This is a genomic window from Pantoea sp. USMM079 (genome assembly GCF_037153115.1).
Lineage (GTDB): Bacteria > Pseudomonadota > Gammaproteobacteria > Enterobacterales > Enterobacteriaceae > Pantoea > Pantoea communis.
This window is the reverse complement of the sequence record NZ_JBBCKX010000014.1, coordinates 1-56,598: the sequence shown is the minus strand read 5'-3', so window position 1 is coordinate 56,598 and position 56,598 is coordinate 1. Positions and strand designations below refer to the sequence as shown.

The following is a 56,598-nucleotide window of genomic DNA, read 5'->3' as shown; positions in this document are numbered from 1 at the left end:
TCCATCGCCCCTTACACGCTGGAAGAGACCTACGAAGTGATCGATGCGATTCAGCGCGAGGACTTTGATGACCTGCGCGGTGAACTCGGCGATCTGCTGTTTCAGGTGGTGTTTTACGCGCAAATGGCCGATGAGCAACAGCGTTTCAACTTCGATGACATCTGCAATGCGATTAGCGACAAGCTGGAGCGCCGTCATCCGCACATCTTTGGTGATGTGCAGGCCGACACCACGCAGGAAGTACTGAAAAACTGGGAAGCGATCAAACACAGCGAGCGCGCAGAGAAGTCACAGCATTCGGTGCTGGATGACATTCCTAAAGCCTTGCCTGCACTGATGCGTGCTTACAAAATCCAGAAGCGCTGTAGCACGGTGGGATTCGACTGGAACAACCTGGGGCCAGTGCTGGATAAAGTGCATGAAGAGATCGATGAAGTGATGCACGAAGCGCAGCAGGCGGTGGTCGACAATGACAAGCTGGAAGAGGAGATTGGCGATTTGCTGTTTGCCACCGTCAACCTTTCGCGCCATCTGGGCAGCAAAGCCGAAATCGCCTTACAAAAAGCCAATGATAAATTTGAGCGTCGCTTCCGTCAGGTTGAATCCATCATCAGCGGGCAAGGACTGGCGATGCAGGATGCGACCCTGGATCAAATGGAAGCCGCCTGGCAGCAGGTGAAATGCAGTGAGAACAAAGACTAAGCGGTTATTCTTCAAATTGTCGATTATTCCTGCATTGCGCATAAATTGTCCGCTTGAGCTTACTCGATTCAGCCAAGCGGCAACTTTGTGACGCACGTCAACATTTCACCCTCGTCTATTCGCTATGTTATCGGCTGCAATGCGGGGGGGTGATGTGATTCATCAATTGTGGCTGAGGACGACTTCGGGTATACTATTTTCCCGTCTTGGTTATTCCACCGTCTTTAAACCTAAACTCTCAGGTTCAGCATGACAACGAATTATATTTTTGTGACCGGCGGGGTCGTATCCTCTCTGGGCAAAGGCATTGCCGCAGCCTCCCTCGCAGCCATCCTTGAAGCACGTGGTCTGAATGTGACCATCATGAAACTCGATCCGTACATTAACGTCGATCCGGGTACCATGAGCCCAACGCAGCACGGTGAAGTGTTTGTTACCGATGATGGGGCCGAAACCGATCTGGACTTGGGTCACTACGAGCGCTTCATCCGTACCAAAATGTCGCGCCGCAACAACTTTACGACCGGTCGTATCTACTCAGAAGTGCTGCGCAAAGAGCGTCGCGGTGACTATCTGGGTGCCACGATTCAGGTTATCCCACACATCACCAACGCCATTAAAGAACGTATTATCGAAGGCGGCGAAGGTCATGATGTCGTACTGGTGGAAATCGGCGGTACCGTAGGTGATATTGAATCCCTGCCGTTCCTCGAAGCGATTCGCCAGATGGCGGTTGATGTGGGCCGCGAACACACCATGTATATGCACCTGACTTTGGTGCCGTATATGGCGGCTGCAGGCGAAGTGAAAACCAAGCCAACCCAGCATTCAGTGAAAGAGCTGCTGTCGATCGGTATCCAGCCTGATGTGCTGATCTGCCGTTCTGACCGCGCTGTGCCGGCCAATGAACGTGCGAAGATCGCCCTGTTCTGTAACGTGCCAGAGAAAGCGGTTATTTCCCTGAAAGATGTGGATTCCATCTACAAGATTCCTGGCCTGTTGAAATCACAGGGTCTGGATGACTATATCTGTAAGCGTTTCAATCTGAGCGCACCGGAAGCGAACCTGGCCGAATGGGAACAGGTTATCTATGAAGAAGCCAATCCGGGCGGCGAAGTGACCATCGGTATGGTCGGCAAATATGTCGAACTGCCAGATGCGTACAAGTCAGTGATTGAAGCACTGAAGCACGGTGGCCTGAAAAATCGTGTAACCGTGAACATCAAGCTGATCGATTCGCAGGATGTGGAATCTCGCGGTGTCGAAATTCTGAAAGATCTGGATGCTATCCTGATCCCGGGTGGCTTCGGCTACCGTGGTGTGGAAGGCAAAATGCTCACGGCGCAATACGCGCGTGAGAACAACATCCCTTACCTCGGTATCTGCCTGGGTATGCAGGTTGCGCTGATGGAATTCGCACGCAACGTGGCCGGGATGGCAGACGCCAACTCAACGGAATTTGTGCCAGACTGTAAGTACCCAGTGGTCGCGCTGATCACTGAATGGCGTGATGAAGAAGGCAACGTTGAGCAACGTACTGAGCAGAGCGATCTGGGCGGCACCATGCGTCTGGGTAGCCAGCAGTGCCAGCTGACGCCGGAAAGTAAAGTGCGCCAGCTATACGGTTCTGACGTGATTACTGAACGTCACCGTCATCGTTATGAAGTGAACAATCTGCTGTTGAAGCCGATTGAAGCGGCGGGTCTGCATATTGCGGGCCGTTCCGGCGACGACCAGCTGGTGGAGATCATCGAACTCCCTAACCATCCGTGGTTTGTAGCTTGTCAGTTCCACCCGGAATTCACGTCGACCCCGCGTGATGGTCATCCGCTGTTCGCTGGCTTTGTTAAAGCCGCGCAGGAGCACCAGAAGCGGTTAGCGAAGTAAGAGTTTAACGAACAGCGCGCGAACTTTTCGCGCGTTGTTTGTCTTAGGATTGACTAACTTGTACTGAGGAAAATCGAATGTCCAAAATCGTAAAAGTCATCGGTCGCGAAATCATCGACTCCCGTGGCAACCCGACTGTAGAAGCAGAAGTGCATCTGGAAGGCGGTTTCGTTGGTCTGGCTGCAGCACCATCAGGTGCTTCAACCGGTTCTCGCGAAGCACTGGAGCTGCGTGACGGTGACAAATCTCGTTTCCTGGGCAAAGGCGTGACCAAAGCGGTTGCCGCTGTTAACGGTCCTATCGCTGCCGCGGTAACCGGTAAAGATGCCAAAGACCAGGCGAACATCGATAAGATCATGATCGAGCTGGACGGTACTGAGAACAAATCCAACTTCGGCGCTAACGCCATTCTGGCGGTTTCGCTGGCTGCGGCTAAAGCGGCTGCGGCTTCTAAAGGCCTGCCACTGTACGCGCACATCGCTGAACTGAACGGCACCCCAGGCAAATTCTCTATGCCACTGCCGATGATGAACATCATCAACGGTGGTGAGCACGCGGATAACAACGTTGATATCCAGGAATTCATGATCCAGCCTGTTGGCGCGAAAAACGTGAAAGAAGCCATCCGTATGGGTTCTGAAGTTTTCCACAACCTGGCAAAAGTGCTGAAAGCCAAAGGCATGAGCACTGCGGTCGGTGACGAAGGTGGCTATGCGCCAAACCTGGGTTCTAACGCCGAAGCGCTGGCTGTTATCGCTGAAGCGGTAAAAGCAGCAGGCTACGAGCTGGGCAAAGACATCACCCTGGCGATGGACTGTGCAGCGTCTGAATTCTATAAAGACGGCAAATATGTGCTGGCTGGCGAAGGCAACAAAGCTTTCACCTCTGAAGAGTTCACGCACTTCCTGGAAGACCTGACCAAACAGTACCCAATCGTCTCTATCGAAGACGGTCTGGACGAGTCTGACTGGGCGGGCTTCGCTTACCAGACCAAAGTGCTGGGCGACAAAATTCAGCTGGTAGGTGACGACCTGTTCGTGACCAACACCAAGATCCTGAAAGAAGGTATCGATAAAGGTATCGCTAACTCCATCCTGATCAAATTCAACCAGATCGGTTCTCTGACCGAAACTCTGGCTGCAATCAAGATGGCAAAAGATGCAGGTTACACCGCGGTGATTTCACACCGTTCAGGTGAAACTGAAGATGCGACCATCGCTGACCTGGCGGTCGGTACTGCAGCAGGCCAGATCAAAACCGGTTCTATGAGCCGTTCTGACCGTGTTGCTAAGTACAACCAGCTGATTCGTATCGAAGAAGCGCTGGGCGACAAAGCCCCGTTCAACGGTCTGAAAGAAGTTAAAGGCCAGTAAGGGTCTGTTGATGTGGCCTGATGGGCCGCATCATCGCTGATAAAGCCCCGCCTCGTGCGGGGCTTTTGCTTTTTTGGCACGAAGCAGCTGTGAACCGGTGGTGAAAATCTGCCATAATCTGCGCCTCGAATTTAAGACGTGAGTAAAAAATGTTCTACCCGATTAACGAAATGTTCCAGACCCTGCAGGGCGAAGGATTTTACACCGGTGTTCCGGCGCTGTTCATCCGCTTACAAGGATGTCCGGTGGGCTGTAGCTGGTGTGATACCAAGCATACGTGGGAAAAACTGGCCGATCGGGAGACCTCGCTGGGTGATATTCTGGTGAAAACCGTGGAGAGTGATGCCTGGGGCAGTGCCGATGCGGCGATGCTGATTGAAACTATTCAACGTCAGGGCTGGACTGCACGCCATGTGGTGATCACCGGCGGCGAACCGGCTATTTTTGATTTGCGTCCGTTAACCGAAGCATTAGGAGCCGCCGGCTTTGAGTGTCAGATTGAGACCAGCGGCACACATGAAGTGCACTGTTCGGACGCCACCTGGGTGACGGTTTCACCGAAGGTGAATATGCGTGGCGGTTACGATGTGCTGCCGCAAGCGTTGCAGCGTGCCGATGAGATTAAACATCCGGTGGCGCGTGAGCGTGATGTCGAAGCGTTAGATGTGCTGCTGGCGGGTCTGCATGATGATAAGAAGCGCATTGTGGCGCTGCAACCGATCAGTCGTGGCGATGCCGCCACCAAACTGTGCATTGAGACCTGCATTGCGCGTAACTGGCGCCTTTCGATGCAGACACATAAGTATCTGAATATCGCCTGATTCATCAGGTGTGCATCCCTGCGGCACCTGACTCAAACCTGTTTGAAGGGTCGCCATTGATGGCGACCCTGTTCATTACCGCACCGGCTAAACGATATGGATAGCGACTTTTTCCATTACCCCGCCGACGCATGCTTAGGTTTTATTGCTTTGCTTTATACGCGTCGAAGGCCTGTTTGATCTCAGCCTTAGCTTTCGCCGCATCTTCAAAACCATTCAGCTCAACTTTCTTACGGCCATCTGGCAACTGCTTATACACGCGGAAGAAGGCTTCCAGACGTTCCTGCTCCATTTTCGGCAGGTCTTTCATCTCTTTGATGTCGTCATAGGTTGGGTCGATTTTGCTGGTTGGTACCGCAACAATCTTGTCGTCCACTTCGCCACCATCAATCATTTTCAGCACGCCAATCGGGCGCAGTTTGATCAGTGTGCCCGGTTGCAGTGGCGCGCGGGTGTAGAAGATCACATCCAGCGGATCGCCATCACCGCCCAGTGATTGGGTCAGTGAGCCGTAGTTTGCCGGATAGGTAACCGGCATCGACTGGAAACGGTCAGCCACGATAAAACCGGTTTTCGCGTCGGTTTCATATTTAATCATCCCGCCCGCCGGAATTTCAGTCACGGCATAGAACTCATCCGGTACTTTTTCAGGCTGCGGAAAATCGAGGACGTTTTGCGCCTGAACGGCGGCAGAGGCGGAAACCAGCAAAGCAATAACAGAAAGGCGTTTAACGAAGTTCATTGTTGATTCTCTTGATCTTTAATGAAGGAGACAACAACGTAGAGGGGGGGGATGACAAGGAGATGAAGTGAACGTAAAGAAGCGTATAGCTGAAAGTCAGGCTGCACAGCGGCAGCCCGTCAACAGTGATTAACCTTTATAAGTACAACCTGCGGTACAGGTCTCCTTGATCATCACTGCACTCAGTTCTGGCAGGATCGGTTTCATCTGATCCCAAATCCATTTTGCCAGCACTTCGCTGGTTGGATTTTCCAGGCCAGGAATATCATTCAGATAGTGATGATCGAGACGATCATAAATCGGCATAAACGCCGCCTTCAGTTCGGCAAAATCCATGACCCAACCGGTATGCGCATCCACTTCACCGGTAATTTCTAATCGCACCAGGAACGAATGGCCATGCAGACGACCACACTTATGCCCTTCAGGCACATGCGGCAGGCGGTGGGCAGATTCGAACTGGAACTCTTTAAACAGCGTGGTAGACATAATGGCTCTCAGACTTAAAAACCGCCGAATTCTACCTGAATCACAGATTTTTCGCACCCGCTTACGATGAAAAGGGCATTTTGCGCACGCCTATGCCGCAACATGTTGATTAACGTACTGAATAAACGCGACTTTATTTACCACTTTTGCCGATTAACATTACCCGAAAAACCACTTAGTCATTTTGGTTATTAATTATGTCGAAGGCGTATTTAATCGTTAATATACAGCCCGGTAACCTACCCACTCTTCCGCCATTTATCGGTCCGGACTTCAGACACTGGAATTTTTAACGCGATGACGACTCAGGCACCAGGTTCAATGCTCCCGCTTAATCCGGAGCAACTCGCGCGCTTACAGGCAGCGACCACGGATTTCAACACCACGCAGATGGCCTGGCTTTCCGGCTACTTCTGGGGCATGGTCAATCAGACGCCGGGCGCCGTTGCCGCACCTGCACCGGTGCAGGCAGAAGTGCCAACCATCACGCTGATTTCCGCGTCACAAACCGGTAATGCTCGTCGCCTGGCAGAACAGTTGCGCGATGATCTGCTGGCCGCCAAACTGAGCGTCAATCTGGTGAACGCCGGTGACTACAAGTTTAAGCAGATCGGCCAGGAGAAATTGCTGGTCGTGGTCACTTCGACGCAAGGTGAAGGTGAGCCACCGGAAGAAGCCGTAGCGCTGCACAAATTCCTGCTGTCGAAGAAGGCGCCGAAATTTGCGTCTGGCTCCGCGTTTGCGGTGTTCGGCCTCGGCGATACCTCTTACGAATTCTTCAGCAAAGCTGGTAAAGACTTTGATGAGCGTCTGGCGGAACTGGGCGCAGAACGTCTGCTGGATCGTGTTGATGCCGACGTGGAGTACAAAGAGCAGGCTACGGCCTGGCGTCAACAGCTGACCGAGATTCTAAAAGCACGCGTGCCAAGTGAATCTTCAGTGGTCGCGGCTGTGACGGCTTCTGGCGTGGTGAACGACATCCACAGCAGCCCATACACCAAAGAAGCGCCACTGACCGCCAGCTTTGCCGCTAATCAAAAAATCACCGGTCGCGATTCGGATAAAGATGTTCGCCATATCGAAATCGATCTGGGCGATTCTGGTCTGCGCTATCAGCCCGGCGATGCGCTGGGCGTGTGGTTTGAAAACGACGTGGAACTGGTACAAGAACTGCTGCAACTGGTGTGGCTGAAGGGCGATGAGCCGGTTGATGTTAACGGTGAAAACCTGCCGCTCGCAGAAGCCTTGCAAAAGCATTATGAGTTGACGGTGAACACGCCGCAAATCGTTGAACAGTATGCTGCGCTGTCACGCAATGATGCGCTGCTGGCGCTGTCGGGTGATAAGCCGAAATTACAGAGCTATGCGCAGAGCTTCCCGATTGTCGATATGGTGCGTCAGGCACCGACTGAACTCAATGCAGAACAGCTCACTGGCCTGTTGCGTCCTTTAACACCGCGCCTCTATTCGATTGCTTCATCGCAAGCGGAAACGGATACCGAAGTACATATTACTGTCGGTGCGGTGCGTTATGAGATTGATGGTCGTCAGCGCGGCGGCGGTGCGTCAACCTGGCTGGCGGATCGCATCGAAGAAGACGGCGACATCCGCGTGTTTATCGAACACAACGACAACTTCCGCTTGCCGGCGAATCCGGAAACGCCAGTGATCATGGTCGGCCCAGGCACCGGTATCGCGCCGTTCCGCTCCTTTATGCAGCAGCGTGATAACGATGGTGCAGGCGGCAAAAACTGGCTGTTCTTTGGTAACCCACACTTCACCGATGATTTCCTCTATCAGGTGGAATGGCAGAAATACGTCAAAGATGGCTTGCTGACCAACATTGATTTAGCGTGGTCACGTGACCAGGCTGAGAAAATATACGTACAAGATAAAATCCGCGCCAAAGGGGCGGAAGTGTGGCGCTGGATTGAAGAAGGCGCGCACCTTTACGTCTGCGGCGACGCTAATCGCATGGCGAAAGACGTTGAGCAGGCATTACTGGATGTGGTGGTCGAACACGGCGGCATGGATCGTGAAACGGCTGACGAATTTTTAAGTGAGCTGCGCATTGAGCGCCGTTATCAGCGAGACGTTTACTAATGAGCGAAAAACATCCTGGACCGCTGGTCGTTGAAGGCAAGCTGACCGACGCCGAGCGTCTGAAAAAACAGAGTAACTACCTGCGCGGCACCATTCTCGAGGATCTCGATGATGGCCTGACCGGCGGCTTCAGTGGCGATAATTTCCTGCTGATCCGTTTCCACGGCATGTACCAGCAGGACGACCGCGATATTCGTGCGGAGCGTGCGGCGCAGAAACTTGAGCCGCGCCACGCGATGATGCTGCGTTGCCGTCTGCCGGGCGGGATTATCACGCCAACGCAATGGCTGGCGATTGATAAGTTTGCGACCGATAAAACCATTTATGGCAGCATCCGTCTGACTAACCGTCAGACCTTCCAGTTCCACGGCATTCTGAAAAAGAACGTGAAGCCGACGCACCAAATGCTGCATGAAGTGGGTCTCGACGCGCTGGCCACCGCCAACGACGTGAACCGAAACGTGCTGTGCACTTCGAATCCAGTCGAGTCGGAACTGCATCAGGAAGCCTACGAGTGGGCGAAAAAGCTCTCCGAGCACCTGCTGCCGCAAACCCGCGCATACGCTGAGATTTGGTGGGATAAAGAGAAGGTTGCCACAACGGATAAAGAACCGATTCTGGGCGAAACCTATCTACCGCGTAAGTTCAAAACTACCGTGGTGGTGCCACCGCATAACGATGTCGACCTGCATGCGAATGACCTGAACTTTATCGCCATTGCGGAGAACGGCAAGCTGATTGGCTTTAACCTGTTGGTTGGCGGTGGGTTGTCGATCGACCACGGTAATAAAGCGACTTACGCGCGTACTGCGAGTGAGTTTGGCTTCCTGCCGGTAGAGAAGATCCTTGATGTGGCGGCTGCGGTAGTGACTACGCAGCGCGACTGGGGTAACCGTACCGATCGTAAAAACGCCAAAACCAAATACACGCTGGAGCGTGTTGGCGTCGAAACCTTTAAAGCGGAAGTGGAAAAGCGTGCTGGCCTGACGTTTGAACCGATTCGTCCTTATGCGTTCACGACCCGTGGCGATCGCGTGGGTTGGGTGAAAGGTATCGATAAAAAATGGCACCTGACGCTGTTTATCGAAAATGGTCGTCTGCTGGATTATCCGGGACGTCCGTTGAAGCGCGGCATCGCCGAAATCGCCAAAATCCATCAGGGTGATTTCCGTTTAACCGCCAACCAGAACCTGATCGTAGCCGGTGTGCCAGAGAAGCAAAAAGCGCAGATCGAAGCCATCGCCCGTGAACACGGTCTGATGGAAGCGGTCACGCCGCAGCGTGAAAACTCCATGGCCTGCGTGGCCTTCCCAACCTGCCCATTAGCGATGGCCGAAGCAGAGCGCTTCCTGCCTTCGTTTGTCACCAAGGTTGAAGAGATCATGCATAAGCACGGCGTCGGTGAAGAGCACATCGTGCTACGCGTTACCGGTTGCCCGAACGGCTGTGGCCGTGCTTTGCTGGCAGAGTTGGGTCTGGTGGGTAAAGCACCAGGTCGCTACAACTTACACATTGGCGGCAACCGCATGGGGACACGCATTCCGCGTATGTACCGCGAGAACATCAACGAAGGCGAAATTCTGGCCAGCATCGACGAATTAGTGGCGCGCTGGGCAACCGAGCGTCAGGCTGATGAAGGCTTCGGTGACTTCGTGATTCGCGCTGGCATCATCAAAGCCGTGGTGGATCCCGCCCGTGATTTTTGGGACTCGGAGGCAGTATGACGGTACTTGATCTCGCAGCACTGAATAGTGGCAGCAAAGTCGATCGCATCATGGCACTGGCCGAAAGCAACGTGCAGCTGGAGAAACTCTCCGCTGAGCAACGCGTGAGCTGGGCGCTGGAGAATATGCCGGGCGCTTTCGTGCTGTCCTCCAGCTTTGGTATTCAGGCGGCGGTTCTGCTGCATATGGTGACGCAGCAGAAGCCGGATACGCCGGTGATCCTGACCGATACCGGCTATCTGTTCCCGGAAACTTACCGCTTTATTGATGAGTTGACTGAGAAGCTCAATCTCAATCTGCAAATCTTCCGTGCTGAGACCTCTCCAGCATGGCAGGAAGCGCGCTACGGCAAGCTGTGGGAGCAGGGCGTCGAGGGGATTGAGCAGTACAACCAAATCAACAAGGTCGAACCGATGAATCGCGCGCTGCAAACCCTGGGTGCGCAGACCTGGTTTGCGGGTCTACGCCGTGACCAGTCAGGCAGCCGCGCCAGTTTGCCTGTGCTGGCGGTACAGCGCGGTGTGTTTAAGATTCTGCCGATCATTGACTGGGATAACCGTCAGGTGCACCAGTACCTGAAACAACATGGCCTCAAGTATCATCCGCTGTGGGATGAAGGCTATTTGTCAGTGGGCGATACGCACACCACCAAAAAGTGGGAACCGGGCATGGCAGAAGAAGAGACACGCTTCTTTGGCCTGAAGCGCGAGTGTGGATTGCACGAAGGTTGATGCATCAATAAAAGGGTTGCGGCGTGATTTATCGCGCCTCCCTGCAGCGCCTCTAACGCTGACAGGTGCACGATAAATCGTGCCGCGATCCAATTGTCCTTTAAATCCCTTTTAGCCCTTCAAACGCCTCCGCTGCACGCGTCACGTTCACTTTGGTCACGTCATAATGCGCCACCGCGACAAAGGGATCTTCCGCGAGGATAGTATCCAAACGGGCGCGATCCATCTCCTTCACCAGCACCATACCGCCATTGCGCGGATCTTTACGGCCTGCGGCAATGAAGTCACCACTGTCAAAGTAACGATCCAGCCACTCAATGTGTGGCGCCAGCAGCGCATCGGCTTCTTCTGCCGGACGGAAATAGTTGAGATACACCACGTACATCGCAAATCCTTAAGTTGTTGGGTTAGCCAGCTCAGTGACCAGCGGCAGTAAGATCTTCACGCTATCACGCGTGCGTTGCGTAATCCGGCCCGGTAGCCAGCGATCCAGATAATTGAGGTTATCCCGGTCGGTTTGATGGCGTACGTTGCCCTCCGGGAAGTGGCTGCTGTGCGCCCGTTGCTGCTGTCCATCTTTATTGCCCAGCGCCCAGTTGGCGGCGGTGACATCCAGCAGCGGCATGCCGGCTTTATCAAACGGATTCACGCCCGGATAGTCGCGTGCCGTCAGCGTGTGGCTGGCGGCGGAAATACCGTAGCGATGCGCGAGCTGCACGGCGCGCGCGCTGGTCTGCTTGCGTACCGCTGAGGGCGTATTGGCACCACTGTTAAAATAGAGGTGATCGCCGACGATCAGACTGTTGAGATCAATCACCAGCAGCGTGTTCTTTTTCTCCTGCGCACTCATCCGCGACAGGTAGTCATCCATCCCGTGCAGCCCGGCTTCACCAGCGCTAAGCGCGACAAAGCGCACGCCATAATGCAGTGGGGTTTTACTCAGCTGTTGCGCCAGTTCCAGCATCACACCCAGACCGGACGCATTGTCGTCCACACCTTGTAAACGCAGGCCGCCGAGATTGTTATCCGCTTCATGACGGCTGAGTGGCGTCCAGGTGTCGAGATGCGTGACGATCAGGATCTCTTGCGGCACCGCACCGCTGCGCGCGGCGATCACCGACGTGGCGGAGACTTTACGTGCGCGGGTTTCACCCTTGCGCTCTAACCAGTTGTAGCTGGTATTGAACTGGCGGGTATTACTCTTGTAACCCAGCTCGGTGAATTGCTGTTGCAGATAATCGGCCGTCATCAGCTCAGCAGGGCTGCCGCTCATACGGCCGGGAAAATAGGTGGCGATATGGCGCAGCTGCTGTTCGGCAAAATGCCCCGGCGCATAGGTTGCGGCTTGGGCAAAGAAAGGCAAACCGCCCGCGATCAGTGCAGCCAGCACGGTGCGGCGGAGGGTGGCAAACATAGTTAAGGTCCTTTTGTGACATCCCGTCAGGCTAAAAAAATTCTGGATTAGTATGAAACTGTGACCGCGATTGCACAATTTGAATTGCTCCGAAACACCAGCAATATCATCTGTTAAGCACAAATTGTTATCAGCAATCCTGGGGCGTTATTCCATTCGGTAACTACTAATGCCAATTCGTAATTTCATCTGCCAGAAGGTGGGAAAGTATAGTCGCGTTAACTTATTGTAAAACTAACAAGGTTAACGTGGATTATCTGCCTCTCTTTGCCGATCTCAAAAACCGTCCAGTGCTGGTTGTTGGCGGTGGTGAAATCGCGGCGCGTAAAATCGAACTGCTGCGTCGTGCCGGTGCGCACGTGCGGGTAGCGGCGCGCGACCTTGGCCATGAGTTGCAGGCGCTGCTGGAAATCGACGCCATTGAGTGGATTGCACATCACTTCGATCCGGTTCAGCTGGATGGCGTCTTTTTAGTCATCGCTGCCACTGACGATAACGCGCTCAATGCGCAAGTCTTTGACGCCGCCAATGCCCGCCACAAGCTGGTCAACGTTGTCGACGATCAGCCCAAGTGCAGTTTTATCTTCCCCTCTATTGTCGACCGCTCCCCCTTGGTGGTGGCGATCTCCTCTAGTGGTACGGCGCCAGTGCTGGCCCGCTTATTACGTGAAAAAATTGAGTCGCTGTTACCTGCCAACCTCGGTCAGATGGCTGAAGTGGCAGGACAGTGGCGTGACAAAGTTAAACAGCGCTATCACAGCATGTCGGAACGTCGTCGTTTTTGGGAGCGGGCATTTAACGGTTTGTTCGCCAGCCAGATGTCAGCCGGTAACGTCAACGAAGCGCGCCGCACGCTGGATCGCGAGTTAGAGAACAGCAGCGACAATCAGGGTGAAATCACCCTGGTGGGTGCGGGTCCAGGTGACAGCGGTTTACTGACGTTACGTGGCCTGCAGGTGATGCAGCTGGCGGATGTGGTGCTGTATGACCATCTGGTGAGCGATGAAGTGCTGGAGCTGGTGCGCCGCGATGCCGATCGCATCTGCGTCGGCAAGCGTGCCGGTGCACACTCCGTATCACAAGAAGAAACCAATGCGATGCTGGTCGAGCTGGCGCAGCAGGGCAAGCGCGTGGTGCGTTTGAAAGGCGGCGATCCGTTCATCTTTGGTCGCGGCGGCGAAGAGCTGCAGGCGGCGAAAGCGGCGGGCATTCCGTTCCAGGTGGTGCCGGGCATTACTGCGGCAGCGGGAGCCACTGCTTATGCCGGGATTCCGTTAACCCATCGCGATCACGCGCAGAGCGTGCTGTTTGTCACCGGTCACTTACGCAGTGATAGCGCAGGTATTGACTGGCCGACGCTGGCGCGTGCGCGTCAGACCTTAGCGATTTATATGGGCACGCTGAAAGCGGCAGAAATTGCGGCGGGCCTTATCAAACATGGACGCGCAGCATCAACGCCGGTAGCCGTGATTGGCTGCGGCACGCGTCAGAATCAACAAGTGCTGACCGGTACCTTAGATCAGCTCGAGGCGCTGGCGGTTGCCGCGCCCACACCGGCCCTGATTGTGGTGGGTGAAGTGGTGAATTTGCACGGGCAATTAGCCTGGTTCCAACATTCGGCACAGCAGGGGGCTCGTGAGTCCGCCGTTGTCAATTTGGCTTGAGGAAAAATTATGGACCAAAATCGTCTTACTCATCTGCGCCAGCTGGAGGCAGAGAGTATCCATATCATCCGCGAGGTGGCGGCCGAGTTCAGCAATCCGGTGATGATGTACTCCATCGGTAAAGACTCCTCGGTAATGCTGCATCTGGCGCGTAAGGCCTTCTATCCTGGCACGCTGCCATTTCCGCTGCTGCACGTTGATACCGGCTGGAAATTCCGTGAAATGTATGAGTTTCGCGATCGCACCGTGAAAAACATGGGCGCGGAACTGCTGGTTCACCGCAACCCGGAAGGCGTGGCGATGGGCATCAACCCGTTCGTCCACGGTAGCGCCAAACATACCGACATCATGAAAACCGAGGGCCTGAAGCAGGCGCTGAATAAGTACGGTTTTGATGCCGCTTTCGGTGGCGCGCGTCGTGACGAAGAGAAGTCGCGCGCCAAAGAGCGTATTTACTCGTTCCGCGATCGCTTTCATCGCTGGGATCCGAAAAATCAGCGTCCAGAGCTGTGGCACAACTACAACGGCCAGATCAACAAAGGCGAAAGCATTCGCGTGTTCCCGCTCTCCAACTGGACCGAGCTGGATATCTGGCAGTACATCTTCCTGGAAAACATCGAGATCGTTCCGCTGTACCTTGCGGCACCGCGTCCGGTGCTGGAGCGTGATGGCATGCTGATGATGATTGATGACGATCGCATTGATCTGCAGCCTGGCGAAGTGATCAAACAGCGCATGGTGCGTTTCCGTACCCTCGGCTGTTGGCCGCTGACCGGTGCGGTGGAATCCGAAGCGCAAACGCTGCCGGAAATTATTGAAGAGATGCTGGTTTCCACCACCAGTGAACGCCAGGGCCGTGTGATTGACCGCGACCAGGCCGGTTCGATGGAAATGAAGAAACGTCAGGGTTATTTCTAAGGAGACGCAGATGAATACCGTAATTGCACAACAGATTGCCGATCAGGGCGGCGTAGAGGCCTGGCTGACCGCGCAACAACATAAGAGCCTGCTGCGTTTCCTGACCTGCGGTAGCGTCGACGACGGCAAAAGTACGCTGATTGGTCGCCTGCTGCACGATACCCGTCAGATTTATGAAGATCAGCTCTCTTCGCTGCACAACGACAGCAAGCGTCATGGCACCCAGGGCGAGAAACTCGATCTGGCGCTGCTGGTGGATGGCTTGCAGGCCGAGCGTGAGCAGGGCATCACCATCGACGTGGCATATCGCTACTTCTCCACCGAGAAGCGCAAATTTATCATCGCCGACACGCCGGGACACGAGCAGTACACCCGCAACATGGCGACCGGCGCATCCACTTGTGATCTGGCGATTCTGCTGATCGATGCGCGTAAAGGCGTGCTGGATCAGACGCGTCGTCACAGCTTTATCTCTACGCTGCTGGGTATCAAACACCTGGTGGTCGCCATCAACAAGATGGATCTGGTGGAGTATAAACAGGAGACGTTTGAACAGATCAAACAGTCTTACCTCGATTTTGCTGGCCAGCTCCCTGAAGATCTGGATATTCGCTTTGTGCCGATGTCGGCGCTGGAAGGCGATAACGTGGCGACGCCAAGTGTGACCATGCCATGGTACAGCGGCCCTACGCTGCTCGACGTGCTGGAAACCGTGGAACTGAACCGCGTGGTGGATCATCAGCCGATGCGCTTCCCGGTGCAATATGTGAACCGTCCAAACCTCGATTTCCGTGGTTATGCCGGTACGCTAGCCTCTGGTACGGTGCAGGTCGGACAGCGCGTGAAAGTATTGCCTTCAGGCGTCGAGTCTTCGGTTTCACGTATCGTCACTTTCGATGGCGATCTGCAGGAAGCAGCAGCGGGTGAAGCGATTACGCTGGTGCTGAAAGATGAGATCGACATCAGCCGTGGCGACCTACTGGTCGATGCCGCTGCAGAATTGCAGGCAGTGCAATCTGCCACCGTGGATGTGGTGTGGATGGCAGAACAGCCGCTGCAGCCGGGTCAGAGCTATGAAGTGAAGATCGCCGGCAAGAAAGCGCGTGGTCGTATCGAAAAGATCATCCATCAGGTGGAGATCAACACGCTGGAGAAACGTGCGGTGGAAAGTCTGCCACTGAACGGTATCGGCTTGGTCGAGATCACGTTTGATGAGCCGATGGTACTGGATGCCTATCAGCAGAACCCGGTCACGGGCGGCATGATCTTTATCGATCGCCTGAGCAATGTCACGGTCGGTGCGGGGATGATCAATCAGCCGCTGAGTGATGTGCGTGGGCAGGCTGGCCAGTTCAGTGAATTCGAGCTGGAGTTGAATGCGCTGGTGCGTCGTCACTTCCCACACTGGAATGCACGCGATCTGCTGGGTGGCAAGTAATGGCCCAACACGACGAAAACGTGGTGTGGCACGATCATCCGGTAACGCGTGAAGAACGGGAACAGCAGCACGGCCATCAGGGCGTGGTGCTGTGGTTTACCGGGCTATCAGGCTCGGGTAAATCCACGGTGGCCGGTGCGCTGGAGCAGGCGCTGCATCGCGCGGGCGTCAGCACCTATCTGCTGGATGGCGATAACGTGCGTCACGGCCTGTGCCGTGACCTCGGCTTCAGCGATGACGATCGCAAAGAGAACATTCGTCGCGTGGGAGAAGTGGCGAAACTGATGGTGGATGCCGGTTTAGTGGTATTAACTGCCTTTATTTCGCCGCATCGCACGGAGCGTCAGATGGTGCGTGATTTGCTCGGCACCGGGCAGTTTGTCGAAGTGTTTGTCGATACGCCGCTGGCCGTGTGTGAAGCGCGTGACCCCAAAGGTTTGTATAAAAAAGCGCGTGCCGGTGAGCTGCGCAATTTTACCGGTATCGACAGTGTTTATGAGGCGCCAGACGCGCCGGAAATTCACTTAGATGGCGAACAATTAGTTACAAACTTGACCGCCCAATTGTTAGACCTCCTGCGTCACCGCGATATCATCAGATCCTGAACCGACAGCGGCAAATCTCGATTGGTTTGCCGCGTTTTAGCGTCAACAGGATCTCTATGCAGAACGTTACCCCCATGCTGGCACGCAAAGATGAACGCACCCCGGATGAGTCCCGCTCATCACTGCCGGGCGGCGTGATTGGCTTTCTCTCGTACTGGTGCGCGCTGGCGATTCCGTTCATGCTCTACGGTTCCAACACGCTATTCTTCTTCCTCTACACCTGGCCGTTCTTTTTGGCGCTGCTACCGGTATCGGTGCTGATTGGTATCGTACTGAGCTTAATGATTCGCGGACGCCTGTTCTGGAGTGGGGTGATCACCGCCATCGTGGTGGTGTGCCTATTCTGGCTGCTGTTCTCATTTCTCTCGGGTTGGTAGTCCGATCCTGATGTGCAAACGCATCGGCAGGTTACAAAACTTTACCTGCCGTCCCGCTTTTAGCCTTGCCGTTTTTTGTACAGACAATCGTCTGCTGCTGGCATTTTCGCTGTCGCTGTGGAGTCCTGTGCGAAGTTATGGGATGATTAGGCCGTTTTTCAGGGGGCGGGGATGGGAAAACTGACGTTACTGTTGCTCGTGCTGCTGGGATGGCTCCAATATTCCTTGTGGCTGGGTAAGAACGGTATTCATGACTATACGCGCGTCAATGAAGACGTCGCGTCGCAACAGGCGAATAACGCCAAACTCAAAGTACGTAATGATCAGTTGTTTGCCGAAATTGATGACCTCAATGGCGGTTCAGAAGCAATTGAGGAACGTGCACGTAATGAACTGGGTATGATTAAGCCCGGTGAGACTTTCTATCGTCTGGTGCCAGACCAGAATAAACGTAACGCGCAACAAGCTGCGCAAAATCAACAACGATAAACCATGAACAACCTCTCTTCCCTTGCGGATGTGATTGCCGTGGTGCCTGCCGCAGGCGTCGGCAGCCGTATGCAGGCTGCCTGCCCAAAACAGTATCTGACCATTGGTCAATTTACCCTTCTTGAACACAGCGTTGCGCGCTTGCTGGCTCATCCAGCCGTTAAACAAGTGATCGTGCCCATCAGTCCTGATGATGGCTGGTTTGATTCGCTGCCATTGGCGCAGGATTCACGCGTACTGCGCGTGACAGGTGGCGATACGCGTGCTGAGTCGGTGCTGGCAGGTTTGCAGGCGATTAAGCATAGCGAATGGGTACTGGTGCACGATGCCGCGCGGCCATGCTTGCACCCGGATGATCTGGCACGCCTGCTGGCAGTTCGTGAGCACAGCAAAGTGGGTGCGATTCTGGCGGCACCGGTGCGTGATACCATGAAGCGTGCTGAACCTCGCAAAACGGCGATTGCGCATACCGTTGAACGCGAAGATCTCTGGCACGCACTCACGCCACAATTTTTCCCGCATCAACTGCTGACGGCGTGTTTAACGCGCGCACTCCATGAAGGCGCTACCATTACCGATGAAGCGTCGGCGCTGGAGTACTGTGGCTATCATCCCGAGTTGGTGAGCGGACGCAGCGACAATATTAAGGTGACGCGGCCAGAAGATCTGGCGCTGGCGGCCTTCTATCTAACCCAGATTCAGTTAAAGGAGAGCGCATGATGCGTATCGGTCACGGTTTTGACGTTCACGCTTTTGGCGGCGAAGGTCCGTTAGTGATTGGCGGGGTGCGTATTCCCTTCGAACACGGTTTTATTGCTCATTCGGATGGTGATGTGGCGCTGCATGCGCTGACGGACGCGCTGCTGGGCGCGGTGGCGATGGGCGATATCGGCAAGCTGTTCCCGGACACCGACCCGGCGTTTAAAGGGGCGGACAGCCGTGGCTTACTGCGTGAAGCCTGGCGTCGCATCCAGCTGAAAGGCTATCGCATCGGTAACGTCGACGTGACCATCATCGCGCAGGCACCGAAAATGCTGCCGCATGTGCCGCAGATGCGCGTCAACATCGCCGAAGATCTCGGTTGCCATATGGATGATGTCAACGTGAAAGCCACCACCACGGAAAAGCTCGGCTTTACCGGTCGTGGCGAAGGCATCGCCTGTGAAGCGGTAGCGTTACTGGTAAAGGCCGATCACGCATGAGTGAGTTGCTTTACCTGCATGGCGTGCCAACTGCGACGGGCGTGATCAAAGCCAATCCGGAAGACTTCGTGGTGATCGAAGACCTCGGCTATCCCTATGATGGCGAAGGCGAACAGGTGCTGGTGCGCATTCGTAAAATCGGCTGCAACACGCGCTTTGTCGCTGAATCCATCGCTAAATTCCTCGGCGTGCATCAGCGCGATATGAGCTATGCCGGTATGAAGGACCGCCATGCGGTGACTGAGCAGACGCTGTGTTTCCGCGTGCCGGGCAATGCGATGCCGAATCTGGCCGGTTTCCAGCTGGAAGGCGTGGAAATTCTGCAGGTAATCCGTCACAAGCGCAAATTGCGCACCGGCGCGCTGGCGGGGAATGCGTTCCGTTTGGTTGTGCGTCAGATTTCGGATCGCACAGAAGTGGAAGCGCGCTTGCAGCAAATCCAGCAAAACGGCGTGCCTAACTACTTTGGTGAACAACGCTTTGGCCGCGGCGGCAATAACCTGACGCAGGCAAAATTGTGGGCAGAAGATAAGTTCCGCCCGCGCGATCGCAGCATGAAAGGTATTTTGCTGTCTGCTGCGCGCAGCCAACTGTTTAATCAGGTCACCAGTGCGCGTTTGCAGCGTGATGGCGTGTTGGATCAGGTACAAGCGGGTGATGCACTGCAACTGGCCGGTCGCGGCAGTTGGTTTGTGGCGCAGGCGGAAGAGCTGGCGGAATTGCAGCAGCGTGTGAATCATCATGAACTGCGCATCACCGCGCCGCTTGCCGGGCGAGGTGATCTGGGCCTCCAGGGTGACGCGCTGGCCTTTGAGCAGGCTAATCTGGCACCTGCTGCGGATTTGCTGGCGCTGCTGGAGCGTGAGCGCGTTGATGCGGCACGCCGCGCCATGCTGGTGGTGCCAAAAGATCTGCGCTGGAACTGGTGGGATGACGTTACGCTAGAGATGCAGTTCTGGCTGCCAGCCGGGAGTTTCGCCACCAGCGTGGTGCGCGAACTGCTGAGTAACGGTGCCGCTGCGCCTATCAGCGATGAATAACCCCACTTTACCCGGCCTCAACGCCGGGTAAATATCTGCTCCGGCTGCATAATGTTGCGGCAAACGCCGGAAGTTCCGTGATTTACGCCTACCACTTCCCGCGCCTCACCGCTAGAATGCAAACATCTTCGTCTCGCCAAATCTTGTTTTTGCGGCACCCCAACAGCGGATGCCAGGCGAGTTGAGGACCCGTTGAATGAACAAAGGTCAGGAACAGATGCGGATATTGCTCAGCAACGACGATGGAATTCATGCCCCCGGCATTCAGACGCTGGCTCGCGCACTGCGTGAGTTTGCGGAGGTGCAGGTTGTCGCGCCCGATCGCAATCGAAGTGGCGCATCAAATTCTCTGACGTTAGAAACCCCGCTGCGTACTTTTACCCATGAGAATGGTGACATCGCTGTACAGATGGGCACGCCGACGGATTGCGTGTTTCTTGGGGTTAACAAACTGATGCAGCCGCGTCCGGACATTGTGGTTTCAGGCATCAACGCTGGCCCCAATCTGGGTGATGACGTGATTTACTCTGGCACCGTGGCCGCCGCGATGGAAGGACGCCATCTTGGACTGCCTGCGCTGGCGGTTTCACTCAATGGCCATCAACACTATGCCACCGCTGCGGCAGTGACCTGCACGCTGCTGCGTGCGTTGTCCCGCGCACCGCTGCGCACCGGGCGTATCCTGAACATCAATGTGCCTGATCTACCGCTAGTGGAAATCAAAGGTTTCCGTGTGACGCGTTGTGGCAGCCGCCATCCGGCCGATCAGGTGATTTGCACGGAAGATCCGCGCGGCCATACCCTGTACTGGATTGGCCCGCCGGGGGACAAACTGGATGCGGGCCCCGACACCGATTTCGCTGCGGTAGATGCAGGTTACGTGTCGCTGACGGCATTACATGTCGATCTTACTGCACATGCGGCGCAGGAAGTATTAAGTGACTGGTTGATCGAGGCTGAGGTAAATCTCGCATGGTGAACCGGCGCATCGAAACGCTGTTAGAGCAACTGCGTGCGCAGGGTATTCACGATGAGCACCTGTTAAAAGCCATCGCTGATGTCCCGCGTGAACGCTTTATCGATGAGGCGTTTGAGCATAAAGCCTGGGAAAACGTTGCGCTGCCGATTGGTAGTGGGCAGACGATTTCACAGCCCTACATGGTAGCGCGGATGACCGCGTTACTTGAACTGAACCCGGAATCGCGCGTGCTGGAAATCGGCACCGGTTCAGGCTATCAGACCGCTATTCTGGCCCATCTGGTCAATCACGTTTATTCCGTTGAACGCATAAAAGGGTTGCAATGGCAGGCTAAGCGCCGCCTGAAACAACTTGACCTGCACAATATTTCGACTCGCCATGGTGACGGTTGGCAAGGCTGGGCAGCACGTGGCCCGTTTGATGCCATCATTGTCACCGCTGCACCCCCTGAAATTCCGACTGCGCTGATAGCGCAATTAGGCGAGGGTGGCAAAATGGTGCTGCCAGTCGGCGAAGATCAGCAGGTTTTAAAGCGTTTGCGTCGTCAGGGTGATGAATTAATTGAAGAAATCATCGAACCCGTCCGCTTTGTGCCGTTAGTTCAGGGCGATCTGGCCTGAGCCATTGCTACGTAAATCTTCACAACTGTTACATGGCATGGCGCAGTTGATATTGTTACTATCCTTGTTAATCAATGTGAAAGACCGTATTCCGCCTGTTGCGCAGTGAATAATGCGGTCACAACCACGACACAGTTACATCCAGGATTGCCATAACGGGGGATCAATGAGCACGGGAAGCACAGTATTTCAATTACGCCGTTTGGCGGCACTCTCACTGGTAGGTTTTTGGCTGGCGGGCTGTAGCTCAGGCGACAACACGCAAGCTCCGATTAGCCAGATTGGCGGCGGTGGCGACAGCGGTATGATGTCCTCTGGCGGCGGCATGATGTCCACTCCTAGCAGCGGTGGCATGCTCTCATCGCAGAACAGTACCGTACCAGCCATGCCACACGGCGGAATGTTAAGCGGCGGTACACCATCAGCTGCACCCTCCGGTGGAATGGTTAGTGGCAATAATAATGTTGTCACGCAAAATGGTCGTATCGTGTACAACCGTAATTATGGGAATATTCCTAAAGGTAGTTACGGTGGTGAGACTTACACCGTTAAACGTGGAGATACCCTGTTCTACATTGCCTGGATTACCGGCAATGACTTCCGCGATCTGGCGCAACGCAATAACGTCCCGGCCCCGTATGGCCTGGAAGCGGGGCAAGTCCTGCAGGTTGGCAACGGTAATGGCCAGACCATCACCGGAGGCAATGCGATAACCGCAGCAGATGCGACACAGGGCGGCGTGCCGGTGGCATCCAACCAAACGCAAATTAAATCGGCCCCTGTTGCACAGCAACCTGTTATTACGTATTCTGATGATTCGGGTTCGACAGGCGGTAAAATGCTGCCGTCGAAAGGGGCAAATAATGTGGCAACGACCACAGCTCCGGTTACCGCACCGCCTACAGTCAGCAGCACGACTAACAGCACAACCCCAGTGGGAAGCTGGCGTTGGCCGACTGATGGGAAGATCATCGATAACTTCTCCGCTGCGGAAGGCGGAAACAAAGGGATCGATATCGCCGGTTCGCGTGGACAACCTGTTGTCGCCACTGCTTCAGGAAGGGTGGTATACGCAGGCAACGCGCTCCGTGGGTACGGTAATTTAATCATCATCAAACACAATGATGATTATCTGAGTGCTTACGCCCATAACGATTCCATGCTGGTCCGGGAACAACAGGAAGTTAAGGCGGGGCAAAAAATCGCTACCATGGGTAGTACCGGAACCAGTTCGGTAAGATTACATTTTGAAATTCGTTACAAGGGGAAATCCGTAAACCCGTTGCGTTATTTACCGCAGCGATAATCCGGCAGAACCTTAGGTGTTCTGCCCTTGGATCACGGGTAGGAGCCGCTTATGAACCAGAATACGCTGAAAGTTAACGAGTTACATGAAGATGCGGAATTCGAGGAGAACGGAGCTGAGGTTTTTGATGAGAAGGCTCTCGTTGAGAACGAACCTGGTGATAACGAAGTAGCTGAAGAAGAGCTGTTGTCACAGGGTGCGACGCAACGCGTTTTGGATGCGACGCAGCTTTACCTTGGTGAGATCGGTTACTCTCCACTACTGACGGCTGAAGAAGAAGTGTTCTTCGCTCGTCGTGCACTACGTGGTGACATTCCTTCTCGCCGCCGCATGATTGAAAGTAATTTACGCCTGGTGGTGAAAATTGCCCGTCGTTATAGCAATCGTGGTCTGGCACTGCTGGATCTGATTGAAGAGGGTAATCTCGGCCTGATTCGTGCCGTGGAGAAGTTTGACCCAGAACGTGGGTTCCGTTTCTCAACCTATGCCACCTGGTGGATTCGTCAGACTATTGAACGGGCGATCATGAATCAAACCCGTACTATTCGTCTGCCGATCCACATCGTTAAAGAGTTGAATGTTTATCTGCGTACCGCGCGCGAACTTTCGCATAAGCTTGACCATGAGCCGAGTGCTGAAGAGATTGCCGAGCAGTTAGACAAGCCGGTTGATGATGTAAGCCGTATGCTGCGTCTCAACGAGCGTATTACCTCGGTTGACACACCGCTGGGTGGAGATTCCGAAAAAGCGCTGCTGGATATCCTGGCCGATGAAAAAGACAACGGCCCGGAAGACACCACGCAGGACGATGATATGAAACAAAGCATCGTTAAGTGGTTGTTTGAATTGAATGCCAAGCAGCGTGAAGTGCTGGCGCGTCGTTTCGGCCTGTTAGGCTATGAAGCGGCAACGCTGGAAGATGTGGGCCGTGAGATCGGGTTGACCCGTGAGCGCGTCCGTCAGATTCAGGTTGAAGGTCTGCGCCGTCTGCGTGAAATCCTGCAGACTCAGGGCCTCAACATTGAAGCACTGTTTCGCGAATAAGCCGTAACCGGCAATAAAAAACGGTGACCCTTGGGTCACCGTTTTTTTATGTTCGTTATCAGGCCGTTACGCTAATGAGCGGCGACATTACCCGCCGCTCATTAAAATTGAACTAGACCAATGTTTTAAGGCGGTAAATCCACTCCAGCGCCTGTTTTGGCGTAAGACTATCAGGGTCCAACGCTTCCAGTGCGTCTACGGCTGGCGATGTTTCTGCCACCAGCAGCTGCATTTGCGATCCTTCTACAGTGGATGCCGCAGAACTGCCGGAGAGCGCTTCCAGCTCTTTCAACTTGTTGCGCGCACGTTTGATCACGTCTTTCGGCACACCCGCTAATGCAGCAACTGCTAAACCATAGCTTTTGCTGGCTGCACCATCTTGTACGCTGTGCATAAATGCAATGGTATCGCCATGCTCCATGGCATCAAGATGCACATTCACTACGCCTTCCATTTTTTCCGGCAGGGTCGTAAGTTCGAAGTAGTGGGTGGCAAACAGTGTCATCGCTTTGATGCGGTTTGCCAGGCTCTCCGCACAAGCCCATGCCAGCGACAGCCCATCGTAGGTCGATGTGCCGCGACCGATTTCATCCATCAACACCAGGCTGTTCTCTGTGGCGTTATGCAGGATATTGGCCGTTTCCGTCATCTCAACCATAAAAGTTGAACGCCCAGAAGCCAGGTCATCAGCCGCACCGACGCGAGTGAAGATGCGATCGATAGGACCCATTATGGTTTCTTCGGCTGGCACATAGCTGCCAATCCACGCCATCAGCGCGATCAATGCAGTCTGACGCATGTAAGTACTCTTACCGCCCATGTTGGGGCCGGTGATGATCAACATACGTCGTTGATTCGACAATGATAGCGGATTAGCAATAAACGGCTCTTTCAGAACCTGCTCCACGACAGGGTGGCGACCCGCGGTGATGCGGATACCGGCTTTTTTCTGCAGTACCGGGCGGCAGTAATTCAGTGTCCAGGCGCGTTCTGCCAGGTTAGCCAACACATCCAGTTCAGCCAGCGCCGCGGCACTGATCTGCAGTGCTTCAAGATGTGGCAGCAACTGATCGAGTAACGCTTCGTACAGGCCTTTTTCCAGCGCCAGCGCTTTGCCTTTTGAGGTCAGTACTTTGTCTTCATACTCTTTCAATTCAGGAATGATGTAGCGCTCGGCGTTCTTCAGCGTCTGACGGCGGACATAGTGAATCGGCACCAGGTGGCTTTGGCCGCGGCTGACCTGAATGTAGTAACCATGAATTGCGTTAAAACCCACCTTTAAAGTATCCAGCCCTAGCTTCTCTCGTTCGCGAATTTCCAGGCGGTCGAGATAATCAGTGGCACCGTCGGCCAGCGCACGCCATTCATCTAATTCAGCGTTATAGCCGGGCGCAATCACACCACCGTCACGCACCAGCACGGGAGGGGATTCAATGACGGCTAGTTCCAGCAGCTCGCGTAGTTCAGTAAATTCACCCATCTGCGAACGCAGATTGACCAGTTGAGTCGCCTCGACACCTTCCAGCTGCTGGTTTAACTCCGGCAGCTGTTGGAAGGCATGCCGCATGCGAGCTAAATCACGCGGGCGCGCGGTGCGCAGTGCCAGACGCGCCAGGATGCGTTCCAAATCGCCCACCTGGCGCAGTACCGGCTGTAATGCTTCACTCAGAGATTGCAGTTCGGCAATCGATTCCTGGCGACGACTGATGGTGGTGACATCGCGCAGCGGCATATGCAGCCAGCGCTTCAGCATACGGCTGCCCATCGGGGTAACGGTTTTATCCAACACTGCCGCCAGGGTATTTTCGGTGCCCCCGGCCAGGTTCTGCGTGATTTCCAGGTTGCGGCGAGTGGCTGCATCCATGATTACGCTGTCCTGCTGGCGCTCCATACTTAACGAGCGAATATGTGGCAGGGAAGTGCGTTGGGTATCCTTAACATATTGAAGCAGACAACCCGCAGCGCGTAGTGCCAGATGAGCCTGTTCAACACCAAAGCCGCTAAGATCACGCGTGCCGAATTGCAGGTTTAATTGCTGTCGTGCAGTGTCGATTTCATATTCCCATAGCGGACGACGGCGCAGACCACGGCGCTGATCGATCAGCGCCATGGCCTGGAAATCTTCGGGATAGAGCAGTTCAGCAGGATTAGTGCGCTGGAGTTCTGCCGCCATGGTCTCCTGGTCGACAGGTTCGCTCAGGCGAAAACGCCCCGAGCTGATATCGAGGGTGGCATAACCAAACCCGCGCTGGCTCTGGAAGATGGCCGCCAGTAAGTTGTCCTGACGCTCCTGCAGCAGCGCTTCATCACTGATGGTGCCTGGTGTCACAATGCGCACGACTTTACGCTCAACCGGTCCTTTGCTCAGTGCCGGGTCGCCAATCTGTTCGCAGATCGCCACGGATTCACCGAGCTGGACCAGTTTTGCCAGATAACCTTCAACAGCATGATAGGGCACGCCCGCCATCGGGATGGGTTCACCCGCTGACGCGCCGCGTTTCGTGAGTGAAATCTCCAGCAGTTGTGAGGCTCGCCTGGCGTCGTCGTAGAACAGCTCGTAAAAATCGCCCATGCGATAAAACAGCAGGATTTCGGGATGGTCAGCCTTCAGGCGCAGGTATTGCTGCATCATGGGCGTGTGGCCAGTAAAGTCCATTTGCGCTGCTCCTTTCATCTCGTTTTCGCTCAAAATTCACTCGTTCAATCATGGCTGCCCGATATGAGCAGGCCAGTGTGGTGCGTTATCTCACAGACGGATAACCAAGGCGCAGATATTAACATTTTGCCCTGCGCGCATCATCCGGCTGCAATGGATTCTGGCTGCCGACCTTAACAAATTGCGATAAGCAGTAAAAAGTAAAATTGGGCGATAAAGATAAAGTGTGGAGCTGTTCCGCAAATTTTCGCTGCAACCCACTGAAACCAGGGAATAGCGGCGTAAATTTAAGATATTGCTCTGTATCCCGCTTTGATGAACGATTACCATGTTGGCTTCCGGTTTCATCTGGCTTATGGATATCTAATGCGTTTTAAGGTTGCTTTTCTTCCACTTATCGCCTTGCTTGCTGCCTGCAGCAGTAAGCCTGCAACCCAGCAGCAAACCGCCGTTGTGCCTGCACCAAAAGGTGGTTTTTTACTGGAACCTTCACACGCCGTTCAGCCGATGTTTGGTGATTTCGCAGGGAATCCAGCGGCTGAGCAGTTTATTGATCAAATGGTGGCAAAACACGGTTTTAACCGTGATCAACTGCACGCCGTGATTGGCCAGGCGAAGCGTCTTGATTACGTGCTGCGCCTGATGGATCAACAAGCACCAAGCTACACGCCGCCGACGGGGCCAAACGGCGCCTGGATCCGCTACCGTAATAAATTCATCACGCCAGATAATGTGCAAAATGGTGTGGCGTTCTGGGATCAATATCAGGACGCGCTGCAACGCGCTCAGCAGGTTTATGGTGTGCCGCCGGAGATCATTGTCGGAATCATTGGTGTGGAAACACGCTGGGGTCGGGTGATGGGCAAAACGCGTCTGCTGGATGCGCTGGCCACCTTATCCTTTAGCTATCCTCGTCGCGCGGCCTACTTCAGCGGCGAACTGGAAACCTTCCTGCTGATGGCGCGCACTGAACAGGATGATCCGCTGGATCTGCGCGGTTCCTTTGCGGGTGCAATGGGGTACGGTCAGTTTATGCCGTCTTCCTATAAAGAGTATGCGGTCGACTTCAATGGTGATGGCCACATTAACCTGTGGGATCCTGTGGATGCGATTGGTAGCGTAGCAAATTACTTTAAAGAGCACGGCTGGCGGGCAGGGCAGAATGTTGCCGTACCGGCAAGCGGGCAGGCTCCTGCGCTGGATAATGGGTTTAAAACGCTTTATCCGGTGAATACGCTGATGGCGAGCGGCCTGACGCCGCAAGGATCGCTGGATGGTAATAACCAGGCGAGTCTGCTGCGCCTTGATCTTGGCACCAGTTATCAATATTGGTATGGCCTGCCTAACTTCTATGTCATCACGCGTTATAACCACAGCACACACTATGCCATGGCGGTATGGCAATTGGGTCAGGCAGTGGCGAAAGCGCGTCAGGGCAACATGCTTTAATGCTGTCCTTATAAAGAGTGAGGGTATAAGATGGCGCCCCTTTTGCGGTGCCATCTTCACCGCCTTTCGACTTCTGAGGAATGCTCATGACAACATTACCTGCTTGCCCAGTGTGCCAGGCTGATTATACCTGGCAGGATGGTGAGAACCTGAACTGCCCATCTTGTGGCCATATCTGGTCACCGAGTGCTGATGCAGCATCGGATGGTTTGGTGGTGCGGGATGCCAATGGCAATCTGCTGGCTGATGGGGACAGCGTTACCGTAGTCAAAGATCTCAAGGTGAAAGGCACTTCTTCAACCCTGAAGATTGGCACCAAAGTGAAAAGCATTCGTCTGGTTGAAGGCGACCACAACATTGATTGCAAAATCGATGGTTTTGGCCCGATGAAACTCAAATCTGAGTTTGTTAAAAAGAACTGAGAACGGGACGGCTGCCCGGCCGTCCCTTATTGTGATCACATCAGCAAACGATCCAGCTCTGCGCACTGCTCAACCGTGAGTTCACCGCCATAATTACGTGAATGGCTGCTCATAGAATCATATTTGCGCGCCACTGCGGTTTTGATGGTCGTGACAAAGTCATCGCCGATGGTGTAAATCGCCATCAGCTTACCAATACGCTGTTGAATCTGTGCCAACTGCGCTAACTCTCCCGCTCGCCATGCGTGCATCGCCTCGGCAAACAACTCCGGCACTATGTTGTTTAAGCCGGAAATCACCCCGGCACCGCCTGCCAGCAAATTAGGCAGAAGATATTCGTCATACCCTGAAAGCACGGTGAAATCAGGGCGAACCTTTTTGGTTTCTTCAATCAGGGCCCGATTGTGTGAAAGACAATCCATGGTGTCTTTAATGCCGATAAACTGCGGCAGTTCAGCGGCTAATTCTGCTACCAATGCCGGCGTTAAATCGCAACCGGTGCGCGCCGGAAAGTTGTAGGCAAACCACTTGCCGCCTAACTGTTTATCCAGTGCTTTAAAGTAGCTCAACAGCTGTTTCTGCGTTTGCCCATAGTAGTAGGGCGGCAAAACCATCACGGCGTCATAACCGTTTTGCCAGGCGGCTTCAGCGAGCTGCAACATGTCGGGAACGCAGGTACTTGAGATATTCGCGACCATGGTCAGTGGCGAAAGCTGACGAGCTTCGCGAATCAGCATCAGCCGTTCCTGTTGGGTCAGCGAAGCAAACTCCCCGATACTGCCCATCAGCAACAGCGTATCAATCCCCGAGGCGTTCAGGCGCGCAAAGTGGCGGCCCAGTGCATCAATATCAAGTTGGTTGTGTTGATCGAAAGGGGTCACTGAAGGACACCAGACGCCCGTTAATTCAGGTTGTGCAGCCATATCGCGATCCTCAACTTTCATAAAATGAAACGTTGTTTTAACTTAATGCTCGTGACTGACATTAACCAGTGACAAAGGGTAAAAAGGTGAGACATCGCACTTTTCTCTTCGCTTAGCGATTGAGAAAACAGGTAGTGTGATGCTCTTCAGCCAGACAGGAGCGTTGCCATGCAAGACTGGAATCCACAGCTGTATCGTCAATTTGAATCGGAACGCACGCGCCCTGCGCGTGAACTCTTAGAACGTATTCCACTAACCGACGTGCATTTCGCGACTGACCTCGGATGCGGTCCCGGCAACAGCACTGAGCTGCTGGCGCAAGCGTGGCCAGGCGCGGTGATTACAGGCATCGATAGCTCTGCAGCCATGCTGGAACAAGCGCAAGAGCGGTTACCTGCCTGCACTTTTCTGCAGGCGGATATTCGTACCTGGCAGGCGAGCCAGCCACAGCAGGTCATCTATGCGAATGCTTCGCTGCAGTGGTTAACCGATCATCACACGCTGCTGCCGCTTTTGGTTGAACAGCTGGATATCGGTGGCGCTCTGGCGATACAGATGCCGGACAATCTTGAAGAAGCCTCTCACAGCTTGATGCGTAAAGTGGCGGCCAGTGAACGCTGGCAGGCACATATCTCGCCACAGGCCGCGGATCGCAAACGCCTGCTGAGCACGGAACAGTATTATGACTTGCTGAGTGATGCAGGCTGTCAGGTGGATATCTGGCGTACCACGTACTATCACCCGATGGCCGATGCGCAGGCCATCATTACCTGGCTCCGTGCCACGGGCTTGCGTCCTTTCCTCGCTGGATTGACCGAACAGCAACAAGCGGATTTTCTGCATGACTATCATCAGGCATTAATGCCGGCTTATCCCCCACGCAGCAATGGTCAGGTTTTGCTGGCTTTCCCGCGTTTATTTATGGTGGCAGTGAGAACGCGTTAAAATTGCTGGAAGCGGTTGCGCAAATTGGTGCGACAGAGGTTGAAAAGGGCGCTCTGTTGCACCATTTATGGCTAAGCGCCAAAACAGGAGAAGGCGATGAACGACCAACAGTTGCAGCAGCTCAGCCAGCGTATTGGTGAACAGCTCAAGAAACGCAAGGCAACGGTGACCGCGGCGGAATCCTGCACCGGTGGCTGGATTGCCAAAGTGTTTACCGATATCAGTGGCAGCTCTGCCTGGTTTGAGCGGGGTTTCGTGACCTACAGCAACGAAGCCAAACAGCAGATGGTGGGCGTGCAGGCAGCGACTCTGGCGCAGTATGGCGCGGTCAGTGAGCAAACTGTGCGTGAGATGGCTCGAGGTGCCTGCAATGCCGCCGCCGCCGAGTTTGGCATTGCTGTGAGCGGGATTGCGGGGCCAGATGGTGGTTCGGCAGAAAAGCCAGTGGGTACAGTGTGGTTTGCCATTGCCGGACCTGGCGATCGTGTTCTGGCGCAGCGGCAGATCTTTGCCGGAGACCGTGACGCGGTGCGTCGGCAATCCGTGAGCTGGGCGCTGCAAACACTGCTTGATGAATTTCTGACAAATTAAACTTGATACTGTATGGTCATACAGTATAATTACCGGCAACAGAACGAGCAGGCACACAATGATGTCGGCTTACCCAGCATGATTAGGAGTGGAAATGGCGATTGACGAGAACAAACAGAAAGCTTTAGCTGCCGCGCTGGGCCAGATTGAGAAACAATTTGGCAAAGGCTCAATCATGCGCCTGGGTGAAGACCGCTCAATGGACGTAGAAACCATCTCAACCGGTTCACTGTCACTGGATATCGCGTTGGGTGCTGGTGGCTTGCCGATGGGGCGTATCGTTGAGATCTACGGACCAGAATCTTCCGGTAAAACCACGCTGACGCTGCAGGTGATTGCCGCTGCACAGCGTAAAGGTAAAACCTGTGCCTTTATCGATGCTGAACATGCGCTTGATCCGGTGTATGCCAAAAAACTCGGCGTTGATATCGACAATCTGCTGTGTTCGCAGCCGGACACCGGTGAACAAGCGCTGGAGATTTGTGATGCATTAGCACGCTCCGGTGCCGTTGATGTGATCATCGTGGACTCCGTTGCGGCACTGACGCCGAAAGCGGAAATCGAAGGTGAAATCGGTGATTCGCACATGGGTCTGGCCGCACGTATGATGAGCCAGGCGATGCGTAAGTTAGCGGGTAACCTGAAGCAGTCCAACACGCTGCTGATCTTCATCAACCAGATTCGTATGAAAATTGGTGTGATGTTTGGTAACCCAGAAACCACCACCGGTGGTAACGCGCTGAAATTCTATGCTTCTGTTCGTCTTGATATCCGCCGTATCGGTGCGATTAAAGAGGGCGATGAAGTGGTCGGTAGCGAAACCCGCGTAAAAGTGGTGAAGAACAAAATCGCTGCGCCATTTAAGCAGGCTGAATTCCAGATTATGTACGGTGAAGGCATCAACACCTTTGGCGAGCTGGTGGATCTCGGCGTGAAACACAAACTGGTTGAGAAAGCCGGTGCGTGGTACAGCTACAACGGCGAAAAGATTGGTCAAGGTAAAGCGAACTCGACCAACTTCCTGAAAGAGAACCCAGCGATTGCTAACGAGATCGATAAGAAGTTACGCGATCTGCTGCTGACGGGTGCAACGGCTGGAGCGGGTGCAGCAGAAATCTCTGCTGATGACTACGAAGAAGCTAGCGAAACCAACGAAGATTTCTAAGATACCCACCACGGGAGCAGCGATGCTCCCGTTTGCTTTTCCCCGTCAACACTTCCCCTGATCGTCTTCTTGCTTTACCCTGCGCAACAGTCAGAACAAGGTCAAATTCATGTCATCATCACCTTCAACGGCTTCGGTGCCGACATTTTCCCGTTTGCTGGATCGTGCCATGCGTGTGCTATCGCAGCGTGACCACAGCCGTGACGAATTGAAGCGTAAGCTGCAACTCTCTTCTCAGCGTGCGGCTTATCTGAAGCAAGAAGAAAATGTGCCGATACCGGATGAGCTGCTGGAAAAGGTGCTCGACTGGTGCCAGGAGAGTGGCTGGCTCAACGATCAGCGCTTCACCGAACGCTTTATCCAAAGTCGCGCACGGAAAGGTTACGGCTCACAGCGCGTGCGTATGGAATTGCAGCAGAAGGGCATCAGCCGCGATGAGATCAATCAGGCGATGATGGATACTGAAGTGGACTGGAGCCAATGCGCGGCCGATTTGGCTAAGCGTAAGTTTGGTGAACCTCTGCCGCAAACCTGGGCTGAGAAAAGCAAGGTACAGCGCTTTTTAATGTCGAAAGGCTTTATGATGGAAGATATTCAGGCAGTTTTCAGAAATATTGACGACTGAAAGGCGATGGGATTTTACTTCCCACTGAAGAAAATTTATCTTATTCCCACTTTTTGTTCCTCAATCAGCGGTAAACCTGCAGATGTGGTTTGCCCGCGAAAGGGAACGTTCGTTAGCGTGATTCCAGGAATTATATGAGCAAGAGCACTGCTGAGATCCGTCAAGCGTTTCTCGACTTTTTTCATAGCAAGGGACATCAGGTTGTAGCCAGCAGCTCCCTCGTACCGAACAACGACCCAACGTTGCTGTTTACCAATGCGGGAATGGTGCAGTTTAAAGACGTTTTCCTCGGTCAGGATAAACGCGATTATGCACGCGCAACCACGTCTCAACGTTGTGTACGCGCCGGTGGTAAGCACAACGATCTTGAGAACGTTGGTTACACCGCTCGTCACCACACCTTCTTTGAAATGCTGGGTAACTTCAGCTTTGGCGACTACTTCAAGAAAGAAGCGATTGCTTATGCCTGGGAACTGCTGACGGGTGAACAGTGGTTCAAGCTGCCGAAAGAACGTCTGTGGGTCACCGTTTATGAAACCGATGATGAAGCCTTCGAAATCTGGGCTAACGATGTCGGTGTGCCGCGCGAACGCATCATTCGCATCGGCGATAACAAAGGCAGCGCCTACGCGTCTGATAACTTCTGGCAGATGGGTGATACCGGTCCTTGTGGTCCGTGCACCGAAATTTTCTACGATCACGGCGACCATATCTGGGGGGGCCCACCGGGCAGCCCGGAAGAAGATGGCGATCGCTATATTGAGATCTGGAACATCGTCTTTATGCAGTTCAACCGTCAGGCCGACGGCACCATGGAACCTCTGCCGAAGCCTTCTGTTGATACCGGTATGGGCCTGGAGCGCATCGCTGCGGTACTGCAGCACGTTAACTCCAACTATGAAATCGATCTGTTTGCCAAGCTGATCAAGGCTGTTGCTCAGGTAACCGGTGCGACCGACCTCAACAATAAATCGTTGCGCGTCATCGCTGACCACATCCGTTCCTGTGCATTCCTGATCGCTGATGGCGTCATCCCGTCGAATGAAAACCGTGGCTACGTGCTGCGCCGTATCATTCGTCGTGCAGTGCGTCATGGCAATATGTTGGGAGCTAAAGAAGCCTTCTTCTACAAACTGGTTGCGCCATTGATCGATGTCATGGGTGATGCCGGTGAAGACCTGAAACGTCAGCAGAAGCATGTTGAAAATGCCCTGAAAAATGAAGAAGAGCAGTTCGCTAAAACGCTGGAACGCGGCCTAGCTTTACTGGATGAAGAGTTGGCCAATCTGCAAGGCGATACGCTGGATGGCGAAACGGTCTTCCGTCTGTATGACACCTTTGGTTTCCCAGCGGATTTGACCGCTGACGTCTGCCGCGAGCGCAATCTGAAGATTGATGAAGCGGGCTTCGAAACAGCCATGGAACAGCAGCGCCAGCGTGCGCGTGAGGCCAGTGGTTTTGGCGCGGACTACAACAGTGTGATTCGCTTTGATGCCGCCACTGACTTCAAAGGCTATGACCAACTGCAGGCTGAAGGCACCGTGCAGGCGCTGTTCGTTGGCGGTCAGCAGGTTGAGCAGATCGCGGCTGGCCAGGAAGCGGTAGTGATTCTGGATCAAACACCATTCTATGGCGAGTCAGGTGGCCAGGTGGGCGATACCGGTGTGCTGACTGGGCAGAATGCTGAATTCAGTGTCCAGGATACACAGAAGTATGGCAAAGCCTTTGGTCATATCGGTAAGCTCAACAGCGGTGAGCTACGTGTGGGTGACCGCCTCAATGCACAAGTGGATGAAGAGCGCCGTGCTCGTATTATTCTCAACCACTCCGCAACGCATCTGATGCATGAAGCGTTACGTGAAGTATTGGGCGATCATGTCGGTCAGAAAGGCTCACTCAACAACGATAAATACCTGCGCTTCGACTTCTCTCATACCGAAGCGATGAAGCCAGAGCAGATTCGCACCGTTGAAGATATCGTTAATACCCAGATTCGTCGCAATTTACTCATCCAGACTGAAGTAATGGATCTGGATGAAGCGAAAGCGCGCGGCGCAACGGCGTTGTTCGGTGAGAAGTATGAACAGCGTGTGCGCGTGGTTAGCATGGGTGAATATTCCGTTGAGCTGTGCGGTGGTACGCACGCAGCGCGCACTGGCGACATTGGCCTGTTCCGCATTCAGTCTGAATCCGGCACGGCGGCAGGTGTGCGTCGTATTGAAGCGCTGACGGGTGAAGGCGCGATTGCTCAGCTGCATGCGCAGAGCGATCAGATATCTGAGATTGCTCAGGTGGTTAAAGCCAACAGCAGTAATCTGAATGAGAAAGTGCGCGGTCTGGTTGATCATGTCCGTGCGCTGGAAAAAGAACTGCAGCAGCTGCGCGATCAGCAAGCGGCGCAAGAAAGTGCTTCGCTGAGCAGTAAAGCGGTGGACGTCAAGGGTACCAAATTGCTGGTCAGCGAGCTTAGCAACGTTGAGCCTAAGATGCTGCGTACGATGATGGATGACCTTAAAAATCAGCTCGGCTCGGCCATCATTGTGCTGGCAACCGTTGCGGACGGTAAGGTTTCCCTGATTGCTGGTGTGACCAAAGATCTGACCGACCGCGTCAAAGCGGGTGAGCTGGTTGGCGAACTGGCCGCTCAGGTTGGCGGTAAAGGCGGTGGTCGCCCTGATATGGCTCAGGCGGGTGGTACAAATCCTGAGGCACTGGCTGGTGCACTGGCTGGCGTGTCGGAGTGGGTGAGTAACCGACTGTAACGAATTAAAATTCAGCATCGTGAATAGCGCCAGAACCCCCGTGTTCTGGCGCTTTTTAACGCGGTGTGCACCCGATAATGACAAAGTCCGGTTGATGTAGTGTATTTCGGCTAAACTAACTATCAGCAGAATGTATTGGCGTGGCGATGCACAATGGTGTATTTGTCATAGACATTGTTCAGCGTTATATGATGGATATGGCCGGGAGACCGAACAGGCCCGACTCTTTTAATCTTTCAAGGAGCAAAGAATGCTTATTCTAACTCGTCGAGTTGGTGAAACCCTCATGATTGGCGATGAGGTGACTGTAACGGTGCTGGGTGTTAAAGGTAACCAGGTCCGTATTGGCGTCAATGCGCCTAAAGAAGTTTCGGTGCATCGCGAAGAAATCTATCAGCGTATCCAGGCCGAAAAAACTCAGCAAACGAGTTACTAACGGATTCAGCGCCTCGCATCCTGCGAGGCGCTACCGCTTTTATCCTCCCATCTTCATTTTTTCCGCCCTGAACCTCATTTTCTTTCTTCCCATTTTGTTAACTGCAACGTGCTTTCGCTGTTGATTAATCACTCTTTTTGTCGGCAAAACATCCTAATTGCGCGTCATTTGTGCAAACAGAACGATATCCAGAAAAAGTCGGGAAAAATTGTTTGACTTATAAGTGCGGGAAAGTAATATGTGCGCCACGCAGTGCCGATGAGCAGAAACAAGTTCAGAAGCACGGTTCGGAAGAACGCGTAAGGTGAGGTGGCCGAGAGGCTGAAGGCGCTCCCCTGCTAAGGGAGTATGCGGTCAAAAGCTGCATCCGGGGTTCGAATCCCCGCCTCACCGCCATTTCCGATGCATCCATAGCTCAGCTGGATAGAGTACTCGGCTACGAACCGAGCGGTCGGAGGTTCGAATCCTCCTGGATGCACCATTCGGAAAACTGAAGTAAGAGTGAACGAGCAGTTCCTTTCATGGTGAGTTGTCAGCACCCTGCGTTGTACAAGAATTAACTCGATGCATCCATAGCTCAGCTGGATAGAGTACTCGGCTACGAACCGAGCGGTCGGAGGTTCGAATCCTCCTGGATGCACCATTCTTCGTATCATTCCCAGGTTGATTGCAGTAAGTCCATCGTAAGAAAATCTCTCAATGCATCCATAGCTCAGCTGGATAGAGTACTCGGCTACGAACCGAGCGGTCGGAGGTTCGAATCCTCCTGGATGCACCATTCTGTTTTCTTCATGCTATTCTCAAACTGTTTCATCCGTAACATCAGTTAGACCCCAATGCATCCATAGCTCAGCTGGATAGAGTACTCGGCTACGAACCGAGCGGTCGGAGGTTCGAATCCTCCTGGATGCACCATCTCCTGTTCGAAACAATCAACGCCCGCTTTCTGAATTTACTTCCCATTTTTCTTCATCACGCAAAAATCACTTATATAACCGCCATTTATCCCCGGTATCGCTACCTGACCTTTTTCCGAAAACAAAAATAGCTAATGCTTTCAAAGCATTTGCTGTTAAGCACACCTGGCGACAACCTAAGCGCATTACGCTAAAGTAATGGCTCATTTTGTGGTGCTCGATGGAGTGACAATGTACGACCAATATGACGCCCTGATTTTCGATATGGACGGCACAATCCTGGATACTGAGCCGACACATCGAAAAGCCTGGCAGCAGGTGCTGAGCCGTTACGGTTTCACCATGGATGAGAAAAAAATGGTGAGTTTTAATGGCGCGCCCACCTGGCAGCTGGCGCAGTACATTCTTGAGCAGAACAACGCTGAGCATGACCCTCATTTGCTGGCCGCAGAGAAAACCGAAGCGCTCAAGGCGATGTTGCTGGATGATGTACGCTCTTTACCGTTAATGGACGTGGTAAAAGCGTATCACGGTCGTCGTCCCATGGCGGTGGGTACTGGCAGTGAACACAGCCTGGCAAAGGCCCTGCTTGAAGCCTTGGGTGTCTATCATCTGTTTGATGCCGTTGTCGGCGCGGATGATGTGCAGCGCCATAAACCCCAACCCGATACCTTTTTACGCTGCGCCGAGTTAATGGGCGTGGCACCTGAACGCTGTGTGGTATTTGAAGATGCTGACTTTGGTGTTCAGGCGGCGCGAGCCGCGGGCATGGATGTGGTTGATGTCCGTTTACTGTGAATGAAATTCTGACCTATGGATCGTTATTCGGCAGTAGCTTTCTGAGTGCCACCTTGCTTCCAGGAAGTTCAGAGGCTGTGCTGATTGCTTTGCTGATCGCCCAAAAGGGTTCGATCTATGGATTGTTATTGGCCGCATCAGTGGGAAACACGCTGGGTGGCCTGACCAACATTATTCTCGGTCGCCTCATGCCGCCAAAAGGGCAGGGGCGATGGCATGACACAGCAATGACGTGGTTACATCGATTGGGTCCTGCAGCGCTGCTTTTAAGCTGGCTGCCGGTAGTGGGCGATCTGCTTTGCGTGCTTGCAGGCTGGTTGCGCTTTGCCTGGCTGCCCTCGGTGCTGTTTCTCGCCATCGGTAAAACGCTGCGTTATATCGTTATCGCGACCGCCACATTACAAACAATGCAATGGTGGCATTGATTCGCACAGATTCGAGGCTACGGTTAACATTATGCTGAACAAAAATAAATTATTCGCACAGCGGGAGGTTAATGTGATCCCGGACGTATCAAAAGCGCTTTCCTGGTTGGAAGCGCATCCCGACGCGTTAAAGGGTATCGGCCGTGGCATTGAACGCGAGACGTTGCGCGTCAATCCGAATGGTCACCTGGCAACGACCGGACATCCTGAATCCCTGGGTTCGGCGCTCAAGCACAGTTGGATTACCACCGATTTTGCCGAAACGCTGCTGGAGTTCATTACACCTGTCGATCAAAGCATTGATCGGTCACTGGCCTTCCTGCGTGATATACATCGCCACACTGCGCGAGAGTTAGGTCAGGAACGCATGTGGCCGTTCAGTATGCCGGGTTATGTTGAAGATGTTGATAGCATTGAGCTGGCGCAATATGGCAGCTCTAATATCGGCAAGATGAAAACCCTCTATCGGCAGGGACTGAAAAATCGCTACAGCGCACTGATGCAGATTATCTCAGGTGTGCATTATAACTTCTCGCTGCCACTGTCGTTCTGGCAGGAGTGGGCAGATGTAAAAGATGCGGAAAGCGGAAAAAAGACCATTTCTGCTGGATATCTGCGTCTTATCCGCAACTATTATCGTTTTGGTTGGGTGATCCCTTATCTGTTCGGTGCATCTCCAGCGATCTGTTCATCGTTCCTGCAGGGACGTGAAAGCAAATTACCCTTTGAAACGGACGGCAAGGGGACGTTGTGGCTGCCGTATGCCACCTCGCTGCGCCTCAGTGATTTGGGCTACACCAACAAGTCGCAGAGCGGTTTGGGCATCACCTTCAACTCGCTCGACGGTTACGTTGCTGCGCTGAAAGCAGCGATTAAAACGCCGTCAGAAGAGTATGCGGCCATGGGCACCAAAGATGCCGACGGCAACTGGCTGCAGCTGAACACCAACGTGTTACAGATTGAGAACGAACTGTACGCACCTATTCGTCCAAAACGTGTGACACGTTCGGGTGAAGCGCCTTCGGATGCGTTGTTACGCGGCGGTATCGAGTACATTGAAGTGCGCTCTCTGGATATCAACCCGTTCTCTGCCATTGGCGTGGACGCTAATCAGGCGCGTTTCCTCGACCTGTTCCTGATCTGGTGTACCCTGGCGGATGCGCCTGAGATGAGTTCTGACGAGCTGTTATGCAGCCGTAAAAACTGGAACCGCGTGGTCATGGAAGGACGTAAGCCGGGCCAGGTGATTGGTGTAGGTTGTAGCGATACAGAACATCCGCTGGTTGATGTAGGTAAAGCCCTGTTTGCCGATCTGCGTCGTGTTGCCGAGGTGCTCGACAGCAATTATGGGAGCACGCAATATCAACAGGTTTGCGATCAACTGGTGGCATCGTTTGATGATCCTGAGCTAACCTATTCAGCGCGTATTCTGCATGCCATCAAAGAAAATGGCTTAACCGGCGCAGGTGTGGCACTGGCTGAACAGTATCGCCATCTGCTGTGTGAAGAGCCGTTAGAGATTTTGACCGAAGATGACTTCAGTCGTCAGGCGTTGGAATCGGTACAGGCGCAGGAAAAGCTGGAACAGAGTGACACGCTGGATTTCGAAAGTTATCTGGCAGGTCGCGAAGGCTAAAAAAGAAAATGGCCACATCATTGTGGCCAAAATTAACATCTCTGTTGTCAGGGATGATGATAACAAATGCGCGTCTTTCATATATTCAGACGTTGGGCGAACGGAAAAGTTTCATCGTTTTAAAAAAAATCTCAAAACAGGAGGTGACGTATGCCACTACTGGATAGTTTTACTGTTGATCACACCATCATGGGCGCACCCGCTGTGCGCGTTGCAAAAACCATGAACACTCCGCATGGCGATACCATCACCGTTTTTGACCTGCGTTTCTGCCGTCCGAATATCGATATTCTGACTGAGCGCGGCATCCATACGCTGGAGCACCTGTTCGCTGGCTTTATGCGTAATCACCTCAATGGTGATGGCGTGGAAATCGTTGATATCTCGCCAATGGGCTGCCGCACCGGCTTCTACATGAGCTTGATTGGTGAACCAGACGAGCAGCGCGTAGCGAAAGCGTGGAAAGGGGCGATGGAAGATGTTCTGAAAGTGAAAGAACAGAGCCAGATCCCGGAACTGAATGAATACCAGTGTGGTAGCTACAAGCTACACTCACTCGACGAAGCGCAGCAGATTGCGCGTAACGTGTTGGCGCATGAGATTGGCGTGAACCGTAACGAAGATCTGAAACTGCCGGCTGAGAAGCTGAAAGAGCTGCACATCTAGTGCCTGTCTGAGCAGAAATGAAAACGCCGCGATGTTCGCGGCGTTTTTTTTGGCTTCAGGAACCGATGGAGGATTTCAGCGGATGATGCGGGGTAATGCGCACCTGCTTCACCATGTTGTCTTGCACGTCGAGGATATCCACATCGTACTTCCCGATTTTCACGCGTGTATCGACCAGCGGAATCTCTTCCAGCGCTTCCAGCAGCATGCCATTGATGGTGCGTGCTTCGTCTTCGGGTAACGTCCAGTTAAAGGCTTTATTGATTTCACGCACGTTGGCGCTGCCTTCAATCAGCACTGAGCCATCATTCTGCGGCATCACTTCTTCCGCCAGCGAAGGAGACATAGACGTCGTAAAGTCGCCAACAATCTCTTCCAGAATGTCTTCAATGGTCACCAGCCCTTTGATGTCACCATATTCATCAACCACTAAGCCGACTTTCTTCTTATTACGCTGGAATTTCACCAGCTGGACATTCAGCGGTGTACCTTCCGGCACATAGTAAATTTCATCAGCGGCGCGCAGCAGGCGATCTTTGTTGAACTCTTTCTTCTCGGTCATCATGCGCCAGGCTTCACGCACGCGCAGCATGCCAACCGAATCATCCAGCGAATCGCGGAACAGCACGATCCGGCCATGCGGGGAATTACTCAGTTGGCGAACAATCGATTTCCAGTCGTCGTTGACGTTAATGCCGACAATTTCATTGCGTGGCACCATGATGTCATCAACGCTGACCTTTTCCAGGTCCAGCACCGACAGCAGCATGTCCTGATTACGACGAGACATCAGTGAGCGGGACTCATAGACAATGGTACGCAACTCTTCCTTACTTAGGGCTGAACTGATGGAGCCTTCCGTTTTGATACCAACCATGCGCATCAGAATGCGGGTAATGGTGTTGAGCAGCCAGACCAAAGGCAGCATCACATACTGCAGCGGCGCCAGCAGCACACTGCTGGGATAGGCGACTTTTTCGGGGTAAAGCGCTGCAATGGTTTTCGGCAGCACTTCAGCAAACACCAGCACCACAAAAGTCAGGATCCCGGTGGCAATTGCCACACCCGCATCGCCGTAAAGACGCATACCGACAATGGTACCCAATGCGGAGGCCAGGATATTCACTAGGTTGTTGCCTATCAGCACCAGGCTGATTAAGCGATCAGGACGGCGTAAAAGTTTTTCGACACGACGAGCCGCGCGATTACCGCTTTTGGCTTTGTGGCGCAATTTATAACGATTGAGCGTCATCATGCCGGTCTCTGAACCGGAGAAGTACGCAGAGACCAGCACCATGATGACCAGCGTAACGATCAGCGTGGTGGTTGAAACATGTTCCAACGAAAAAATTCCTTTAGTGAGAAGTGAGCAGGTGCTGAAGCACGCGACTGCCGAAGTAGGCCATGGTCAGCAGCAGTGCACCACCGCAGTTAAACCAGACGACGCGGCGTCCGCGCCAGCCCTCATGATAGTGTCCCCAGAGCAGAACGATATAAACAAACCAGGCAAGAATGGACAGCACCGCTTTATCGACATTCTCCGCGCTAAACAGGTTATGCATGAAGAACAGACCGGTACACAGCACCAGCGTCAACAGCACTACACCAATTTGCGTGATATGAAACATCTTACGCTCAATACTCAGCAGCGGCGGCATATCCTGGGTGAAAGCCAGTTTCTTATTTTTTAACTGGTAATCAATCCATGCCAGCTGCAGCGCATACAGTGCCGCGATAATCAGCGTGGCGTAGGCAAACAGCGACAGGCCGATATGGATCATCATGCCCGGCGTGGTTTCGAGATGGGTAATAAAGGCATTCGGCACAAAGGTGGCGAAGGCGAGGTTAATCAAGGCAAAGCCGTAGACAATCGGCAACAGTAACCAACCGCGATTGCGCGATGCAACGATGGTCATGATCGCGCAGATCAGCAAACTCACCAGCGAACCGATATTTAGCAGGCTGAGGTTTTGTCCGTTATCGACGGCAAAAATGCGTTGTTGCAGTGCAACCGCATGGGCGATCAACGCGACGCAAGCAGAAAGTACGGCAAAACGACGCCAGCCACCGTTGCGTTTCAGCAGGCTGGGGATGATCAATGCAAGACTGAGGGAGTAGGCGAACAGCGCCACGATCGCGAAAACGAACATAGATCCTTTCAGGTGTCGGTCAGATAAGGAAAAAACCAGTATAGCGCCAGCTGCATCAGGCTCCAAACGATCTGAAGGTCAATTGCAGAGATCGCTGTGGCTTCGTGCTATAATCCGCCGCATTGTGCCGCCCAGGCGGCCTCGCTACGGTCCTAAGTGAGAGAGCATGTTTGATAATTTAACCGATCGTTTGTCGCAATCCCTGCGCAACATCAGCGGCCGCGGAAGGCTGACCGAAGACAACATTAAAGACACCTTGCGTGAAGTGCGCATGGCATTGCTGGAAGCGGACGTTGCGCTGCCGGTCGTGCGTGAGTTCATCAACCGCGTGAAAGAAGCGGCGGTAGGTCAGGATGTAAACAAAAGCCTGACGCCTGGCCAGGAATTTATCAAAATTGTTCGCAACGAGCTGGTTGCGGCAATGGGTGCAGAAAATAATGCGCTCAATCTGAATGCACAGCCGCCGGCTGTGGTGTTGATGGCGGGCCTGCAGGGTGCGGGTAAAACCACGAGCGTGGCGAAGCTGGGTAAGTTCCTGCGCGAGAAGCATAAGAAGAAAGTGCTGGTGGTTTCTGCCGACGTTTATCGCCCGGCGGCGATTAAACAGCTGGAAACACTGGCGCAGCAGGTTGGCGTGGACTTCTGTCCTTCCGATCTGAGCCAAAAGCCTGTCGACATCGTGAAGAACGCGCTGAAAGAAGCGAAGCTGCAATTCTACGACGTGCTGCTGGTGGATACCGCCGGTCGTCTGCACGTTGATGAAGCGATGATGGACGAGATCAAACAGGTACACGCCGCGATCAATCCGGTGGAAACCTTGTTTGTGGTCGATGCCATGACCGGTCAGGATGCGGCAAACACGGCAAAAGCCTTCAATGAAGCGCTGCCACTGACGGGCGTGATTCTGACGAAAGTGGATGGTGATGCGCGCGGTGGTGCAGCGCTGTCTATTCGTCATATCACCGGCAAGCCGATTAAATTCATGGGTATGGGTGAGAAGACGGAAGCACTGGAAGCGTTCTATCCAGACCGTATCGCCTCACGCATCCTCGGCATGGGCGACGTACTGTCGCTGATCGAAGATATCGAGAGCAAAGTTGACCGCGAACAGGCGGAGAAGCTGGCGAAGAAACTCAAAACCGGTGATGGCTTCGATCTCAACGACTTCCTCGATCAGCTGAAGCAGATGCGCAACATGGGCGGCATGGCCAGCCTGATGGGTAAGCTGCCGGGCATGGGGCAGTTGCCAGACAACGTGAAATCGCAGATGGATGACAAAGTGCTGGTGCGTATGGAGGCGATCATCAATTCGATGACCACCAAAGAGCGTCAGAAACCGGAAATCATCAAGGGCTCACGCAAGCGCCGTATTGCCACCGGTTCAGGTATGCAGGTGCAGGACGTTAACCGTTTACTGAAACAGTTCGACGACATGCAGCGCATGATGAAGAAAATGAAGAAGGGTGGCATGGCCAAAATGATGCGTGGCATGAAAGGTATGATGCCGCCCGGATTCCCCGGTCGCTAAGGCGAGCGGCACACAGCCAGAAAATTAACACGCTCAGGTTGCTTTTTTCGCCAAAATGAGTAAAATTTTCGGGCTTTTTATATTGCGCTCGGGTTCCATCCCTCGATGGAGCCCGAGCGCTTTATTAACTAATGAGGATGTTATGGTTACAATTCGTTTGGCACGTCACGGCGCGAAAAAGCGTCCGTTCTATCAGGTCGTCGTTACTGACAGCCGCAATGCGCGTAATGGTCGTTTCATCGAGCGCGTAGGTTTCTTCAACCCGATCGCTTCTGGTCAGGCTGAAGGTCTGCGTCTGGATCTGGACCGTATTGAGCACTGGGTTGGCCAGGGCGCAACGCTTTCTGATCGCGTTAACGCGCTGATCAAAGAAGCAAAAAAAGCAGCTTAATCTGTCACGGTGGTTAGCATGAGCATTAAACCTGCCGCACAGCCTCTCGTTAACCCAATTGTATTGGGGAAAATGGGGGCCGCTTACGGCATTCGAGGTTGGCTCAAAGTGTTTTCCTCCACTGAAGACGCTGAAAGCATCTTCGACTACCAACCCTGGTTCATCCAGCGTGCCGGTAAATGGCAGCAGGTCGAACTGGAAGGTTGGAAGCACCACAATCAGGACCTGATCATCAAAGTCAAAGGCATTGACGATCGGGACGCTGCGGCACAGTTAACCAATTGCGAAATTACGGTTGATTCTGCTCAGCTGCCAGCGCTGGAAGAGGGTGATTACTACTGGAAAGACCTTATGGGTTGTAAAGTGGTAAACCTCGACGGTTACGAAATGGGCAAAGTCATTGATTTGATGGAAACCGGTTCGAACGACGTTCTCGTTGTTAAGGCAAACCTGAAAGATGCATTCGGTGCGCAAGAGCGGTTAATCCCGTTTCTTGATGAACAGGTTATCAAGAAAGTCGATCTCTCTACTGGCACGATTGAAGTAGATTGGGATCCTGGTTTTTGATCTCCGGACAATCCGGTAACGTAACGGCGAACGCGATGTGGATTGGTGTTATTAGCCTGTTTCCAGAGATGTTTCGCGCTATTACCGAGTACGGGGTAACTGGCCGGGCAGTAAAAAATGGCCTGCTCAACATTCAAAGCTGGAGTCCTCGTGACTTCGCGCACGACCGGCACCGTACCGTGGATGAACGTCCTTACGGCGGCGGACCGGGAATGTTGATGATGGTGCAACCCTTACGGGATGCAATCCACGCAGCGAAAGCGGCGGCGGGAGAAGGTGCTAAGGTGATTTATCTTTCACCTCAGGGTCGCAAACTGGACCAACAGGGCGTTTGCGAACTGGCGACCAACCAGAAGTTGATTCTGGTGTGTGGTCGTTATGAAGGGATTGATGAGCGCGTGATTCATACTGAGATTGATGAAGAATGGTCAATCGGTGATTACGTACTCAGTGGTGGTGAGCTACCAGCCATGACGTTGATTGATTCAGTCGCCCGGTTTATCCCCGGCGTATTGGGCAAGCAGGCGTCAGCCGATGAGGATTCGTTCTCGGATGGTTTACTGGATTGCCCGCACTACACCCGACCTGAAGTGTTAGAAGGGATGGAGGTTCCGCCAGTCTTACTGTCGGGCAACCATGCCGATATTCGCCGCTGGCGCCTGAAACAGTCGCTAGGCCGTACCTGGCTAAGAAGACCTGAACTTCTGGAAAACCTGGCTCTGACTGAAGAGCAAGCACGGTTGCTAAATGAGTTCCAACGGGAACATCAGCAGCAACAAAACCATCAGGTGGAAGAGTAATCTTCCCTGACTATCAGTTTACCCAGGATATAGAGATTTAATTATGAGCAACATTATCAAGCAACTTGAACAAGAGCAGATGAAGCAGGACGTACCTTCATTCCGTCCGGGTGATTCCGTGGAAGTGAAAGTATGGGTCGTTGAAGGTTCTAAGAAACGTCTGCAGGCATTCGAGGGCGTGGTTATCGCTATTCGTAACCGCGGTCTGCACTCTGCATTCACTGTTCGTAAGATTTCAAACGGCGAAGGCGTTGAGCGTGTCTTCCAGACTCACTCTCCGGTAATTGACAGCATTTCTGTCAAACGTCGTGGTGCTGTACGTAAAGCCAAACTGTACTACCTGCGTGAGCGTACCGGTAAGTCAGCTCGTATCAAAGAGCGTCTGGGCGCGTAAGCGACATCCCAAAGTTAATAGCAAACAAGGGGTTGGCCCAAGGGCCAGCCCCTTTTTTTATGGTCGCTTGAGATGGTAAATCGCGCTATTCACTGGGCCGCTATCAAGAATGATTAAACCATAGCGGCAATCGATAAACTCAAAACCACTGCGCAATGCCACGGCACGGCTGGCATGATTCTCCTCAGCAGCGATAATCTCCAGTAAGGGAATCTGCGCGTGCTTGAAGCCAAAGTCCACCAATTGAGCCACTGCACGTGTTGCGACACCTTGCCTTTGTGCATCGCTGCGAACCCAATAGCCTAATGCACTAAATTCCCCAAGCCGCTGTGCGAATCTGATGCCTGCGCCGCCGAGTAACCGATCATTGCTATCGACAATAGCGAACTCTTCCGCTTCACCGTTACTCCGCTGCATATGGGTAAAATTAATCCAGTTAGTGGCTTCCTCTGCCCGATAATCGTGATGCGCCCATACCATCCATGGCAGCAGGCTGTTGAGAGACTGATTGACCGCCGCAGTAAAAGCGCCAGCATCCTGTAGAACGAAAGGGCGTAAGGTGATGACAGAGGTTGACATCCTAAGATCCTGGAAAACGATGAATAACAAAATGTTAATGGAAAAAGAGGGTGTTGGCACTTTTAAATAAAAGTGGGTGTAAAATAAAATTTACACAAATCACTTTGTGTTAGATGACTTAAATAGCATTAACTTTATGTATTTGAGGTGTTTTTAGTATTGTTTTTGTGATGGTTATCAGTGGTGGTAATAAAAGTGTACATTCACGGATTGCAATATGTACATGTTGTGGTACAGTAAGCGCCATCCTCAGTGAGGATCCCAAACCGCATAAACGAGTTAAAAAGGATCGCCATCATGCAGAAAGACGCGCTGAACAATGTGCATATCGCCGACGAACAAATTTTAATCACCCCGCAAGAGCTGAAAGCGAAGTTCCCGCTCACTGCGGCGCAGGAAGCGCAGATTGCTGCTTCTCGCCAGACCATTGCCGATATTATTGCTGGCCGCGATCCGCGCCTGCTGGTGGTCTGTGGTCCTTGTTCAATTCACGATACCGAAGCCGCACTGGAATATGCTCGTCAGCTGCAAACTCTCTCTGCACAGTTGAAGGATCAGCTGTATATCGTTATGCGCGTTTATTTTGAAAAACCCCGTACCACCGTTGGCTGGAAGGGGCTGATCAACGATCCTTACATGAACAACTCATTTGATATGGAAGCCGGGCTGCATATTGCGCGTCAGCTGCTGGTGAACCTGGTGGAAATGGGCCTGCCGCTGGCAACGGAAGCACTGGATCCTAACAGCCCACAATACTTGGGCGATCTGTTTAGCTGGTCTGCGATCGGTGCTCGTACTACCGAGTCACAAACACACCGCGAGATGGCTTCTGGTTTATCAATGCCTGTCGGCTTCAAAAATGGCACTGATGGCAGCCTGGGCACGGCGATCAACGCCATGCGCGCCGCCGCGATGCCGCACCGTTTTGTCGGCATCAATCAGGCGGGACAGGTTTGCCTGTTACAGACTCAAGGCAACCCGGATGGCCACGTGATCCTGCGTGGTGGGAAAGCGCCTAACTATGGCCCTGAAGATGTTGCGCAGTGTGAAAAAGAGATGCTGAAAGCGGGACTGCGTCCAGCCTTAATGATAGATTGCAGCCATGGTAATTCTAATAAAGACTACCGCCGCCAGCCTGGTGTAGCCGAATCGGCTATTGCGCAGATTAAAGATGGAAATCGTTCCATTATTGGCCTGATGCTGGAAAGCAATATTCACGAAGGCAATCAGTCTTCTGAGCAGCCACGTAGCGAAATGAAATACGGTGTTTCCGTCACGGATGCCTGCATCAACTGGGAAACCACGGAAACCTTGCTGCGTGAAATCCATCAGGATCTGCAGGGAGTGCTGTCGGCACGTCTGTCACACGAGGAATAAAGAGTCATGGTGGCTGAACTGACCGCGCTACGCGATCAAATTGATGAAGTCGATAAAGCCCTACTTGGGCTATTAGCCAAACGCCTTGAGCTGGTAGCTGAAGTAGGTGAGGTCAAAAGCCGTTATGGTTTGCCGATTTATGTGCCAGAACGTGAAGCCAGCATGTTGGCTTCACGTCGTCAGGAAGCTGAAGCGCTCGGCGTTTCGCCAGATCTGATTGAGGATGTCTTACGTCGCCTGATGCGTGAATCTTATGCGCATGAAAACGACAAAGGCTTCAAAACGCTCTGCCCAACGCTGCGCCCGGTGGTGATTGTTGGTGGGCGTGGCCAGATGGGGCGCTTGTTTGAAAAGATGCTCAATCTGTCAGGTTACCAGGTCCGTATTCTGGACAAGGGCGATTGGGATCGTTCTGAAGAGCTGCTCAAAGATGCGGGCATGGTCATCATCAGTGTGCCCATTCATCTGACCGAGCAGATCATCGCCGAATTACCAACACTGCCGGAAGACTGCATTCTGGTTGATCTTGCATCGGTGAAGAATCGTCCATTGCAGGCGATGCTGGCGGCGCATACCGGCCCTGTTCTCGGCTTGCATCCCATGTTTGGCCCGGATAGCGGTAGCCTGGCGAAGCAGGTGGTGGTGTGGTGTGATGGCCGTCAGCCGGAAGCCTATCAGTGGTTCCTGGAGCAGATTCAGGTTTGGGGCGCACGCTTACATCGCATCAGCGCGGTCGAGCATGACCAGAACATGGCCTTTATCCAGGCGCTGCGCCACTTTGCCACTTTTGCCTATGGTTTGCATTTAGCGGAAGAGAACGTCAACCTTGATCAACTGTTGGCGCTGTCCTCACCGATTTATCGCCTGGAACTGGCGATGGTTGGTCGACTGTTTGCTCAGGACCCGCAGCTTTACGCAGACATCATCATGTCTTCGGAGAGTAATCTGGCGCTGATTAAGCGTTATTACCAGCGTTTTGGTGATGCGATTAAATTGCTGGAGCAGGGCGATAAACAGGCGTTTATCAAGAGTTTTGAAGGTGTCGCGCACTGGTTTGGCGATTACGCTCAACGCTTCCTGGTAGAGAGCCGAAGCATGTTGCGTTCGGCTAACGATAGCCGGCAATAAAAGAGAAGGCATCCGCAAGGATGCCTTTTTCACTTACAGTCGCGGCTCAACCGGAACCACATTTTCACCCGGATAGCAGCCGAGTACTTTCAGAGACAGCGTCAAATCACGCAGCTCTTTCAACGCCAGCTGCATGTTCTCTGATTGCAGATTGCCCTGCACGTCGATGTAAAACATCTCTTCCCACGGATTACCGTTGATTGGGCGGTTTTCCAGTTTACTCATGATCAGATTGTGATTACGCAGCACCAGCAGAGCCTCAACCAGCGCACCGGCTTGCTGACCAGTAGCCATAATCAATGTGGTTTTGGCCGGTACCTGGCCAGAAACTTCAATCGGCTTACGTGCCAGCACAATGAAGCGGGTATGGTTTTGTTGCTGGTTAGCTAAATTCCGTTCTAACACCTGCAGACCATACAGCTCACCGCCCGCTTCACTGCCCAGAGCCGCCACCTTTGGTGAATTCATTGCCGCGACCTTTTCCATTGCCGCTGCGGTGCTCTCGGTATATTCGATTTTCCATTGTGGGAAACGATTGATGAACTGGCTGCACTGCTGGAATGGCTGAGGATGGCTGTAAACCGTTTCAATTTGCTGTAAGTCGGTACTGCCGTTGACCAGCACACAGTGTTCGATTGGGATGGTCAGCTCGCCAACGATGGAGAGCGTGGTTTGCTGCAGCAGGTCATAGACGTCGTTAATCGAGCCTGAGCTGGTATTTTCGATTGGCATCACGGCGTAATCGGCCTGGCCACTCTCCACCTGATGAATGATGTCATGGAATTTTAGGCAGCCCATCTCAACCATGGAATCAAAATGACGTGTGGCGTATTTTCGCGCCGCGAGGTGAGAGTACGAACCTTTAGGACCCAGAAATGCGATGCGTGGCGCGTGTGCGTGCGGGTGGTTTAAGTTTTTCTGTAGCAACGCTTGCTGAGTCAGTACCGAATCTTCAATCACCAGTTGGAACAGACGAGTAATGTAGTGCGCATCAAGCTGGTGCTTTTTGCCGAGTGAGATCAGGTTTTCCAGCAGTGCGCGTTCACGCTCAACATCGCGAATCGGGCGATGGGTCGCGAGCTTTGCTTGCGCCACCTCAACCGCCAGCGAACGGCGTTCAGATAACAGCGTCAACAGCTTTTCATCAACGGCGCTGATCTTATCGCGTAATGCCAGCAGCGGATTTTCGGGATTCATAGGGCTCACCTGTAAAATGTCCAATAAAAAAGCCTCCCGTTTGGGAGGCTTTGTTGTTCGTCTTCGCATTCATTCTCACACGACGAATCACCTCCCAATCAGGGGAAGGTAAAAAAGAATGCGAAGAAGAACGGTAGATGTTTCATTTGTGATTCCAGCAATAAAGTGGATTGAGAGTAACCGCAGTGATTTAAAGCTGTCAATAAAAAACGCGCCCGCAGGCGCGTTACTGGAAAAGGTCTATTTATCCCGCAGGGGTGAAATCTTTCATACTGCTGGTTGCGCGGCGCGCTTCAGGTTTGTGCTGCGCCTTATTAAGTTGTCGCTCCAGCTTGGCAATCAGATCGTTGATAGCCGTGTACATATCTTCGTGTTTCGCGCTGGCAACCAGCGTGCCGTTCGGTGTGTTAATGGTGGCATCAGCCACGAATTCTTTCGGCTCTTTCGATAACACGATGTGCGGATTTATCAGGTGAGTTTGCCACTTTTCCAGCTTGGCGAGACGGTCTTCGACATGGTTGCGGATAGCCGCAGTGATTTCCATTTGTTTGCTGGTAATGTTCAGAATCATAGTTAAACCTCTCTGTCATTTCCGTCTGGGTAGGACCAGCATACCGCGTAAATCAGGAAAAAGTGTGATATAGATCACATTGAAATGTCACTTTTTGTCAATGCCAGTGAATTGTGAGAAAGGCTCATAAAATCGCGGAAAATGCTTGAAGGGCAGGGATGAAAAGAGCAAGATTGATGAGTTAACCGCAGCGGATAATCAGCAATCTGGCTGAATTTTCGGCAAAAAAAGCAGCCATTAAGGCTGCTTTTTTATTGGTAGTAAAATCAGGACTGATTATTTGTCGCGATGATCTTCGCTACCTTGTCCGCTTCTGCGGTTAACTGCAGCTGGCGGTATGCATTTTCCATCAGCGGCAGCGCTTTGTGCGTCGCTTCGGTATCCGGGAAATCTTTCATCATCCCTTCAACACGGTTAACAACGGCGACATAGGCCCCACGCTTGGTATAGAATTGCGCCACCGAGAGTTCATATTTCGCCAGACGCTCTTTCAGGTAGGCTAAGCGTTTCTGCGCATCCTCAGCATACTGGCTGTTCGGATAGCTGCGCAGCAACTGTGAGAAGTCACGGAAAGCATCACGAGCGTGCGTCGGATCACGATCTGAACGATCGATACCGAAGAAGCCCTGCAGTGCAGAGTCATCCAACGCCATATCCGTCAGGCCTTTCATGTAGATGACGTAATCGATGTTTGGATGAGTCGGATTCAGGCGCATAAAGCGAGCGATAGCGGCTTGCGCCAGTGGCAGATCGGCATTTTTGTAATACGCGTAGATTAAATCCAGCTGTACTTGCTGCGAATAAGGGCCAAACGGGTAGCGGTTATCCAGTGCTTCCAGTTGCTTAATCGCCGCTTTAAAGTTACCGTCCTGCAGCTTTTGCTGGGCTGTAGCGTAAATTTCAGATGGCGGGCTGTCCGGAACGGGATCCGATGAGCCGGAACAACCCACCAGAGCCAGGCTCAGGCTCAATGTGGCAGCTGCCACCAGATGTTTCATACGCGTCATGACGAAATGATTATCCTCAAAGTGTTGTAGCGGAAGCTGTCCGTATAGCTCCCGGTTATGACCTGGTACGATAGCACATTATATTAAACGGCATCGCCGTGAAAACCCAACGTTAACGAAGAAGCTGTATATGGCACAACAAGTTCAACTCACCGCAACGGTGTCCGAAGCACAGCTTGGACAACGCTTAGATCAGACTTTGGCGGAATTGTTCCCTGATTATTCACGTTCCCGCATAAAAGAATGGATCCTTGAGCGTCGCGTCAGCGTCAACGGCACCATCATCGATAAACCGAAAGAGAAAGTTTTCGGCGGTGAGCAGGTGTCTATCGATGCTGAAATCGAAGAAGCGCAGCGCTGGGAAGCGCAAAACATTCCCCTGAACATCGTTTATGAAGACGATGATATTCTGGTCATCAACAAACCGCGTGGCCTGGTGGTGCATCCTGGGGCAGGTAATCCGGATGGTACGGTCCTGAATGCGCTGCTTTATCATTACCCACCAATTGCCGACGTCCCGCGTGCCGGGATCGTCCATCGTCTTGATAAAGACACAACCGGTTTGATGGTGGTGGCGAAGACCGTTCCCGCTCAGACGCATCTGGTGGAAACGCTGCAGCTGCGCGAGATTACCCGTGAATATGAAGCGGTTGCGATTGGCACCATGACGGCAGGCGGCACGGTTAATGAGCCGATGGCGCGCCACTCCACCAAACGCACCCACATGGCGGTACACCCTATGGGTAAACCCGCGACCACGCATTATCGCATCATGGAGCATTTCCGTGCTCATACGCGTCTGCGTCTGCGTCTGGAAACGGGTCGTACTCACCAGATTCGTGTGCACATGGCGCATATCAACCATCCATTAGTGGGTGATCCGCTGTACGGCGGTCGTCCGCGTCCGCCTAAAGGTGCATCAGATGCGTTCATCGCCGCGCTGCGCGGTTTTGACCGTCAGGCGCTGCATGCCACCATGCTGCGTCTCTACCATCCCATCACCGGCATTGAGATGGAATGGCATGCGCCGTTGCCGCAAGACATGGTCGATCTGATTGACGCGCTGAAAGCCGATACCCATGAGTTCCGCGATCAAATGGATTGGCTATGAGTGAGTGGATCATTCCTGACTGGCCTGCACCGCAGCGCGTTCAGGCATGTTCCACCTTGCGACATGGCGGTGTTAGCACTGCGCCCTGGGATTCGCTGAATCTTGGGGCGCACGTTGGCGATGCTGAAACGCATGTCTTGCAAAATCGTCAGCATTTGAAAGATAAACTGCTGCCCGCCATGCCGCAGTGGCTTAATCAGGTGCATGGGCAGGACGTTGTGCGTTTGCCTGCGGACGAGTTATTACCCAATGCAGATGCGGCCATCACCCGCGAATCCGGTGTAGTCTGCGCCATCATGACGGCGGATTGCTTGCCGGTGTTGTTTTGCAGTGATGATGGCAGTGAAGTGGCCGCTGCTCACGCTGGCTGGCGTGGTCTGTGTAACGGCGTGCTGGAACAGACGCTGCAACAGTTTCGCTCACCAGCCCGTGAGATCCACGCCTGGCTTGGACCCGCTATCGGCCCGCAGGCATTTGAAGTCGGTGCTGAGGTGCGTGAAGCCTTTTTGGCGCACGATGTACAAGCCGATGCGGCTTTTCGCCCGGTTGGTGACAAATATTTTGCGAATATCTGGCAGTTAGCGCGTCAGCGACTTCAGGCCGCTGGAGTGCATTCTATCAGTGGTTCACAGCGTTGCACTTTCACCGAAGCCAATGATTTTTTCTCCTACCGACGAGATGGAATCACCGGGCGTATGGCAACTTTGATTTGGCTGAGATAATCTTACGCCGCAAGACGATCCAGTAGCGTATTTTTTGTTCGCAACACAGGTCATTAACCTTGAAATATTTGAGGGATGACCTCATTTAATCTCCAGTAGCATTTTGACCTGTATTGGAGGAATCATGCGTCTGGATCGTCTTACTAATAAATTCCAGTTGGCCCTTGCCGATGCTCAGTCCCTTGCTCTGGGACACGACAATCAATTTATCGAACCCCTGCACTTGATGAGCGCTTTGCTCAATCAGGAAGGCGGATCGGTGCGTCCGTTGCTTAGCGCAGCAGGTGCCGATGTGGCTGGTCTGCGTACCAGCATCGAACAAGCTATCAACCGACTACCGCAGGTAGAAGGTACGGATGGCGATGTACAGCCTTCAGCCGATCTCATTCGGGTCCTGAACCTGTGCGACAAACTCGCGCAAAAGCGCGGCGACAACTTTATATCATCTGAATTATTTGTTCTGGCGGCCCTCGACTCTCGTGGTTCGCTGGCGGACCTATTGAAGTCCGCTGGTGCAACCACCGAAAAACTCACTAAGGCCATCGAGCAATTGCGGGGAGGAGAGAACGTGAACGATCAAGGGGCTGAAGATCAGCGCCAGGCTTTAAAAAAATACACCATCGATCTGACCGAGCGCGCCGAGCTTGGCAAGTTAGATCCGGTGATTGGTCGTGATGAAGAGATTCGTCGTACCATTCAGGTATTGCAGCGCCGTACCAAAAACAACCCGGTATTAATTGGGGAACCCGGCGTAGGTAAAACTGCGATTGCCGAAGGGTTAGCGCAGCGCATTATCAATGGTGAAGTGCCAGAAGGATTGAAAGGTCGCCGCGTGTTGGCCCTGGACATGGGTTCGCTGGTGGCGGGTGCTAAATATCGTGGTGAGTTCGAAGAGCGCCTGAAAGGTGTGCTGAGCGATCTGGCAAAACAGGAAGGCAACGTCATTCTGTTTATCGACGAGTTGCATACCATGGTTGGCGCGGGTAAAGCCGATGGCGCCATGGATGCCGGTAACATGTTGAAACCTGCATTAGCGCGTGGTGAGTTGCACTGCGTGGGTGCTACCACGCTGAATGAGTATCGCCAGTTCATTGAGAAAGATGCGGCGCTGGAGCGTCGTTTCCAGAAAGTCTTTGTGGCTGAACCGAGCGTGGAAGACACCATTGCTATTCTGCGTGGCCTGAAAGAGCGCTATGAGTTACACCACCATGTGCAGATTACTGACCCGGCGATTGTGGCAGCGGCCACGTTGTCGCACCGCTATATCTCCGATCGCCAGCTGCCAGATAAGGCAATTGACTTGATTGACGAGGCTGCATCGAGCATTCGTTTGCAGATGGACTCGAAACCGGAGTCGCTTGATCGTCTGGAACGCCGCATCATCCAGTTAAAGCTGGAACAACAGGCACTGAAGAAAGAGTCGGACGATGCCAGTATCAAACGTCTGGAGATGCTGGAAACGGAACTCGATCAGAAAGAGCGTGAATACGCTGAGCTGGAAGAAGAGTGGAAAGCGGAAAAAGCCTCTCTGACGGGGACGCAGAACATTAAGGCGGAACTGGAGCAAGCTCGTCTGGCGATGGAGCAGGCGCGACGCACTGGTGACCTGGGGCAAATGTCTGAACTGCAATACGGCAAAATTCCAGAGCTGGAAAAGCAGCTCACTATTGCCACGCAGTCAGAAGGCAAAACCATGAAACTGTTACGTAACCGCGTAACAGACGTGGAAATTGCCGACGTGTTAGCGCGCTGGACCGGCATTCCAGTGGCACGAATGATGGAAGGCGAGCGTGAGAAATTGCTGCGAATGGAGCAAGAGCTGCATGCGCGCGTGATTGGTCAGAACGAATCCGTTGATGCAGTATCAAATGCGATTCGTCGTAGTCGTGCGGGTCTGTCCGATCCTAATCGCCCAATTGGCTCGTTCCTGTTTCTTGGGCCAACCGGTGTGGGTAAAACCGAGTTGAGTAAAGCGCTGGCTAACTTCTTGTTCGACAGCGATGACGCCATGGTGCGTATTGATATGTCAGAGTTTATGGAAAAACACTCGGTATCGCGTTTAGTCGGTGCACCTCCGGGCTACGTGGGTTATGAAGAGGGCGGTTATTTGACAGAAGCAGTACGTCGTCGCCCTTATTCCGTGATTCTGCTGGATGAAGTCGAGAAGGCTCACCCGGATGTGTTCAACATCTTGTTGCAGGTGCTGGATGATGGGCGTTTAACTGATGGTCAGGGGCGTACGGTAGATTTCCGTAATACTGTGGTCATTATGACCTCTAACCTTGGCTCGGATCTGATCCAGGAACGTTTCGGTGCGTTGGACTATCCGGAAATGAAAGATATGGTGATGACGGTGGTAGGTTCGCATTTCCGCCCAGAGTTCATTAACCGTATTGATGAGGTGGTGGTGTTCCATCCGCTTGGCGAGCAGCATATTGCTTCTATCGCGCAGATTCAGCTGCAGCGGTTGTACAAACGTCTGGATGAACGTGGCTACCAATTGCATATCACGGATGCAGCGCTGAAGCTGTTGGGTGAAAATGGATATGATCCGGTATACGGTGCACGTCCATTGAAACGCGCTATTCAGCAGCAAATTGAAAACCCACTGGCGCAGAAGATTCTTTCTGGTGCTTTTGTTCCGGGTAAAACCATTGAAATGGATGTTAAAGACGATGTCATCGTCGCACATCAGTGATGAGATTTGACGTAAACGGGCCTTCGGGCCCGTTTTTTTGCCCGATTGATGCCAATTCGTTGCTAATTTCAGCGCATTGGCCGAAAAGTGAGCGGTCGTGCAAAAACTTTAAATTAACGCTTGTCAGTCCATCAGAAATCCCTATACTGCGCCACCACTGAGACGGCAAAGCGGCAACGCAGACGGCTCAGCAGGGAGTGAAGAAATTCATCCCGCCGGAGAAAAACGCTGAAAAAAGTGTTTGACTCTGAAGGAGGAAAGCGTAATATACGCCACCTCGCAACAGCAGCTTAA

Annotated in this window: 55 protein-coding genes, 5 tRNA genes and 1 other annotated feature (1 of these 61 only partly in view); of the genes, 47 read left to right on the top strand and 13 right to left on the bottom strand. The window is 53.2% G+C overall.

Translation table 11 applies throughout. The features are described from left to right. The 4 genes from mazG to queE form a co-directional block, all read left to right on the top strand. Nucleotides 1-702, top strand: partial view of a nucleoside triphosphate pyrophosphohydrolase gene (gene mazG / locus WFP70_RS17485; protein ID WP_034823048.1) — the 3' portion only. It extends 90 nt beyond the left edge of the window; the window shows 702 of its 792 coding nt (coding positions 91-792); its start codon lies off the left edge, out of view; it ends in the stop codon at nt 700-702. A 249-nt stretch (nt 703-951) separates the two neighbouring features. Next, nucleotides 952-2,589 carry a glutamine hydrolyzing CTP synthase gene (pyrG, locus tag WFP70_RS17480; protein WP_034823046.1) on the top strand — a complete coding sequence of 546 codons (1,638 nt, stop codon included), beginning with the start codon at nt 952-954 and terminating at the stop codon, nt 2,587-2,589. A 77-nt stretch (nt 2,590-2,666) separates the two neighbouring features. Next, entirely contained in the window at nt 2,667-3,962 is a 1,296-nt protein-coding gene (eno, locus tag WFP70_RS17475) for a phosphopyruvate hydratase (protein ID WP_034823037.1), read from the top strand. Between the two features lie 149 nt (nt 3,963-4,111). Next, complete coding sequence (gene queE, locus WFP70_RS17470) at nt 4,112-4,783, top strand: 7-carboxy-7-deazaguanine synthase QueE (RefSeq protein WP_337023935.1); 672 nt, start codon at nt 4,112-4,114, stop codon at nt 4,781-4,783. 142 nt (nt 4,784-4,925) lie between these two features. Here queE and WFP70_RS17465 read toward each other — a convergent pair whose 3' ends face one another. Together WFP70_RS17465 and queD are read right to left on the bottom strand one after the other, a co-directional pair. Further along, a complete protein-coding gene (locus WFP70_RS17465) occupies nt 4,926-5,525 on the bottom strand; it encodes an inorganic diphosphatase (protein WP_337023934.1) in 600 nt (199 codons plus the stop codon). A gap of 129 nt (nt 5,526-5,654) precedes the next feature. After that, nucleotides 5,655-6,017, bottom strand: coding sequence for a 6-carboxytetrahydropterin synthase QueD (gene queD, locus WFP70_RS17460; protein ID WP_176505758.1), 363 nt, complete (start codon nt 6,015-6,017; stop codon nt 5,655-5,657). Between the two features lie 294 nt (nt 6,018-6,311). Between queD and cysJ the strand changes: the two genes are divergently transcribed. The 3 genes from cysJ to WFP70_RS17445 are packed head-to-tail and all read left to right on the top strand — an operon-like array spanning nt 6,312 to nt 10,572. After that, the gene (gene cysJ, locus WFP70_RS17455) at nt 6,312-8,117 is read left to right on the top strand and encodes an NADPH-dependent assimilatory sulfite reductase flavoprotein subunit (protein WP_337023933.1); all 1,806 of its coding nucleotides are present in this window, start codon (nt 6,312-6,314) and stop codon (nt 8,115-8,117) included. Further along, complete coding sequence (gene cysI, locus WFP70_RS17450) at nt 8,117-9,841, top strand: assimilatory sulfite reductase (NADPH) hemoprotein subunit (RefSeq protein WP_034823019.1); 1,725 nt, start codon at nt 8,117-8,119, stop codon at nt 9,839-9,841. The genes cysJ and cysI overlap by 1 nt, the downstream gene beginning before the upstream one ends. Beyond that, complete coding sequence (locus tag WFP70_RS17445) at nt 9,838-10,572, top strand: phosphoadenylyl-sulfate reductase (protein ID WP_097117963.1); 735 nt, start codon at nt 9,838-9,840, stop codon at nt 10,570-10,572. The genes cysI and WFP70_RS17445 overlap by 4 nt, the downstream gene beginning before the upstream one ends. Before the next feature lie 100 nt (nt 10,573-10,672). On the opposite strand, the gene WFP70_RS17440 is transcribed toward WFP70_RS17445, so the two are convergent. Together WFP70_RS17440 and WFP70_RS17435 are read right to left on the bottom strand one after the other, a co-directional pair. After that, nucleotides 10,673-10,957, bottom strand: a complete 285-nt coding sequence (locus WFP70_RS17440) for a YciI family protein (RefSeq protein WP_337023932.1) — start codon at nt 10,955-10,957, stop codon at nt 10,673-10,675. Nucleotides 10,958-10,966: 9 nt separating this feature from the next. Next, nucleotides 10,967-11,986, bottom strand: coding sequence for an aminopeptidase (locus WFP70_RS17435; protein WP_337023931.1), 1,020 nt, complete (start codon nt 11,984-11,986; stop codon nt 10,967-10,969). Between the two features lie 248 nt (nt 11,987-12,234). On the opposite strand from WFP70_RS17435, the gene cysG reads away from it, so the two are divergent. From cysG to rpoS, 13 genes are all read left to right on the top strand, one after another. After that, complete coding sequence (gene cysG / locus WFP70_RS17430) at nt 12,235-13,650, top strand: siroheme synthase CysG (protein ID WP_337023930.1); 1,416 nt, start codon at nt 12,235-12,237, stop codon at nt 13,648-13,650. 9 nt (nt 13,651-13,659) lie between these two features. Then, nucleotides 13,660-14,568, top strand: a complete 909-nt coding sequence (cysD, locus tag WFP70_RS17425) for a sulfate adenylyltransferase subunit CysD (protein WP_034823008.1) — start codon at nt 13,660-13,662, stop codon at nt 14,566-14,568. A gap of 10 nt (nt 14,569-14,578) precedes the next feature. Further along, a complete protein-coding gene (gene cysN / locus WFP70_RS17420) occupies nt 14,579-16,006 on the top strand; it encodes a sulfate adenylyltransferase subunit CysN (protein ID WP_337023929.1) in 1,428 nt (475 codons plus the stop codon). Beyond that, nucleotides 16,006-16,611, top strand: a complete 606-nt coding sequence (gene cysC / locus WFP70_RS17415) for an adenylyl-sulfate kinase (protein WP_097117959.1) — start codon at nt 16,006-16,008, stop codon at nt 16,609-16,611. The genes cysN and cysC overlap by 1 nt, the downstream gene beginning before the upstream one ends. Nucleotides 16,612-16,667: 56 nt before the next feature. Then, nucleotides 16,668-16,988, top strand: a complete 321-nt coding sequence (locus tag WFP70_RS17410) for a DUF3561 family protein (protein ID WP_058961495.1) — start codon at nt 16,668-16,670, stop codon at nt 16,986-16,988. A 171-nt stretch (nt 16,989-17,159) separates the two neighbouring features. Next, nucleotides 17,160-17,477 carry a cell division protein FtsB gene (gene ftsB, locus WFP70_RS17405; protein ID WP_337023928.1) on the top strand — a complete coding sequence of 106 codons (318 nt, stop codon included), beginning with the start codon at nt 17,160-17,162 and terminating at the stop codon, nt 17,475-17,477. Between the two features lie 3 nt (nt 17,478-17,480). Next, nucleotides 17,481-18,197, top strand: a complete 717-nt coding sequence (ispD, locus tag WFP70_RS17400) for a 2-C-methyl-D-erythritol 4-phosphate cytidylyltransferase (protein WP_058961494.1) — start codon at nt 17,481-17,483, stop codon at nt 18,195-18,197. Beyond that, nucleotides 18,197-18,679 (top strand): 2-C-methyl-D-erythritol 2,4-cyclodiphosphate synthase, encoded by a 483-nt coding sequence (gene ispF, locus WFP70_RS17395; RefSeq protein WP_337023960.1) that lies wholly within the window; start codon nt 18,197-18,199, stop codon nt 18,677-18,679. The genes ispD and ispF overlap by 1 nt, the downstream gene beginning before the upstream one ends. Then, complete coding sequence (gene truD, locus WFP70_RS17390) at nt 18,676-19,719, top strand: tRNA pseudouridine(13) synthase TruD (RefSeq protein ID WP_337023927.1); 1,044 nt, start codon at nt 18,676-18,678, stop codon at nt 19,717-19,719. The genes ispF and truD overlap by 4 nt, the downstream gene beginning before the upstream one ends. A gap of 217 nt (nt 19,720-19,936) precedes the next feature. After that, nucleotides 19,937-20,698, top strand: coding sequence for a 5'/3'-nucleotidase SurE (surE, locus tag WFP70_RS17385; RefSeq protein ID WP_337023959.1), 762 nt, complete (start codon nt 19,937-19,939; stop codon nt 20,696-20,698). Further along, nucleotides 20,692-21,318, top strand: a complete 627-nt coding sequence (locus tag WFP70_RS17380; RefSeq protein ID WP_337023926.1) for a protein-L-isoaspartate(D-aspartate) O-methyltransferase — start codon at nt 20,692-20,694, stop codon at nt 21,316-21,318. Before surE ends, WFP70_RS17380 begins: the two co-directional genes overlap by 7 nt. A gap of 166 nt (nt 21,319-21,484) precedes the next feature. Continuing rightward, nucleotides 21,485-22,624, top strand: a complete 1,140-nt coding sequence (gene nlpD / locus WFP70_RS17375) for a murein hydrolase activator NlpD (RefSeq protein WP_337023925.1) — start codon at nt 21,485-21,487, stop codon at nt 22,622-22,624. Nucleotides 22,625-22,675: 51 nt separating this feature from the next. Next, the gene (rpoS, locus tag WFP70_RS17370; RefSeq protein ID WP_034822992.1) at nt 22,676-23,668 is read left to right on the top strand and encodes an RNA polymerase sigma factor RpoS; all 993 of its coding nucleotides are present in this window, start codon (nt 22,676-22,678) and stop codon (nt 23,666-23,668) included. A gap of 112 nt (nt 23,669-23,780) precedes the next feature. On the opposite strand, the gene mutS is transcribed toward rpoS, so the two are convergent. Next, a complete protein-coding gene (mutS, locus tag WFP70_RS17365; protein ID WP_442956356.1) occupies nt 23,781-26,342 on the bottom strand; it encodes a DNA mismatch repair protein MutS in 2,562 nt (853 codons plus the stop codon). Between the two features lie 348 nt (nt 26,343-26,690). On the opposite strand from mutS, the gene mltB reads away from it, so the two are divergent. Then, a complete protein-coding gene (gene mltB / locus WFP70_RS17360; protein ID WP_337023923.1) occupies nt 26,691-27,773 on the top strand; it encodes a lytic murein transglycosylase B in 1,083 nt (360 codons plus the stop codon). A gap of 86 nt (nt 27,774-27,859) precedes the next feature. Beyond that, nucleotides 27,860-28,195, top strand: a complete 336-nt coding sequence (locus WFP70_RS17355; RefSeq protein WP_337023922.1) for a zinc ribbon domain-containing protein YjdM — start codon at nt 27,860-27,862, stop codon at nt 28,193-28,195. 35 nt (nt 28,196-28,230) lie between these two features. Here WFP70_RS17355 and WFP70_RS17350 read toward each other — a convergent pair whose 3' ends face one another. Then, nucleotides 28,231-29,118 carry a dihydrodipicolinate synthase family protein gene (locus WFP70_RS17350; RefSeq protein ID WP_337023921.1) on the bottom strand — a complete coding sequence of 296 codons (888 nt, stop codon included), beginning with the start codon at nt 29,116-29,118 and terminating at the stop codon, nt 28,231-28,233. A 168-nt stretch (nt 29,119-29,286) separates the two neighbouring features. Here WFP70_RS17350 and tam point away from each other — a divergent pair, with 168 nt between their 5' ends. From tam to luxS, 15 genes are all read left to right on the top strand, one after another. After that, on the top strand, nt 29,287-30,063 hold the full coding sequence (gene tam / locus WFP70_RS17345; protein WP_337023920.1) for a trans-aconitate 2-methyltransferase: 777 nt from the start codon (nt 29,287-29,289) through the stop codon (nt 30,061-30,063). A 96-nt stretch (nt 30,064-30,159) separates the two neighbouring features. Then, nucleotides 30,160-30,654, top strand: a complete 495-nt coding sequence (pncC, locus tag WFP70_RS17340) for a nicotinamide-nucleotide amidase (protein ID WP_337023919.1) — start codon at nt 30,160-30,162, stop codon at nt 30,652-30,654. A 94-nt stretch (nt 30,655-30,748) separates the two neighbouring features. Then, nucleotides 30,749-31,819 (top strand): recombinase RecA, encoded by a 1,071-nt coding sequence (gene recA, locus WFP70_RS17335; protein ID WP_034822205.1) that lies wholly within the window; start codon nt 30,749-30,751, stop codon nt 31,817-31,819. Nucleotides 31,820-31,928: 109 nt separating this feature from the next. Beyond that, nucleotides 31,929-32,444 (top strand): regulatory protein RecX, encoded by a 516-nt coding sequence (locus WFP70_RS17330; protein ID WP_337023918.1) that lies wholly within the window; start codon nt 31,929-31,931, stop codon nt 32,442-32,444. A 134-nt stretch (nt 32,445-32,578) separates the two neighbouring features. Next, a complete protein-coding gene (alaS, locus tag WFP70_RS17325) occupies nt 32,579-35,206 on the top strand; it encodes an alanine--tRNA ligase (protein WP_337023917.1) in 2,628 nt (875 codons plus the stop codon). Nucleotides 35,207-35,456: 250 nt separating this feature from the next. Further along, nucleotides 35,457-35,642 carry a carbon storage regulator CsrA gene (csrA, locus tag WFP70_RS17320; protein ID WP_004155916.1) on the top strand — a complete coding sequence of 62 codons (186 nt, stop codon included), beginning with the start codon at nt 35,457-35,459 and terminating at the stop codon, nt 35,640-35,642. 303 nt (nt 35,643-35,945) lie between these two features. Next, nucleotides 35,946-36,038, top strand: a tRNA-Ser gene (locus WFP70_RS17315). 8 nt (nt 36,039-36,046) lie between these two features. Next, a tRNA-Arg gene (locus tag WFP70_RS17310) sits at nt 36,047-36,123 on the top strand. An 85-nt stretch (nt 36,124-36,208) separates the two neighbouring features. Further along, a tRNA-Arg gene (locus tag WFP70_RS17305) sits at nt 36,209-36,285 on the top strand. Between the two features lie 58 nt (nt 36,286-36,343). After that, nucleotides 36,344-36,420: transfer RNA gene (locus WFP70_RS17300), tRNA-Arg, on the top strand. Between the two features lie 60 nt (nt 36,421-36,480). After that, nucleotides 36,481-36,557, top strand: a tRNA-Arg gene (locus WFP70_RS17295). A 233-nt stretch (nt 36,558-36,790) separates the two neighbouring features. Further along, complete coding sequence (yqaB, locus tag WFP70_RS17290; protein WP_337023916.1) at nt 36,791-37,357, top strand: fructose-1-phosphate/6-phosphogluconate phosphatase; 567 nt, start codon at nt 36,791-36,793, stop codon at nt 37,355-37,357. After that, nucleotides 37,354-37,782, top strand: a complete 429-nt coding sequence (locus tag WFP70_RS17285; protein ID WP_034822213.1) for a YqaA family protein — start codon at nt 37,354-37,356, stop codon at nt 37,780-37,782. Before yqaB ends, WFP70_RS17285 begins: the two co-directional genes overlap by 4 nt. Nucleotides 37,783-37,813: 31 nt before the next feature. Further along, a complete protein-coding gene (gene gshA, locus WFP70_RS17280; protein WP_337023915.1) occupies nt 37,814-39,418 on the top strand; it encodes a glutamate--cysteine ligase in 1,605 nt (534 codons plus the stop codon). Nucleotides 39,419-39,568: 150 nt separating this feature from the next. Further along, nucleotides 39,569-40,084, top strand: coding sequence for an S-ribosylhomocysteine lyase (gene luxS, locus WFP70_RS17275; protein WP_034822217.1), 516 nt, complete (start codon nt 39,569-39,571; stop codon nt 40,082-40,084). Between the two features lie 55 nt (nt 40,085-40,139). On the opposite strand, the gene WFP70_RS17270 is transcribed toward luxS, so the two are convergent. Both WFP70_RS17270 and WFP70_RS17265 read right to left on the bottom strand, forming a co-directional pair. Then, nucleotides 40,140-41,426: an HlyC/CorC family transporter gene (locus WFP70_RS17270; RefSeq protein ID WP_045816444.1), complete on the bottom strand. Its 1,287-nt coding sequence runs from the start codon at nt 41,424-41,426 to the stop codon at nt 40,140-40,142. Between the two features lie 13 nt (nt 41,427-41,439). Further along, entirely contained in the window at nt 41,440-42,234 is a 795-nt protein-coding gene (locus WFP70_RS17265; RefSeq protein ID WP_038645240.1) for a cytochrome C assembly family protein, read from the bottom strand. 166 nt (nt 42,235-42,400) lie between these two features. On the opposite strand from WFP70_RS17265, the gene ffh reads away from it, so the two are divergent. The 5 genes from ffh (at nt 42,401) to rplS (ending at nt 45,914) form a co-directional block, all read left to right on the top strand. Next, nucleotides 42,401-43,762 (top strand): signal recognition particle protein, encoded by a 1,362-nt coding sequence (gene ffh / locus WFP70_RS17260; RefSeq protein WP_034822223.1) that lies wholly within the window; start codon nt 42,401-42,403, stop codon nt 43,760-43,762. Between the two features lie 142 nt (nt 43,763-43,904). Further along, a complete protein-coding gene (gene rpsP / locus WFP70_RS17255) occupies nt 43,905-44,153 on the top strand; it encodes a 30S ribosomal protein S16 (protein ID WP_007893313.1) in 249 nt (82 codons plus the stop codon). A gap of 18 nt (nt 44,154-44,171) precedes the next feature. After that, on the top strand, nt 44,172-44,720 hold the full coding sequence (gene rimM, locus WFP70_RS17250) for a ribosome maturation factor RimM (protein ID WP_034822227.1): 549 nt from the start codon (nt 44,172-44,174) through the stop codon (nt 44,718-44,720). Nucleotides 44,721-44,755: 35 nt separating this feature from the next. Next, nucleotides 44,756-45,520 (top strand): tRNA (guanosine(37)-N1)-methyltransferase TrmD, encoded by a 765-nt coding sequence (gene trmD / locus WFP70_RS17245; protein ID WP_200578826.1) that lies wholly within the window; start codon nt 44,756-44,758, stop codon nt 45,518-45,520. Between the two features lie 43 nt (nt 45,521-45,563). Further along, nucleotides 45,564-45,914, top strand: coding sequence for a 50S ribosomal protein L19 (gene rplS / locus WFP70_RS17240; protein ID WP_034822234.1), 351 nt, complete (start codon nt 45,564-45,566; stop codon nt 45,912-45,914). 57 nt (nt 45,915-45,971) lie between these two features. On the opposite strand, the gene WFP70_RS17235 is transcribed toward rplS, so the two are convergent. Then, a complete protein-coding gene (locus tag WFP70_RS17235) occupies nt 45,972-46,493 on the bottom strand; it encodes a GNAT family N-acetyltransferase (RefSeq protein ID WP_337023914.1) in 522 nt (173 codons plus the stop codon). Nucleotides 46,494-46,790: 297 nt separating this feature from the next. Here WFP70_RS17235 and WFP70_RS17230 point away from each other — a divergent pair, with 297 nt between their 5' ends. Together WFP70_RS17230 and tyrA are read left to right on the top strand one after the other, a co-directional pair. Continuing rightward, complete coding sequence (locus WFP70_RS17230; RefSeq protein ID WP_034822238.1) at nt 46,791-47,870, top strand: 3-deoxy-7-phosphoheptulonate synthase; 1,080 nt, start codon at nt 46,791-46,793, stop codon at nt 47,868-47,870. 6 nt (nt 47,871-47,876) lie between these two features. Continuing rightward, nucleotides 47,877-48,998, top strand: coding sequence for a bifunctional chorismate mutase/prephenate dehydrogenase (tyrA, locus tag WFP70_RS17225; RefSeq protein WP_058962335.1), 1,122 nt, complete (start codon nt 47,877-47,879; stop codon nt 48,996-48,998). 33 nt (nt 48,999-49,031) lie between these two features. Here the strand turns inward: tyrA and pheA are convergent, their stop codons facing one another. From pheA to bamD, 4 genes are all read right to left on the bottom strand, one after another. Then, the gene (gene pheA / locus WFP70_RS17220) at nt 49,032-50,195 is read right to left on the bottom strand and encodes a bifunctional chorismate mutase/prephenate dehydratase (RefSeq protein ID WP_034822242.1); all 1,164 of its coding nucleotides are present in this window, start codon (nt 50,193-50,195) and stop codon (nt 49,032-49,034) included. 22 nt (nt 50,196-50,217) lie between these two features. After that, nucleotides 50,218-50,342: a sequence feature (Phe leader region), on the bottom strand. Next, nucleotides 50,294-50,341, bottom strand: a complete 48-nt coding sequence (gene pheL, locus WFP70_RS17215; RefSeq protein ID WP_100703679.1) for a pheA operon leader peptide PheL — start codon at nt 50,339-50,341, stop codon at nt 50,294-50,296. (Overlaps the previous feature by 48 nt.) A 97-nt stretch (nt 50,343-50,439) precedes the next feature. Then, nucleotides 50,440-50,766 (bottom strand): ribosome-associated translation inhibitor RaiA, encoded by a 327-nt coding sequence (gene raiA, locus WFP70_RS17210; protein WP_034822244.1) that lies wholly within the window; start codon nt 50,764-50,766, stop codon nt 50,440-50,442. A gap of 266 nt (nt 50,767-51,032) precedes the next feature. Further along, entirely contained in the window at nt 51,033-51,773 is a 741-nt protein-coding gene (bamD, locus tag WFP70_RS17205; protein WP_034822246.1) for an outer membrane protein assembly factor BamD, read from the bottom strand. Between the two features lie 130 nt (nt 51,774-51,903). On the opposite strand from bamD, the gene rluD reads away from it, so the two are divergent. The 3 genes from rluD to clpB all read left to right on the top strand — a co-directional run bounded on the left by rluD (nt 51,904) and on the right by clpB (nt 56,304). After that, nucleotides 51,904-52,884 (top strand): 23S rRNA pseudouridine(1911/1915/1917) synthase RluD, encoded by a 981-nt coding sequence (gene rluD / locus WFP70_RS17200; RefSeq protein WP_034822248.1) that lies wholly within the window; start codon nt 51,904-51,906, stop codon nt 52,882-52,884. After that, nucleotides 52,881-53,606, top strand: coding sequence for a purine nucleoside phosphorylase YfiH (yfiH, locus tag WFP70_RS17195; RefSeq protein ID WP_058962337.1), 726 nt, complete (start codon nt 52,881-52,883; stop codon nt 53,604-53,606). Before rluD ends, yfiH begins: the two co-directional genes overlap by 4 nt. A 124-nt stretch (nt 53,607-53,730) precedes the next feature. Next, a complete protein-coding gene (gene clpB / locus WFP70_RS17190; protein WP_337023913.1) occupies nt 53,731-56,304 on the top strand; it encodes an ATP-dependent chaperone ClpB in 2,574 nt (857 codons plus the stop codon). Nucleotides 56,305-56,598: the final 294 nt, after the last annotated feature.

Excerpts from the sequence above, each read along its gene's own strand:
- pncC (WP_337023919.1), top strand. The coding sequence starts at position 30,160 with ATGAACGACCAACAGTTGCAGCAGCTCAGCCAGCGTATTGGTGAACAG.
- WFP70_RS17330 (WP_337023918.1), top strand. The coding sequence starts at position 31,929 with ATGTCATCATCACCTTCAACGGCTTCGGTGCCGACATTTTCCCGTTTG.
- cysD (WP_034823008.1), top strand. The coding sequence starts at position 13,660 with ATGGACCAAAATCGTCTTACTCATCTGCGCCAGCTGGAGGCAGAGAGT.
- WFP70_RS17350 (WP_337023921.1), bottom strand. The coding sequence starts at position 29,118 with ATGGCTGCACAACCTGAATTAACGGGCGTCTGGTGTCCTTCAGTGACC.
- queE (WP_337023935.1), top strand. The coding sequence starts at position 4,112 with ATGTTCTACCCGATTAACGAAATGTTCCAGACCCTGCAGGGCGAAGGA.
- WFP70_RS17380 (WP_337023926.1), top strand. The coding sequence starts at position 20,692 with ATGGTGAACCGGCGCATCGAAACGCTGTTAGAGCAACTGCGTGCGCAG.
- cysI (WP_034823019.1), top strand. The coding sequence starts at position 8,117 with ATGAGCGAAAAACATCCTGGACCGCTGGTCGTTGAAGGCAAGCTGACC.
- yfiH (WP_058962337.1), top strand. The coding sequence starts at position 52,881 with ATGAGTGAGTGGATCATTCCTGACTGGCCTGCACCGCAGCGCGTTCAG.
- WFP70_RS17410 (WP_058961495.1), top strand. The coding sequence starts at position 16,668 with ATGCAGAACGTTACCCCCATGCTGGCACGCAAAGATGAACGCACCCCG.
- WFP70_RS17465 (WP_337023934.1), bottom strand. The coding sequence starts at position 5,525 with ATGAACTTCGTTAAACGCCTTTCTGTTATTGCTTTGCTGGTTTCCGCC.
- rplS (WP_034822234.1), top strand. The coding sequence starts at position 45,564 with ATGAGCAACATTATCAAGCAACTTGAACAAGAGCAGATGAAGCAGGAC.
- WFP70_RS17355 (WP_337023922.1), top strand. The coding sequence starts at position 27,860 with ATGACAACATTACCTGCTTGCCCAGTGTGCCAGGCTGATTATACCTGG.
- WFP70_RS17265 (WP_038645240.1), bottom strand. The coding sequence starts at position 42,234 with ATGTTCGTTTTCGCGATCGTGGCGCTGTTCGCCTACTCCCTCAGTCTT.
- luxS (WP_034822217.1), top strand. The coding sequence starts at position 39,569 with ATGCCACTACTGGATAGTTTTACTGTTGATCACACCATCATGGGCGCA.
- cysC (WP_097117959.1), top strand. The coding sequence starts at position 16,006 with ATGGCCCAACACGACGAAAACGTGGTGTGGCACGATCATCCGGTAACG.
- pheA (WP_034822242.1), bottom strand. The coding sequence starts at position 50,195 with ATGAATCCCGAAAATCCGCTGCTGGCATTACGCGATAAGATCAGCGCC.
- pyrG (WP_034823046.1), top strand. The coding sequence starts at position 952 with ATGACAACGAATTATATTTTTGTGACCGGCGGGGTCGTATCCTCTCTG.
- WFP70_RS17235 (WP_337023914.1), bottom strand. The coding sequence starts at position 46,493 with ATGTCAACCTCTGTCATCACCTTACGCCCTTTCGTTCTACAGGATGCT.
- tam (WP_337023920.1), top strand. The coding sequence starts at position 29,287 with ATGCAAGACTGGAATCCACAGCTGTATCGTCAATTTGAATCGGAACGC.
- bamD (WP_034822246.1), bottom strand. The coding sequence starts at position 51,773 with ATGACGCGTATGAAACATCTGGTGGCAGCTGCCACATTGAGCCTGAGC.
- WFP70_RS17445 (WP_097117963.1), top strand. The coding sequence starts at position 9,838 with ATGACGGTACTTGATCTCGCAGCACTGAATAGTGGCAGCAAAGTCGAT.
- WFP70_RS17230 (WP_034822238.1), top strand. The coding sequence starts at position 46,791 with ATGCAGAAAGACGCGCTGAACAATGTGCATATCGCCGACGAACAAATT.
- trmD (WP_200578826.1), top strand. The coding sequence starts at position 44,756 with ATGTGGATTGGTGTTATTAGCCTGTTTCCAGAGATGTTTCGCGCTATT.
- cysJ (WP_337023933.1), top strand. The coding sequence starts at position 6,312 with ATGACGACTCAGGCACCAGGTTCAATGCTCCCGCTTAATCCGGAGCAA.
- eno (WP_034823037.1), top strand. The coding sequence starts at position 2,667 with ATGTCCAAAATCGTAAAAGTCATCGGTCGCGAAATCATCGACTCCCGT.
- ispF (WP_337023960.1), top strand. The coding sequence starts at position 18,197 with ATGCGTATCGGTCACGGTTTTGACGTTCACGCTTTTGGCGGCGAAGGT.
- clpB (WP_337023913.1), top strand. The coding sequence starts at position 53,731 with ATGCGTCTGGATCGTCTTACTAATAAATTCCAGTTGGCCCTTGCCGAT.
- yqaB (WP_337023916.1), top strand. The coding sequence starts at position 36,791 with ATGTACGACCAATATGACGCCCTGATTTTCGATATGGACGGCACAATC.
- ispD (WP_058961494.1), top strand. The coding sequence starts at position 17,481 with ATGAACAACCTCTCTTCCCTTGCGGATGTGATTGCCGTGGTGCCTGCC.
- ffh (WP_034822223.1), top strand. The coding sequence starts at position 42,401 with ATGTTTGATAATTTAACCGATCGTTTGTCGCAATCCCTGCGCAACATC.
- ftsB (WP_337023928.1), top strand. The coding sequence starts at position 17,160 with ATGGGAAAACTGACGTTACTGTTGCTCGTGCTGCTGGGATGGCTCCAA.
- WFP70_RS17435 (WP_337023931.1), bottom strand. The coding sequence starts at position 11,986 with ATGTTTGCCACCCTCCGCCGCACCGTGCTGGCTGCACTGATCGCGGGC.
- nlpD (WP_337023925.1), top strand. The coding sequence starts at position 21,485 with ATGAGCACGGGAAGCACAGTATTTCAATTACGCCGTTTGGCGGCACTC.
- mltB (WP_337023923.1), top strand. The coding sequence starts at position 26,691 with ATGCGTTTTAAGGTTGCTTTTCTTCCACTTATCGCCTTGCTTGCTGCC.
- alaS (WP_337023917.1), top strand. The coding sequence starts at position 32,579 with ATGAGCAAGAGCACTGCTGAGATCCGTCAAGCGTTTCTCGACTTTTTT.
- cysN (WP_337023929.1), top strand. The coding sequence starts at position 14,579 with ATGAATACCGTAATTGCACAACAGATTGCCGATCAGGGCGGCGTAGAG.
- gshA (WP_337023915.1), top strand. The coding sequence starts at position 37,814 with ATGCTGAACAAAAATAAATTATTCGCACAGCGGGAGGTTAATGTGATC.
- rluD (WP_034822248.1), top strand. The coding sequence starts at position 51,904 with ATGGCACAACAAGTTCAACTCACCGCAACGGTGTCCGAAGCACAGCTT.
- rimM (WP_034822227.1), top strand. The coding sequence starts at position 44,172 with ATGAGCATTAAACCTGCCGCACAGCCTCTCGTTAACCCAATTGTATTG.
- recA (WP_034822205.1), top strand. The coding sequence starts at position 30,749 with ATGGCGATTGACGAGAACAAACAGAAAGCTTTAGCTGCCGCGCTGGGC.
- mutS (WP_442956356.1), bottom strand. The coding sequence starts at position 26,342 with ATGAAAGGAGCAGCGCAAATGGACTTTACTGGCCACACGCCCATGATG.
- rpsP (WP_007893313.1), top strand. The coding sequence starts at position 43,905 with ATGGTTACAATTCGTTTGGCACGTCACGGCGCGAAAAAGCGTCCGTTC.
- surE (WP_337023959.1), top strand. The coding sequence starts at position 19,937 with ATGCGGATATTGCTCAGCAACGACGATGGAATTCATGCCCCCGGCATT.
- rpoS (WP_034822992.1), top strand. The coding sequence starts at position 22,676 with ATGAACCAGAATACGCTGAAAGTTAACGAGTTACATGAAGATGCGGAA.
- raiA (WP_034822244.1), bottom strand. The coding sequence starts at position 50,766 with ATGATTCTGAACATTACCAGCAAACAAATGGAAATCACTGCGGCTATC.
- csrA (WP_004155916.1), top strand. The coding sequence starts at position 35,457 with ATGCTTATTCTAACTCGTCGAGTTGGTGAAACCCTCATGATTGGCGAT.
- truD (WP_337023927.1), top strand. The coding sequence starts at position 18,676 with ATGAGTGAGTTGCTTTACCTGCATGGCGTGCCAACTGCGACGGGCGTG.
- tyrA (WP_058962335.1), top strand. The coding sequence starts at position 47,877 with ATGGTGGCTGAACTGACCGCGCTACGCGATCAAATTGATGAAGTCGAT.
- WFP70_RS17440 (WP_337023932.1), bottom strand. The coding sequence starts at position 10,957 with ATGTACGTGGTGTATCTCAACTATTTCCGTCCGGCAGAAGAAGCCGAT.